Origin of the sequence: Microbacterium terricola, assembly GCF_027943945.1 — a bacterium.
GTDB classification, from domain to species: Bacteria; Actinomycetota; Actinomycetes; order Actinomycetales; family Microbacteriaceae; genus Microbacterium; species Microbacterium terricola.
In genome coordinates this window covers 3,170,013-3,224,692 of record NZ_AP027141.1, presented here as the reverse complement: position 1 = coordinate 3,224,692, position 54,680 = coordinate 3,170,013, and the positions used below count along the sequence as shown (strand labels likewise).

Annotated in this window: 59 protein-coding genes (1 of these 59 only partly in view); 39 read left to right on the top strand and 20 right to left on the bottom strand. The window is 70.6% G+C overall.

Annotated elements, in window-relative coordinates:
* The 3 genes in view from Microterr_RS15360 to Microterr_RS15350 are tightly spaced (at most 7 nt apart) and all read left to right on the top strand, a layout consistent with a single transcriptional unit that may run on beyond the window.
* On the top strand, window positions 1–1,432 hold the 3' portion of the coding sequence (locus Microterr_RS15360; RefSeq protein ID WP_263796932.1) for a dipeptide ABC transporter ATP-binding protein. Its footprint begins 239 nt before the window's first position; only the last 1,432 of its 1,671 coding nucleotides appear in the window; the start codon falls outside the window, past its left edge; the stop codon is at window positions 1,430–1,432.
* 7 nt (window positions 1,433–1,439) lie between these two features.
* Window positions 1,440–4,358, top strand: a complete 2,919-nt coding sequence (locus tag Microterr_RS15355) for an alpha-mannosidase (RefSeq protein ID WP_263796933.1) — start codon at window positions 1,440–1,442, stop codon at window positions 4,356–4,358.
* Between the two features lie 2 nt (window positions 4,359–4,360).
* A complete protein-coding gene (locus Microterr_RS15350) occupies window positions 4,361–5,719 on the top strand; it encodes an MFS transporter (protein ID WP_263796934.1) in 1,359 nt (452 codons plus the stop codon).
* Here the strand turns inward: Microterr_RS15350 and Microterr_RS15345 are convergent.
* The gene (locus Microterr_RS15345; RefSeq protein WP_263796936.1) at window positions 5,680–6,324 is read right to left on the bottom strand and encodes a TetR/AcrR family transcriptional regulator; all 645 of its coding nucleotides are present in this window, start codon (window positions 6,322–6,324) and stop codon (window positions 5,680–5,682) included. The two genes, Microterr_RS15350 and Microterr_RS15345, sit on opposite strands and share 40 nt — an antisense overlap.
* A gap of 68 nt (window positions 6,325–6,392) precedes the next feature.
* On the opposite strand from Microterr_RS15345, the gene Microterr_RS15340 reads away from it, so the two are divergent.
* The 7 genes from Microterr_RS15340 (at window position 6,393) to Microterr_RS15310 (ending at window position 12,049) form a co-directional block, all read left to right on the top strand.
* The gene (locus Microterr_RS15340) at window positions 6,393–7,709 is read left to right on the top strand and encodes a glycosyltransferase (protein ID WP_263796937.1); all 1,317 of its coding nucleotides are present in this window, start codon (window positions 6,393–6,395) and stop codon (window positions 7,707–7,709) included.
* Between the two features lie 111 nt (window positions 7,710–7,820).
* Complete coding sequence (rpsF, locus tag Microterr_RS15335; RefSeq protein WP_263796938.1) at window positions 7,821–8,204, top strand: 30S ribosomal protein S6; 384 nt, start codon at window positions 7,821–7,823, stop codon at window positions 8,202–8,204.
* Between the two features lie 5 nt (window positions 8,205–8,209).
* The gene (locus Microterr_RS15330; protein ID WP_263796939.1) at window positions 8,210–8,722 is read left to right on the top strand and encodes a single-stranded DNA-binding protein; all 513 of its coding nucleotides are present in this window, start codon (window positions 8,210–8,212) and stop codon (window positions 8,720–8,722) included.
* Window positions 8,723–8,752: 30 nt separating this feature from the next.
* On the top strand, window positions 8,753–9,007 hold the full coding sequence (gene rpsR / locus Microterr_RS15325) for a 30S ribosomal protein S18 (protein ID WP_137418536.1): 255 nt from the start codon (window positions 8,753–8,755) through the stop codon (window positions 9,005–9,007).
* Between the two features lie 11 nt (window positions 9,008–9,018).
* On the top strand, window positions 9,019–9,471 hold the full coding sequence (gene rplI, locus Microterr_RS15320; RefSeq protein ID WP_263796941.1) for a 50S ribosomal protein L9: 453 nt from the start codon (window positions 9,019–9,021) through the stop codon (window positions 9,469–9,471).
* A 587-nt stretch (window positions 9,472–10,058) separates the two neighbouring features.
* On the top strand, window positions 10,059–11,426 hold the full coding sequence (gene dnaB / locus Microterr_RS15315; protein WP_263796942.1) for a replicative DNA helicase: 1,368 nt from the start codon (window positions 10,059–10,061) through the stop codon (window positions 11,424–11,426).
* Window positions 11,427–11,467: 41 nt separating this feature from the next.
* Window positions 11,468–12,049: a dihydrofolate reductase family protein gene (locus Microterr_RS15310; RefSeq protein WP_263796943.1), complete on the top strand. Its 582-nt coding sequence runs from the start codon at window positions 11,468–11,470 to the stop codon at window positions 12,047–12,049.
* A 15-nt stretch (window positions 12,050–12,064) separates the two neighbouring features.
* Here the strand turns inward: Microterr_RS15310 and Microterr_RS15305 are convergent, their stop codons facing one another.
* The 3 genes from Microterr_RS15305 to Microterr_RS15295 are packed head-to-tail and all read right to left on the bottom strand — an operon-like array spanning window position 12,065 to window position 14,621.
* Entirely contained in the window at window positions 12,065–12,337 is a 273-nt protein-coding gene (locus tag Microterr_RS15305; protein ID WP_263796944.1) for a DUF1905 domain-containing protein, read from the bottom strand.
* Between the two features lie 28 nt (window positions 12,338–12,365).
* Window positions 12,366–13,109, bottom strand: a complete 744-nt coding sequence (locus Microterr_RS15300) for an EI24 domain-containing protein (protein WP_263796945.1) — start codon at window positions 13,107–13,109, stop codon at window positions 12,366–12,368.
* A 45-nt stretch (window positions 13,110–13,154) separates the two neighbouring features.
* Window positions 13,155–14,621 carry a protein adenylyltransferase SelO gene (locus tag Microterr_RS15295; RefSeq protein WP_263796946.1) on the bottom strand — a complete coding sequence of 489 codons (1,467 nt, stop codon included), beginning with the start codon at window positions 14,619–14,621 and terminating at the stop codon, window positions 13,155–13,157.
* Between the two features lie 90 nt (window positions 14,622–14,711).
* On the opposite strand from Microterr_RS15295, the gene Microterr_RS15290 reads away from it, so the two are divergent.
* Both Microterr_RS15290 and Microterr_RS15285 read left to right on the top strand, forming a co-directional pair.
* Window positions 14,712–15,386, top strand: coding sequence for a Type 1 glutamine amidotransferase-like domain-containing protein (locus Microterr_RS15290; protein ID WP_263798861.1), 675 nt, complete (start codon window positions 14,712–14,714; stop codon window positions 15,384–15,386).
* Window positions 15,383–15,853, top strand: a complete 471-nt coding sequence (locus tag Microterr_RS15285; RefSeq protein WP_263796947.1) for a hemerythrin domain-containing protein — start codon at window positions 15,383–15,385, stop codon at window positions 15,851–15,853. The genes Microterr_RS15290 and Microterr_RS15285 overlap by 4 nt, the downstream gene beginning before the upstream one ends.
* Before the next feature lie 23 nt (window positions 15,854–15,876).
* Here Microterr_RS15285 and Microterr_RS15280 read toward each other — a convergent pair whose 3' ends face one another.
* From Microterr_RS15280 to Microterr_RS15270, 3 genes are read right to left on the bottom strand one after another with little or no spacing between them, the layout of a single operon-like run.
* Window positions 15,877–16,743, bottom strand: a complete 867-nt coding sequence (locus tag Microterr_RS15280) for an AraC family transcriptional regulator (RefSeq protein ID WP_263796949.1) — start codon at window positions 16,741–16,743, stop codon at window positions 15,877–15,879.
* 51 nt (window positions 16,744–16,794) lie between these two features.
* On the bottom strand, window positions 16,795–17,031 hold the full coding sequence (locus Microterr_RS15275) for a helix-turn-helix domain-containing protein (protein ID WP_263796950.1): 237 nt from the start codon (window positions 17,029–17,031) through the stop codon (window positions 16,795–16,797).
* A gap of 2 nt (window positions 17,032–17,033) precedes the next feature.
* Window positions 17,034–17,519 carry a DUF2975 domain-containing protein gene (locus Microterr_RS15270; protein WP_263796951.1) on the bottom strand — a complete coding sequence of 162 codons (486 nt, stop codon included), beginning with the start codon at window positions 17,517–17,519 and terminating at the stop codon, window positions 17,034–17,036.
* Between the two features lie 85 nt (window positions 17,520–17,604).
* Between Microterr_RS15270 and Microterr_RS15265 the strand changes: the two genes are divergently transcribed.
* Window positions 17,605–18,000: a TIGR03618 family F420-dependent PPOX class oxidoreductase gene (locus Microterr_RS15265; protein WP_263796952.1), complete on the top strand. Its 396-nt coding sequence runs from the start codon at window positions 17,605–17,607 to the stop codon at window positions 17,998–18,000.
* A 76-nt stretch (window positions 18,001–18,076) separates the two neighbouring features.
* Window positions 18,077–18,844, top strand: a complete 768-nt coding sequence (locus tag Microterr_RS15260) for an alpha/beta fold hydrolase (protein WP_263798862.1) — start codon at window positions 18,077–18,079, stop codon at window positions 18,842–18,844.
* A gap of 121 nt (window positions 18,845–18,965) precedes the next feature.
* Here Microterr_RS15260 and Microterr_RS15255 read toward each other — a convergent pair whose 3' ends face one another.
* From Microterr_RS15255 to Microterr_RS15240, 4 genes are all read right to left on the bottom strand, one after another.
* Window positions 18,966–21,221, bottom strand: coding sequence for a YhgE/Pip domain-containing protein (locus tag Microterr_RS15255; protein WP_263796953.1), 2,256 nt, complete (start codon window positions 21,219–21,221; stop codon window positions 18,966–18,968).
* A gap of 26 nt (window positions 21,222–21,247) precedes the next feature.
* Window positions 21,248–21,829 carry a TetR/AcrR family transcriptional regulator gene (locus Microterr_RS15250; protein WP_263796955.1) on the bottom strand — a complete coding sequence of 194 codons (582 nt, stop codon included), beginning with the start codon at window positions 21,827–21,829 and terminating at the stop codon, window positions 21,248–21,250.
* A gap of 158 nt (window positions 21,830–21,987) precedes the next feature.
* Window positions 21,988–23,214 carry a PQQ-dependent sugar dehydrogenase gene (locus Microterr_RS15245; RefSeq protein WP_263796956.1) on the bottom strand — a complete coding sequence of 409 codons (1,227 nt, stop codon included), beginning with the start codon at window positions 23,212–23,214 and terminating at the stop codon, window positions 21,988–21,990.
* Window positions 23,211–24,164: a Gfo/Idh/MocA family protein gene (locus Microterr_RS15240; protein ID WP_263796957.1), complete on the bottom strand. Its 954-nt coding sequence runs from the start codon at window positions 24,162–24,164 to the stop codon at window positions 23,211–23,213. The genes Microterr_RS15245 and Microterr_RS15240 overlap by 4 nt, the downstream gene beginning before the upstream one ends.
* 106 nt (window positions 24,165–24,270) lie before the next feature.
* Between Microterr_RS15240 and Microterr_RS15235 the strand changes: the two genes are divergently transcribed.
* The 3 genes from Microterr_RS15235 (at window position 24,271) to Microterr_RS15225 (ending at window position 26,168) form a co-directional block, all read left to right on the top strand.
* On the top strand, window positions 24,271–25,173 hold the full coding sequence (locus tag Microterr_RS15235) for a VOC family protein (RefSeq protein ID WP_318528815.1): 903 nt from the start codon (window positions 24,271–24,273) through the stop codon (window positions 25,171–25,173).
* Between the two features lie 84 nt (window positions 25,174–25,257).
* Window positions 25,258–25,842 carry a DUF308 domain-containing protein gene (locus Microterr_RS15230; protein WP_263796958.1) on the top strand — a complete coding sequence of 195 codons (585 nt, stop codon included), beginning with the start codon at window positions 25,258–25,260 and terminating at the stop codon, window positions 25,840–25,842.
* Complete coding sequence (locus Microterr_RS15225) at window positions 25,839–26,168, top strand: amino acid transporter (protein WP_263796960.1); 330 nt, start codon at window positions 25,839–25,841, stop codon at window positions 26,166–26,168. The genes Microterr_RS15230 and Microterr_RS15225 overlap by 4 nt, the downstream gene beginning before the upstream one ends.
* A gap of 170 nt (window positions 26,169–26,338) precedes the next feature.
* On the opposite strand, the gene purB is transcribed toward Microterr_RS15225, so the two are convergent.
* On the bottom strand, window positions 26,339–27,718 hold the full coding sequence (gene purB / locus Microterr_RS15220; RefSeq protein WP_263796961.1) for an adenylosuccinate lyase: 1,380 nt from the start codon (window positions 27,716–27,718) through the stop codon (window positions 26,339–26,341).
* A 27-nt stretch (window positions 27,719–27,745) separates the two neighbouring features.
* Entirely contained in the window at window positions 27,746–28,252 is a 507-nt protein-coding gene (locus Microterr_RS15215) for a low molecular weight protein-tyrosine-phosphatase (RefSeq protein ID WP_263796963.1), read from the bottom strand.
* 115 nt (window positions 28,253–28,367) lie between these two features.
* On the opposite strand from Microterr_RS15215, the gene Microterr_RS15210 reads away from it, so the two are divergent.
* Window positions 28,368–28,637 (top strand): hypothetical protein, encoded by a 270-nt coding sequence (locus Microterr_RS15210; RefSeq protein ID WP_263796964.1) that lies wholly within the window; start codon window positions 28,368–28,370, stop codon window positions 28,635–28,637.
* On the top strand, window positions 28,634–29,824 hold the full coding sequence (locus Microterr_RS15205; protein ID WP_263796965.1) for an alpha/beta hydrolase family protein: 1,191 nt from the start codon (window positions 28,634–28,636) through the stop codon (window positions 29,822–29,824). The genes Microterr_RS15210 and Microterr_RS15205 overlap by 4 nt, the downstream gene beginning before the upstream one ends.
* A gap of 4 nt (window positions 29,825–29,828) precedes the next feature.
* Here Microterr_RS15205 and Microterr_RS15200 read toward each other — a convergent pair whose 3' ends face one another.
* Window positions 29,829–30,224 carry a phage holin family protein gene (locus tag Microterr_RS15200; RefSeq protein WP_263796966.1) on the bottom strand — a complete coding sequence of 132 codons (396 nt, stop codon included), beginning with the start codon at window positions 30,222–30,224 and terminating at the stop codon, window positions 29,829–29,831.
* 121 nt (window positions 30,225–30,345) lie between these two features.
* Between Microterr_RS15200 and hisC the strand changes: the two genes are divergently transcribed.
* From hisC to Microterr_RS15180, 4 genes are read left to right on the top strand one after another with little or no spacing between them, the layout of a single operon-like run.
* The gene (hisC, locus tag Microterr_RS15195; protein ID WP_263796967.1) at window positions 30,346–31,458 is read left to right on the top strand and encodes a histidinol-phosphate transaminase; all 1,113 of its coding nucleotides are present in this window, start codon (window positions 30,346–30,348) and stop codon (window positions 31,456–31,458) included.
* Between the two features lie 4 nt (window positions 31,459–31,462).
* The gene (locus Microterr_RS15190; RefSeq protein ID WP_263796969.1) at window positions 31,463–32,590 is read left to right on the top strand and encodes a thiamine pyrophosphate-dependent dehydrogenase E1 component subunit alpha; all 1,128 of its coding nucleotides are present in this window, start codon (window positions 31,463–31,465) and stop codon (window positions 32,588–32,590) included.
* Between the two features lie 11 nt (window positions 32,591–32,601).
* Window positions 32,602–33,567, top strand: a complete 966-nt coding sequence (locus Microterr_RS15185) for an alpha-ketoacid dehydrogenase subunit beta (RefSeq protein ID WP_263798864.1) — start codon at window positions 32,602–32,604, stop codon at window positions 33,565–33,567.
* Between the two features lie 19 nt (window positions 33,568–33,586).
* Window positions 33,587–34,948 (top strand): dihydrolipoamide acetyltransferase family protein, encoded by a 1,362-nt coding sequence (locus Microterr_RS15180; protein ID WP_263796970.1) that lies wholly within the window; start codon window positions 33,587–33,589, stop codon window positions 34,946–34,948.
* 7 nt (window positions 34,949–34,955) lie between these two features.
* On the opposite strand, the gene Microterr_RS15175 is transcribed toward Microterr_RS15180, so the two are convergent.
* A complete protein-coding gene (locus Microterr_RS15175) occupies window positions 34,956–35,591 on the bottom strand; it encodes a DUF2238 domain-containing protein (RefSeq protein WP_263796971.1) in 636 nt (211 codons plus the stop codon).
* Between the two features lie 132 nt (window positions 35,592–35,723).
* On the opposite strand from Microterr_RS15175, the gene Microterr_RS15170 reads away from it, so the two are divergent.
* Genes Microterr_RS15170 through Microterr_RS15140 form a run of 7 tightly spaced genes read left to right on the top strand, consistent with a single transcriptional unit; the run spans window position 35,724 to window position 42,034 of the window.
* The gene (locus tag Microterr_RS15170; RefSeq protein WP_263796973.1) at window positions 35,724–36,689 is read left to right on the top strand and encodes a metal ABC transporter solute-binding protein, Zn/Mn family; all 966 of its coding nucleotides are present in this window, start codon (window positions 35,724–35,726) and stop codon (window positions 36,687–36,689) included.
* Window positions 36,686–37,510 (top strand): metal ABC transporter ATP-binding protein, encoded by an 825-nt coding sequence (locus Microterr_RS15165; RefSeq protein ID WP_263796974.1) that lies wholly within the window; start codon window positions 36,686–36,688, stop codon window positions 37,508–37,510. The genes Microterr_RS15170 and Microterr_RS15165 overlap by 4 nt, the downstream gene beginning before the upstream one ends.
* On the top strand, window positions 37,507–38,385 hold the full coding sequence (locus Microterr_RS15160) for a metal ABC transporter permease (protein ID WP_263796975.1): 879 nt from the start codon (window positions 37,507–37,509) through the stop codon (window positions 38,383–38,385). Before Microterr_RS15165 ends, Microterr_RS15160 begins: the two co-directional genes overlap by 4 nt.
* Before the next feature lie 10 nt (window positions 38,386–38,395).
* The gene (locus Microterr_RS15155; RefSeq protein ID WP_263796976.1) at window positions 38,396–38,842 is read left to right on the top strand and encodes a Fur family transcriptional regulator; all 447 of its coding nucleotides are present in this window, start codon (window positions 38,396–38,398) and stop codon (window positions 38,840–38,842) included.
* Window positions 38,829–39,872 (top strand): permease, encoded by a 1,044-nt coding sequence (locus tag Microterr_RS15150; protein WP_404810174.1) that lies wholly within the window; start codon window positions 38,829–38,831, stop codon window positions 39,870–39,872. The genes Microterr_RS15155 and Microterr_RS15150 overlap by 14 nt, the downstream gene beginning before the upstream one ends.
* Window positions 39,865–40,626 carry a TIGR03943 family putative permease subunit gene (locus Microterr_RS15145; RefSeq protein ID WP_263796977.1) on the top strand — a complete coding sequence of 254 codons (762 nt, stop codon included), beginning with the start codon at window positions 39,865–39,867 and terminating at the stop codon, window positions 40,624–40,626. The genes Microterr_RS15150 and Microterr_RS15145 overlap by 8 nt, the downstream gene beginning before the upstream one ends.
* The gene (locus Microterr_RS15140) at window positions 40,616–42,034 is read left to right on the top strand and encodes an Ig-like domain-containing domain (protein ID WP_263796979.1); all 1,419 of its coding nucleotides are present in this window, start codon (window positions 40,616–40,618) and stop codon (window positions 42,032–42,034) included. Before Microterr_RS15145 ends, Microterr_RS15140 begins: the two co-directional genes overlap by 11 nt.
* On the opposite strand, the gene Microterr_RS15135 is transcribed toward Microterr_RS15140, so the two are convergent.
* Window positions 42,016–43,671: an MFS transporter gene (locus Microterr_RS15135; protein WP_263796980.1), complete on the bottom strand. Its 1,656-nt coding sequence runs from the start codon at window positions 43,669–43,671 to the stop codon at window positions 42,016–42,018. The two genes, Microterr_RS15140 and Microterr_RS15135, sit on opposite strands and share 19 nt — an antisense overlap.
* 76 nt (window positions 43,672–43,747) lie before the next feature.
* On the opposite strand from Microterr_RS15135, the gene Microterr_RS15130 reads away from it, so the two are divergent.
* The 5 genes from Microterr_RS15130 (at window position 43,748) to Microterr_RS15110 (ending at window position 46,621) form a co-directional block, all read left to right on the top strand.
* Complete coding sequence (locus Microterr_RS15130) at window positions 43,748–44,443, top strand: DNA-3-methyladenine glycosylase (RefSeq protein ID WP_263796981.1); 696 nt, start codon at window positions 43,748–43,750, stop codon at window positions 44,441–44,443.
* Window positions 44,444–44,555: 112 nt separating this feature from the next.
* Window positions 44,556–44,792 (top strand): 50S ribosomal protein L28, encoded by a 237-nt coding sequence (rpmB, locus tag Microterr_RS15125; protein WP_263796982.1) that lies wholly within the window; start codon window positions 44,556–44,558, stop codon window positions 44,790–44,792.
* The gene (gene rpmG, locus Microterr_RS15120) at window positions 44,792–44,962 is read left to right on the top strand and encodes a 50S ribosomal protein L33 (protein ID WP_263796983.1); all 171 of its coding nucleotides are present in this window, start codon (window positions 44,792–44,794) and stop codon (window positions 44,960–44,962) included. The genes rpmB and rpmG overlap by 1 nt, the downstream gene beginning before the upstream one ends.
* Before the next feature lie 3 nt (window positions 44,963–44,965).
* Window positions 44,966–45,271 (top strand): 30S ribosomal protein S14, encoded by a 306-nt coding sequence (gene rpsN / locus Microterr_RS15115; RefSeq protein WP_191764850.1) that lies wholly within the window; start codon window positions 44,966–44,968, stop codon window positions 45,269–45,271.
* 255 nt (window positions 45,272–45,526) lie between these two features.
* Window positions 45,527–46,621, top strand: a complete 1,095-nt coding sequence (locus Microterr_RS15110) for an alpha/beta hydrolase (protein ID WP_263796984.1) — start codon at window positions 45,527–45,529, stop codon at window positions 46,619–46,621.
* Between the two features lie 258 nt (window positions 46,622–46,879).
* Here the strand turns inward: Microterr_RS15110 and Microterr_RS15105 are convergent, their stop codons facing one another.
* Window positions 46,880–47,710, bottom strand: a complete 831-nt coding sequence (locus tag Microterr_RS15105) for an alpha/beta hydrolase (RefSeq protein ID WP_263796986.1) — start codon at window positions 47,708–47,710, stop codon at window positions 46,880–46,882.
* 147 nt (window positions 47,711–47,857) lie between these two features.
* Here Microterr_RS15105 and Microterr_RS15100 point away from each other — a divergent pair, with 147 nt between their 5' ends.
* The 3 genes from Microterr_RS15100 (at window position 47,858) to Microterr_RS15090 (ending at window position 51,052) form a co-directional block, all read left to right on the top strand.
* On the top strand, window positions 47,858–48,448 hold the full coding sequence (locus Microterr_RS15100) for a TetR/AcrR family transcriptional regulator (RefSeq protein ID WP_263796988.1): 591 nt from the start codon (window positions 47,858–47,860) through the stop codon (window positions 48,446–48,448).
* A gap of 203 nt (window positions 48,449–48,651) precedes the next feature.
* Window positions 48,652–48,939, top strand: coding sequence for an HU family DNA-binding protein (locus Microterr_RS15095; protein ID WP_263796990.1), 288 nt, complete (start codon window positions 48,652–48,654; stop codon window positions 48,937–48,939).
* A 136-nt stretch (window positions 48,940–49,075) separates the two neighbouring features.
* Window positions 49,076–51,052 carry a bifunctional copper resistance protein CopD/cytochrome c oxidase assembly protein gene (locus tag Microterr_RS15090; RefSeq protein WP_263798866.1) on the top strand — a complete coding sequence of 659 codons (1,977 nt, stop codon included), beginning with the start codon at window positions 49,076–49,078 and terminating at the stop codon, window positions 51,050–51,052.
* A 7-nt stretch (window positions 51,053–51,059) separates the two neighbouring features.
* On the opposite strand, the gene Microterr_RS15085 is transcribed toward Microterr_RS15090, so the two are convergent.
* Window positions 51,060–52,127, bottom strand: a complete 1,068-nt coding sequence (locus tag Microterr_RS15085; protein WP_263796991.1) for a hypothetical protein — start codon at window positions 52,125–52,127, stop codon at window positions 51,060–51,062.
* 82 nt (window positions 52,128–52,209) lie between these two features.
* Here Microterr_RS15085 and Microterr_RS15080 point away from each other — a divergent pair, with 82 nt between their 5' ends.
* The gene (locus Microterr_RS15080) at window positions 52,210–53,574 is read left to right on the top strand and encodes an ATP-dependent DNA helicase (protein WP_263796993.1); all 1,365 of its coding nucleotides are present in this window, start codon (window positions 52,210–52,212) and stop codon (window positions 53,572–53,574) included.
* 36 nt (window positions 53,575–53,610) lie between these two features.
* Here Microterr_RS15080 and Microterr_RS15075 read toward each other — a convergent pair whose 3' ends face one another.
* Window positions 53,611–54,273 (bottom strand): biliverdin-producing heme oxygenase, encoded by a 663-nt coding sequence (locus tag Microterr_RS15075; protein WP_263796994.1) that lies wholly within the window; start codon window positions 54,271–54,273, stop codon window positions 53,611–53,613.
* A 66-nt stretch (window positions 54,274–54,339) separates the two neighbouring features.
* Window positions 54,340–54,651, bottom strand: coding sequence for a DUF2470 domain-containing protein (locus tag Microterr_RS15070; protein WP_263796995.1), 312 nt, complete (start codon window positions 54,649–54,651; stop codon window positions 54,340–54,342).
* Between the last annotated feature and the right edge of the window lie 29 nt (window positions 54,652–54,680).

The following is a 54,680-nucleotide window of genomic DNA, read 5'->3' as shown; positions in this document are numbered from 1 at the left end:
CGGCACCGATGTCGCCAAGCTCAGCCACGACGACCTCCGCCGGGTGCGCGGCACGAAGGCCGCCATGATCTTCCAGGAGCCCTCGACGGCGCTGAACCCGGTGTTCACCGTCGGCTGGCAGCTCATCGAGGGCATGCGGGCGCATCGCAAGATGACGAAGGCCGAGGCGAAGGCAAAGGCCATCGAGATGCTCGGACGTGTCGGCATCCCCGATCCCGAGCACCGGGTCAACCACTATCCGCACCAGTTCTCGGGCGGCCAGAAGCAGCGCATCGTCATCGCGATGGCGCTCGCCCTCGAGCCGGCCGTGATCCTGGCGGACGAGCCGACCACGGCCCTGGATGTGACGGTGCAGGCCGAGATCCTCGAACTCCTGCGCACCCTGCGCGACGAGACCGGCACGGCCATCGTCCTCATCACCCACAACATGGGCGTGGTCGCCGACCTCGCCGATCGCGTCGCGGTGATGCTCAACGGCGAGGTCGTCGAGACCGCGCTCGCGAAGGACCTCTTCGCCGCCCCGCAGCACGAGTACACGAAGAAGCTCCTCGCCGCCGTACCGCGGCTCGAGATCGCGGACCGGGCTCGCCCCGCGTCAGCAGACGAGACCGCAGTGGTCGAGGCGAACGGCCTCATCATCGAGTACCCGGGCCGCCTCGGCAGCCCGACGTTCCGTGCCGTCGACAGCGTGAGCTTCCGGATCGGACCCGGCGAGGTGCTCGGTCTGGTCGGCGAGAGCGGCTCGGGCAAGACCACCATCGGTCGTGCGATCGCCGGACTGGCCCCGGTCAGCGGCGGATCGCTGCGGGTGCTCGGCACCGAGATGAACGGGGTCAAGGAGCGGGCCTTCCGCGCGCGCCGGCGTGAGCTCGGATTCGTGTTCCAGGACCCCGCGACGAGCTTCAACCCGCTGCTCACGATCGCGGAGAACGTCGCAGAGCCCCTCCTCGTCCACACCGACGCGAAGAATGCGCGCGACGCACGGCCCAAGGTCGACGAGCTGCTCGAGGCGGTGCAGCTGCCCGCCGCATACGGCGACCGGTTCCCGCACGAGCTCTCCGGCGGTCAGCGCCAGCGCGCCTCGCTCGCCCGTGCGCTCGCGCTCGACCCGAAGCTGCTCATCGCCGACGAGCCGACGAGTGCGCTCGACGTGTCGGTGCAGGCGCGCGTGCTCGAGCTCTTCGCCGAGATCCAGGAGCGGTACCGGTTCGCGACGCTGTTCATCACGCACGACCTCGCGGTCGTCGACCTGCTCGCCCATCGCGTCGTGGTCCTGCACAAGGGCCGCATCGCCGAGGAAGGGCGCACCGCCGAGGTGCTCGGCAACCCGCAGGACGACTACACGAAGCGGCTCATCGCCTCGCTGCCGGTGCCCGATCCGGTCGAGCAGGCTGCGCGGCGGACGGCGTGGAACGCGACGCGGCAGCGCTGATCTCGGAATGCCTGGTCTGATCGCCGAACTCGGCGGATATGCGCTGCGGCAGCCGCGCGAGTACAGCCGCCTCCGCCGCATCCGCGACGCCATCTACACCGTGGTCGCGCCCCTGCGTGCCGAGGTGCTGCGCTCCGACGAGCCGATCGCGTTCGCGGAGATCGACCGCGGCGGGTTCCGCCCCCTGCGCGACGGCACCGCATGGGGCGCCAAGTTCGACTGCGCCTGGCTGCGCATCACCGGCGAGGTGCCGGCCGGGGCCTCCGACGTCGTCGTGATGCTCGGCATCCGCGGCGAGGGGCTCGTCTATTCGGCAGCCGGAGACGTGCTCGACTCCGTGAGCACCGTCTGGATCCAGGGCGATCTGCCGCACGCCGGCGGTCAGCACCGGCCCGTGCACGGCGTGGACACGAGCACGGGGCGCATCGAGTTCTATGCCGACGTGGCGTACAACGGCTGGCTGCTCTACGACTACGGCAAGGCCAAGTTCCACGGCGCGCACCTCGCGCGGCGCGACGACGTCGTCTTCGGTCTCTACTACGACTACCTCACGCTCGCCGTCCTCGCCGATGCGACCGCGGACCCCGCGCTCGCCGCCGACCTCAAAGCGGCGCTGCGGGCGGCCTACGGCCACTTCACCGCGGGAGACGCCCGGGCCGCGCGCGGTGCGCTCGCCGGACCGCTGGCCGCAGCATCCGACAGCGACTTCGTGTACAGCGCCGTGGGTCATGGACACCTCGACATGGCGTGGCTCTGGCCGCTGCGCGAGACCCGCCGCAAGGCCGCACGCACCTACGCCAACGCCCTCAAGAACATCGACCGCACCGACGACTACATCTACGGCACCAGCCAGCCCCAGCAGATGCAGTGGATGAAGCAGGAGCATCCCGCCCTCTTCGAGCGGATGAAGGATGCGGTCGCCGCCGGCCGGATGGAGCTGCAGGGCGCCTTCTGGGTCGAACCGGACACCAACCTGCCGAGCGGGGAGTCGCTCGTGCGCCAGGCGCTGCACGGGCGCCGGTTCCTGGAGGAGGAGTTCGGGCTCGGCCGCGAGGACATGCGGCTGTGCTGGCTGCCCGACACCTTCGGGTACAACGGCAACCTTCCGCAGATCCTGCGCAAGAGCGGCATGGACTGGTTCCAGACCATCAAGCTGTCGTGGAACAAGGTCAACGTGTTCCCGCACCGCACCTTCCACTGGCAGGGCATCGACGGCTCGACGGTGCTCGTGCACATGCCGCCGGAAGGCGACTACAACAGCCGCGGCGCCGCCGACGGGCTGCTCAAGGGCGTCCGGCAATACCAGGAGCGCGACCTCGGATCCGCACTGCTCGTCTACGGGGCGGGCGACGGCGGCGGCGGGCCGGGCGAGGTGCACCTGGAGGTCACGCGCCGCGAGCAGGACCTTCGCGGGCTGCCGCGGGTCGAGTACTCGACAGCCGATCGCTTCTTCCGTGCGCTCGAGCAGCGTGACATCGCCCACACGCACGTCGGCGAGCTCTATCTCGAGACCCATCAGGGCACATACACGACCCAGGGTGCGATCAAGAAGTACAACCGCCTCGTCGAGCGGAAGCTCCACAACGCCGAGGCGCTCACCGCGCTCACCGGCGGCGGCACTGACGCGCTCGACGCGCACTGGAAGGCGCTGCTGCTCAACCAGTTCCACGACATCATCCCGGGCTCCTCGATCACGCGCGTCAACACCGAGGCGGTCGAGACCTACCAGGAGATCGACCACGCTCTCGATGCGCACATCGGCGAGCTCAGCGGACGCCTGACGACGGGCGACGGCCCGTCGGCGATCAACCTGACCGGATTCGCCCGGCGCGAGTTCGTGAAGACCGGCGACGAGTGGATGCACGCCGAGGTCGGTCCGTATGCCGCATCCGTCCTCCATCCCGCGCCGCCGACACCCGAGCTCGCGTACACGGCCGACACCCTCACGAACGGCGTGCTCACCCTCCGCTTCGACGCGACCGGCGAGATCGTCTCGTGCACGGATGCGGCGGGACGCGAGCACGCCGGCGCCGGCCTCAACCGCCTGATCGTCTTCAGCGATCCGTTCCAGTTCCCGTTCGACGCATGGGACATCGACCAGAAGTACCGCGACCTGCCGTCGACGGTGCTCACCGCATCCGAGGTGCGCACCGCGATCGAGGGTCCGACCGTCGTGCGGTACCAGGTGTACCGCACGCCCAAGGTGACGATCCACCAGCGCGTGATCCTCGACGCCGAGAGCGCGGTGGTGCGCTTCGAGACGCACGTGGACTGGCACGAGAAGCACCGGATGCTGCGTGCCGAGTTCTTCCCGAGCCACTACGGGCCGGAAGCGCTGTGCGAGATCCAGTTCGGCCACATCGGACGGCCGACCACCGAGCGGGACTCGGTGGAGAAGGCGCAGTTCGAGATCTGCGCGCACAAGTGGATCGCCGTGCAGGACGACGAGGCCGGATTCGCGCTGCTCAACGACAGCAAGTACGGCCACCGGGCGAAGGACGGGCTGCTGAGCCTCAACCTGCTGCGCTCTCCGACCTTCCCCGACAAGACGGCGGACCGTGGCGCGCACGAGTTCACCTACGCCTTCACGCCGTTCGCGGCGGGTGATCTCGCCGGCGTGATCGCCGAGGGCTACCGCCTGAACAACCCGCTGCTCGTTGCCGAGGGGGTCGCGTTCGAGAGCGCTGTGGAGACCGCGGGAGACGCCGTGATCGTCGAGACGCTCAAGCGGGCCGAGGACGGAAGCGGGATCATCGTCAGGCTCTATGAGAGTCTCGGGCGCCCGGCCACGACCGCGCTGCACACGACCATCGCGCACCGACGCGCGGTGGAGACCGACCTGATGGAGCGGCCGGCCGGCGAGGTCGACCTCTCGAGCCTCGCGTTCGGGCCGTTCGAGATCAAGACGATCCTGCTGGAGAACTGACGATGACGACCGCCACTCTCGCGCCTCGCACGCCTGCGCCTCGCACGCTCTCCCCCCGCGCGCAGCGGGTGTCGATCGTGGTCGCCGGCTTCGGGCAGAACATCGTGCTCACGACGGTGACGACGTTCATCCTCGTGTACCTGCTGGAGTACGCCCACATCAGTGTGCAGGGGCTCGCGGTGGTCACCGGGATCATCACCGCGGCGAAGCTCATCGACGCGGTGAGCGATCCGGTGATGGGCAGCCTGGTCGACATGACGCGGACCCGGTGGGGCAAGATGCGGCCCTACATCCTGTTCTCGGCGGTGCCGGTCGCCGTGCTCTCCACGCTTCTGTTCGCCATCCCCGACGTCTCGGAGACCGGCAAGCTCGTCTTCTTCGGCGTCTGCTACTTCCTGTGGGGCTTCGCGTACACGGTGTGCGACGTGCCGTACTGGGGGCTGATCGGGTCGGCCTTCCCCGACTCGGCCGAGCGCACGTCGGTGATCTCGCATGTGCGGGCGTTCGGGGCGATCGCGCTCGGGCTGGCCACGCTCGGGATGCCGTGGCTCGCGCTCGCCTTCAGCTTCTCGGGAGAGACCACGGCGACGGGCTGGACGATCGCGGTCGCCGCGGCATCCGTCGTCGGCATGGGCATGTTCCTCCTGGCGTTCTTCAACACGCGCGAGAAGGCACAGGGCGAGCGCGAGCGGCTGACCTTCGCCCAGCTCTTCGGGACCCTGTGGAAGAACACCCCGCTGCTGATGGTGCTGCTCGGGTCGATCCTGGGCTTCGGGCGGTACATCGTGCAGGCGGGCGGCGCGGTCTTCGTCGTGATCGCCTACGGCAACGAGGGCTACTTCACCCTCATCGGCGCCGCGATCATCGTCGGCATGGTGCTCTCGTCGTTCCTCACACCGCTGCTCCTGAAGCGGATGAGCGGCAAGTCGCTCATCCTGTGGAGCTCCGTCGCCGGAGCCGTCTTCTATGTCGCGATGTACCTCGTCGGGTTCGCGAGCATCATCGCGATCATGGTCTTCATCTTCCTCACCGGTCTCACCCTCGGGGTGTTCCTGGTGGTGCAGACCACCATGCTCGCCGACGCCGTCGACGACATCGAGCGCCGCACCGGAGTGCGCAACGACGGCATCTCGTTCTCGACGCTGACGTTCGTCTCGAAGGTCATGAACGCGCTCGCCGTGCTCGTGTTCGGCGCCTTCGTGGTGGTCGCGGGCTACCAGGCGGGCGTCACGGTCACGCCGCAGATGCAGAACACGGTCTTCATCGCGATCACCCTCGTGCCGGCGCTCAGCTGCCTGATCTCGGCGGTGCCGTTCCTGTTCTACAAGGTCGGCCGGCCGGCGACGACCCTGCGCACCTGATCCCCCATCCACTGCACGTACCGCTCACGCGGCCAGCCGGACTGCACCACCAGCTGCTGGTAGCCCTCCGGCGACAGCAGGAACGACAGCTCGGTCGCTGCGGCCTCGACGTCGGCGACCGGCACACCGCGCGCGGCGAGCTCGCCCACGAACATCCGGTAGTCGTCGCCGCGGCGGCTGAGGATGAGCTGGAGCGCGGCGTCGACGCCCTCGTCGGACAGCGCGGCGCCGAGGAGCACGGTCCACAGGGCGTGACCCCGCTCGTTCGCGAGCGCGATCCGCTCGATCACGGCGTCCGCCACCGCGGGTCCCTCGATGTCGAGGACCCCCTCGCCCACGGGCGTCTCACTCAGGGATTCCTCTCCCTCGGCGCCGGCGAAGGACACCTCGAACGCGGCGATCAGGAGTTCCGACTTGGATGCTGTCGCCTTCACCGTCTCCGGCGACACACCCGCCTCGCGAGCGATCGCCGCGATCGTGGCCGCCTGGAAACCGAGCCGGGAGAAGACGGCGGCGGCGGCGTGGATGACGCGGGTCCGCGTCTCGCGGGCCTGCCCCTCGCGCAGCGCGGAGCGGTACGGGCGGGTCGGACTGTCGGAATCCACTATTGACTACCTTTGCAGGGTGGTGAATACTTTCACGGGAAACCCAACCTAGACGAAAGCCGCACCCCATGTCCACGTACCTCGTCTGCTCCACACCCGCTCACGGACACGTGACGCCGCTGCTCGCCGTCGCCGCACATCTCATCGCAGCCGGCCACCGCGTGGTGTTCCTCACGAGCGAGCGGTACGGCGACCGCGTCCGCGCCGTCGGCGCCGAGTTCGCGCCCCTGCCTGCTGCGGCCGACGTGGATCTCGACAGCGTCGACGCCTTCCCCGGGCGGGCCGGACTGACCGGCCCCGCCGCCCTGCGGTTCGACATGATCAACCTGTTCCTGCGGCCGGGCCCCGCGCAGCTGGACGCGCTGCAGGCCCTGATCGCCAAGGAGAAGCCGGCCGCGGTCCTGGTCGAGCCGCTCTTCGTCGGCGCGGCCCTCCTGGTCGAGCTGCCGCGTGCCGAGCGGCCGCCGGTCGTCGCGCTGGGCATCTTCCCGCTCGGCGTCAAGAGCCGCGACACTGCGCCGTTCGGGCTCGGCATCACGCCCATGCGCGGGGTGGTCGGGCGGGCGCGCAACGCACTGCTGGGCGTCTTCGCCGAGCGGGTGGTGTTCGGGCCGGTGACGAAGGAAGCCGACGCGATCGCGCGGCGTGTGCTCGGGCGGCCGCTCAGCCGCTTCTTCCTGGACTGGCACAGCGGGGCCGACGCCCTGGTGCAGTTCACCGTCGCCGGGTTCGAGTACCCGCGGACCGACCTCTCTTCAACCGTCCGCTTCGTGGGCCCTCTGCCCGCCGCGCCGAGCGGAGTCGACGTGCCCGAGTGGTGGGACGATCTGGCCGACGCCTCCGCGGTGGTGCACGTCACCCAGGGCACCGTCGCCAACGCGGACTACGGACAGCTGATCGCCCCGACGATCGCCGGGCTCGCCGCATCCGATGTCCTCGTCGTCGTCTCGACCGGAGGCCGACCTCTGACGGATCTGCCGCACCCGCTGCCGGCCAACGTTCGCGCCGCCACCTATCTGCCGTACGACGCTCTGCTGCCGCAGGTGGACGTCTACGTCACGAACGGCGGCTACGGCGGCGTGCAGCAGGCGCTGGGACACGGCATCCCCGTGGTGGTCGCCGGGCGCACCGAAGACAAGGTCGAGGTCTCGGCCCGCATCGGCTGGCGAGGCGTGGGCGTGGACCTGAAGACGAACCAGCCGTCGCCGGCGCAGGTGTCGACGGCGGTGCGCCGCATCCTCGCCGAAGCGCCGTACCGCGATGCCGCGCGTGCCCTCGCGGAGGAGATCGCGGCGGCGCCCGGTTTGGCGGGGCTCGACGCCGTCCTCGCGGAGCTTGCCGGACCAACTCCGATTCGGCCTCTGACCGGGCATCCGGTAGCATAGGAGGGTTGTCCGGTGGGGCCCGTGTGCCCGTAAGCCCGTGACGACGTGCAACACACCCTCCTGCTGCGGGGAAATGCCCCGCAGCCGTTCTAGTCCGAAGGAGGTGGGTAAGTGACGCACCAGTACGAACTCATGGTCATTCTGACCCCCGAGATCGACGAGCGCACGGTCGCCCCTGCTCTCGACAAGTTCCTCAAGGTCATCACCAACGATGGCGGAACGATCGAGAAGGTCGACATCTGGGGCAAGCGCCGTCTCGCCTACGAGATCCAGAAGAAGAACGAAGGCATCTACGCCGTCGTCAACTTCACCGCGACCAGCGCCGCCACGCAGGAGCTCGACCGTCAGCTGAAGCTGAACGAGACGATCATGCGCACCAAGGTGCTCCGCGCAGAAGAGGCGATCGCGCTGATCGCTTCCGAGGCAAAGCGCGCCGAGGAGAAGGCCGCCCGCAAGGCAGCCCGCCCCGCGAAGCCCGCGAAGCAGGACGCGTAACGTCGATGGCCGGCGAGACGATCATCACCGTCGTGGGCAACCTCACGGCTGATCCCGAGCTGCGCTACACGCAGAACGGTCTCCCCGTCGCGAACTTCACGATCGCGTCGACGCCGCGCAACTTCGACCGTCAGGCGAACGAGTGGAAGGACGGCGAAGCGCTGTTCCTCCGCGCGTCCGTGTGGCGCGAGTTCGCCGAGCATGTCGCCGGCTCGCTGACGAAGGGCTCCCGTGTCATCGCGACCGGTCGCCTCAAGCAGCGCAGCTACCAGGATCGCGAGGGCAACAACCGCACCGCGATCGAGCTGGAGGTCGACGAGATCGGCCCCTCGCTCCGCTACGCGACCGCTCAGGTCACGCGTGCGGCCGGTGGCGGCGGTGGCGGCGGCGGACAGTCCCGCCCGCAGGTCGCCGACGAGCCGTGGGCGACCCCTGGGTCGGCCGGTGGCGCACCTGCTGCGGCAGGCGGCGACGCGTGGAGTGCACCTGGCGCCTACGGCGACGACACTCCGTTCTAGATCTCACATCATTTCGTAAAGGAACAAACCATGGCTGGAAAGTCGAGCGGCGACCGCCGCAAGCCGCGGAAGGGCGCGAAGAACGCCGCTCCCGCGAAGGCGATCCGCGTTGGCGTCATTGACTACAAGGACGTCGCAACGCTTCGCAAGTTCATCTCGGAGCGCGGGAAGATCCGCGCCCGTCGCATCACCGGTGTCTCGGTGCAGGAGCAGCGTCTGATCGCCCGCGCGATCAAGAACGCGCGCGAAATGGCGCTGCTGCCCTACGCAGGCGCAGGCCGGTAAGGGGTATCCGAATGGCAAAGCTGATTCTCACGAACGAGGTCGCCGGGCTGGGTAGCGCCGGTGACGTTGTCGAGGTCAAGAACGGGTACGCCCGCAACTACCTCATCCCCCAGGGCTTCGCTGTGGCCTGGACCCGCGGTGGCGAGAAGCAGGTGGCGTCGATTCGCGCCGCCCGCGACTCCCGCGCGATCCACGACCACGAAGAGGCCGTGGCGCTGAAGAACACCCTCGAGTCGAACAAGGTCAAGCTGTCGGTCAAGGCCGGCGCTGAGGGCCGCCTGTTCGGCTCGGTGAAGACCGCCGACGTCGCGGACGCCGTCAAGGCCGCCGGCCTCGGTGACCTCGACAAGCGCAAGATCCACATCACCTCGGCGATCAAGTCGGTGGGCGAGCACGAGGCGACCATTCGCCTGCGCGACGACCTCACCGCCGTGATCACCCTTCAGGTGGTTGCCGCGAAGTAACCTTCGCGACGGCAGACGGATGCCGCGGGTCGCTCTCCTGGAGAGCCTGGCCCGCGGCATCCGTCATTTTCCGGCGTGTGCCGGTTTCGGCATATAGCGGAATCCGTCGTCGATCCCGCGGTGATCAGCGGGTTCCGCCGACTGGACAAAGGCGCGGGATTGTGCACAGGTGCCCCCTCAAGAGGCAACCTTCAATCGACACTTCAACCCACATCTGAGTGCACATGGTGTGAATCTCTAAATACCTGATCAAGGCAGATAAAATTGCCTCGATTCGAGCGAGACGCGAAGTTATCCACAGTGTTTGTGCACAGGGTGAGCGGCGTTTCCCGCAGGCTCTCCACAGAGTTATCCACAGGTGCTGTTGCACACCTGGAGACCGGACCGTAGCGTGGGCCGCGGCCTATTCGAGAAACAGGCACCGACGACCGTTTGGGGACGGATGTCGGGGGCCAGTGTTCTGCTGTGAGCGGGCGATCCTTACGCGTGGATCGCCGCGGGGTGGTGGCTGTCGCGTGCCCACGCAACGACCCCGCTGCCCGCCATCACCCGGCGCCAGACCACACCAAGACGAAGAGGACGTGACCATGTCGATCGCCGACATCTCCGATGAGCGCATGGGCGGTCCGCGCGAGCACGAGCGCACGCCCCCGCACGACCTGCTCGCGGAGCAGAGCGCGCTGGGCGGCATGCTCCTGTCGAAGGATGCTGTCGCCGACGTCATCGAGACGCTGCGCGGCCCCGACTTCTACGTGCCCAAGCACGAGCTGATCTTCGAGGCGATCCTCAGCCTCTACTCGCACGGCGAGCCGACCGATGTCGTCGCGGTCACCGACGAGCTGATCAAGTCGGGCGAACTGCAGCGGGCCGGCGGCGCCGACTACCTGCACACGCTCACGTCGATCGTGCCGACCGCCGCCAACGCCGGCTACTACGCCTCGATCGTCAGCGAGCGCGCGCTGCTGCGTCGTCTGGTCGAGGCGGGCACCCGCATCGTGCAGATGGGGTACTCGGGGCAGGGGGAGGCGCTCGACCTGGTCAACAACGCCCAGGCCGAGATCTACTCGGTCACCGGCGCCGAGGCCGCCGAGGACTACGTGCCGCTCGAGGTCGCCGTCAGCGCGGCTGTCGACGAGATCGAGGCCGCGCGCGGGCGTGACGGTCAGATGACCGGCATCCCGACCGGCTTCTCGGGCCTCGACCAGCTGACCAACGGGCTGCACCCCGGCCAGATGATCATCATCGCCGCGCGCCCCGCGATGGGTAAGTCGACGCTGGCGCTCGACTTCGCCCGTGCGGCCGCCATCGGCAACAACATGCCCACGATCGTCTTCTCGCTCGAGATGGGGCGCAGCGAGATCGCGATGCGCCTGATGAGCGCCGAGGGCGCGATCCCGCTGCAGAACATGCGCAAGGGCACGCTGGACTCGCGCGACTGGACGACGATCGCCTCCACCCGCGGGCGCATCAACGACGCACCGCTGTACATCGACGACAGCCCCAACATGACGCTCGTCGAGATCCGCGCCAAGTGCCGTCGACTCAAGCAGCGCGTCGGGCTCAAGATGGTCATCATCGACTACCTGCAGCTGATGACCAGCGGCAAGCGCGTCGAATCGCGCCAGCAGGAGGTCTCGGAGTTCTCCCGCGCGCTCAAGCTCCTCGCGAAGGAGCTGGGCGTGCCCGTCGTCGCCCTCTCGCAGCTGAACCGTGGAGCCGAGCAGCGCGCCGACAAGAAGCCCGCGCTGAGCGACTTGCGTGAGTCGGGCTCGATCGAGCAGGATGCCGACATGGTCGTGCTGCTGCACCGCGAGGCCGCCTACGAGAAGGACAGTCCCCGCGCGGGCGAGGCCGACCTCATCGTCGCCAAGCATCGCAACGGCCCCACCGACACGATCACGGTCGCGTTCCAGGGCCACTTCTCGCGCTTCACGGACATGGCCGTCGGGGTCTAGCGACGCCGCAGAGGACGCCGAGCTCAAGGGAGAGCAACGAGATGCGACCACTTCGATACGCGATCAATGTGACCCTCGACGGCTGCGTCCATCACGAGGCGGGGATCCCACCGGACGAGGAGTCGATGGACTTCTGGACCGCCGAGATCGCACGAGCCGATGCCCTGCTGTACGGCCGGGTGACGTACCAGATGATGGAGTCCGCGTGGCGGAGACCCGACAGCGGCGCATGGCCCGACTGGATGCGTGAGTGGGAGATCCCGTTCGCCGAGACCATCGACCGGGCCGAGAAGCACGTCGTGTCGAGCACGCTGAGCGGCGTCGACTGGAACGCCGAACTGGTGCGCGGCGACCTGGATCAGGCGGTCCGCCGGCTCAAGCAGGAGCCGGGCGAGGGCCTGGCGGTAGGGGGAGTGACGCTTCCGCTGGCGCTGGCGGAGCTGGGCCTCATCGACGAGTACGAGTTCATGGTGCAGCCGGTCGTCGCCGGACACGGACCGACCCTGTTCGCCGGTCTGCGCGAGCGTGTCGAGCTCGAGCTCGTGGATCGGCGTGAATTCCGGTCAGGGGCGGTCGCCCTGCGGTACCGGCCCGCGCGAGAGGCGTCGGCGCAGCCGCAGTGAGAAGGTCTCGTCCGCTCAACTGCGGGTCAGCACGACCCGGACCGTGTCGCCGATGTCCTTTCCGAGCTGCGTGCGCACCTTCGCGCTGAGCGAGATCATGTGACCGCCCGTGCCCGTGACCATCGCGCCGACGTTCTCCAGACGGATCTCGTCGACGTGGGCGTCGACCCGCACGGCCTTTCCGGTGCCGAAGAATTCGGCCGATCCGGGAATCTCGACGCAGGACCAGATCTCACCTTTGACGCTGACGCCGATCGGGGCATCGAAGCGCAGTTCTGGACGGGACATGAGGCCACTGTAGTGAGGCGGACCGACGTCAGCGCCGAGCGGATGCCTCCGCCTCGAGCAGGGAGTGTGCGAGCAGCGTGCTGCCGGCGACGGCGGCGGGCATCATCGCGATCGCCCCGAACGGCACGAGGAAGCAGAGCTGCGCGGCGACCCCGAAGCCCAGGACGCGGGCACGCGAGCCTCGGAGCAGGGCGTGCCGGTCCGCGGCCGAGAGGCCCCGCGCGGACAGCGGGCGACCGATGAGTTCGTCGGCGATCAGCCAGCCCGTCAGCGATACGCCGGAGACCGCCCCGAGCACACCGCCGACGCCGGGGACGAGGCCGACGAGTGCAGCCAGCAGCGCGACGCCGATGCCGCGCGCGATCAGCGACAGGCCGTCACCGACGGAGGCCCAGAATCCCGGTGCACGCGCCAGGTCGTCGTCGCCCAGATCGCGCTCGACGGTGCGCCAGATGCGCTCGTAGAACGGCTCGCCGACGAGCAGCGTGAGTGCGGTGAACGACACCGCGACGAGTGCCAGAGCCGCGCCGACCATGGCCGTCCCGATCGTGACGCGGATGACGGTCGCCCATAGGCTGGGCCATCCATCCGCGAACGGCGTGACGGCGTCCACCACGCCTGGCAGCAGCGCCGCGAGCGACACGAGTCCCGCGAGGAGGACGAACCCCACGATCGCTGCGGGGAGGAGACCCATGGCCATGACGCGCGGGTGGCGTCGCCAGCATCCGAATCCCTGCAGCAGGAGGGATGCTCCTCGCAGGAACTCTCGCACGGTGTCAGCCTAGGTCCGACGCTCGCGATCCCACGCCGCGGTCCGTCAGGTGCCGCAGAAAGTCGTGTACGGACCGAACGCGGCGGGAGCACCCTCGGCGAAGCGCTCCCACCCCGGTCGCTCGACGTAGGGGGAGGTGACTGCCCCGACGAGCTCGGTGAAGGGCGCGAGGTCGCCGGCGGCGGCCGCGGCCAGTGCCGCCTCTACGAGATGGTTCCGCGGAATGTAGACGGGATTCACCCTGTCCATCGCCGCGCCGTCCGGGCGGAGCGCCCGCCAGCGTGCCAGCCAGCCCTCCGCCGCATCGAGCTGGTCCCCGAACGCATCCGCCGCGCGGTCCGGGTGCCCGCGGGCGACGTCGCCCAGCATCCGGAAGGTGGAGGTGTAGTCGGCGCCGCCGCGGTGCATCAGCGCGAGCAGCTCCTCCGACAAGGTCGTCACCTCGTCGTCCTCGACCTCGGCGGAGAGTCCGAGCTTGGCGCGCATCCCGCGCAGCCACGTGGCGCCGAAACGCGTGCCGAACGCGGAGAGGGATTCGCGCGCGGTCTCCAGTGCCCGCTCCCGGTCATCGTCCAGGATCGGCAGCATGGCCTCGGCGAGGCGTGCCAGGTTCCATTGCGCGACCAGCGGCTGATTGCCGTAGGCGTAGCGTCCGTCGACGTCGATCGAGCTGTAGACGGATGCAGGATCGAACGCGTCGAGGAAGGCGCACGGTCCGTAGTCGATCGTCTCGCCCGAGATCGTCATGTTGTCGGTGTTCATGACGCCGTGCACGAAGCCGACCAGCATCCACTGGGCGACGAGGTCCGCCTGCGCCGACACCACCGCCTGATAGAGGGCGACGAACCGGTTCGGCGCATCCGCGGCATCCGGGTGGCAGCGCGCGATCGCGTGATCGGCCAGGCGACGCAGGAGATCGGGATCGCCCGAGCCGTGTGCGTACGAGAAGCTCCCGACGCGTACGTGGCTCCGGGCCACCCGGGCCAGGACAGCGCCAGGAAGCGGGATCTCGCGCCGTACGGTGCGACCGGTGGCGACGACGGCGAGCGATCGGGTGGTCGGGACGCCGAGCGCGTGCATCGCCTCACTGATGACGTACTCGCGCAGCATGGGCCCCACCGCGGCCAGGCCGTCGCCCCCGCGCGCGAACGGCGTGCGCCCCGACCCCTTCAGGTGCAGGTCGCGCGGTCGCCCGTGCCGGTCGGTCAGCTCGCCGAGCAGCAGCGCCCGGCCGTCGCCGAGGAGCGGGGCGTACCCGCCGAACTGGTGGCCGGCGTACGCCTGGGCCACCGGTCGCGCCTCGTCCGGGAGGTCACCGCCCACGAGCAGCGACACCCCCTCCGCGCTCCGCAGGAATCCGGGGTCGAGGGCGAGCTCTGCGGCGAGCGGCTCGTTGAGCACCAGCAGGCGGGGGTCCGCGACGGGCTCGGCCTGCCACGGCACGGCGAGTTCACCCAGCTCGCGCGCGAAGCCGGAGTCGAGCGAGACCGATGCCCGCGTGACCGCACCCATGGCCCCAGGGTACGTCGCGTGCCGCACAGTCGGGCCGTGTCGGCCTTCCTCGACCGGCCGATCGGCGCAAGACTCGACACCGTGACCTCCATGAAGCTGCTGCTCACCTCCGGCGGCGTGACGAACGACAGCATCCGCGCCGCACTCGTCGACATGCTCGGCAAGCCCATCGCCGAGTGCCGCGCGCTGTTCGTTCCGACCGCGCAGTGGGGGCAGCCCGCCTGCTCTCCCGAGACGGTGTGGATGTCCGCCGCCGACCGGTGGGAGGGCGAAGCCGGACTCACCGGGCTGGGGTGGAAGTCCGTGGGGCTCCTCGAGCTGACCGCGCTGCCCACCATCGAGAAGTCCCGCTGGGTCTCGTGGGTGCGCGAGGCGGATGTCCTGCTCGTCGATGGCGGCGAGGCGACCTACCTGCGGCATTGGATGCGGGAGTCCGGCCTCGCCGAGCTGCTTCCCACGCTGACGGAGACCGTGTGGGTCGGCGTGAGCGCGGGGAGCATGGTGATGACGCCGCGCATCGGCAGCGAGTTCGTCGACTGGACGTCGGGCGACGGGAGCGACGAGACCCTCGGCATCGTCGACTTCTGCATCTTCCCGCACCTGGACTACCCCGGGTGGAGCGAGAACACGCTCGAGAGCGCGCGCCGATGGGCGACGCGGATGCCGCTGCCGGCGTACGCGATCGACGACCAGACGGCGATCTCGGTGGTCGACGGGGTCGTCGAGGTCATCTCCGAAGGGCACTGGGAGCGGCTGAACGCGTGACGGATTCGGAGCGGACGAGGGTCGTCGCCTGGAGCAACGAGCTGCGCAGCACGCACACCCGGCTGCGTGAGGCGCTCCAGGTGGCGCGGGCCGCCGTCCACGAGCCAGGGGCCGCGGCGAGCACCGGACGGGAACTGGCCCTGTACTGCCGAGGATTCTGCGTCGCGCTCGGCGACCACCACCGCGGCGAGGACCGGGCTCTGTTCCCCGCGATCGAAGCCGCGCATCCCGAGCTCGCGCCGGTGCTGCGCAAGCTCGAGCAGGATCACGCCATGATCGACTTCCTGCTGACTGCGCTGAGCGCGGCCGTCGATGAGGCTGCCGGACCCGACGAACTCGAGCGGCATCTCGACGGCATCGCCGCGATCATGGCCAGCCACTTCGCGTACGAGGAGCGGCAGCTGCTCGTCGTGCTCGACACGCTCGCGCTGCAGGAGGATCCGCGGCTCGTGCTCGGCGGCCTCTAGCTGCAGGGCCCCGCCGGCTCCGGCTACGCGCGCTCCACGGGCAGCCAGAGCTCGCAGGTCGCCGTGCTGAAGTCGGCGGCGCGATCGAGCACGGCGACGATCGACGGCCCGGGGCGCAGCCGCCACGGGTTGGACGGGAACCAGTCGGTCGCGGTCGCCGCCCAGGTGGACTGCAGGGCAGCCGGGTACGGACCGTCGATGCGGAAGACGGCCCACATGCCGGCGGGCACCTCGATCGTGTCGAGGTCGCCGGGCACAGGCGTCTGGTCGGTGACCGCGACGCCGTGCAGGTACGTGAGCTCGCTGCCCTCCGTGTAGTCCGGGTCGACGTCGGCGCTCACCTGGAGCAGGCCGGCCGGCTCCGTGTCGCTCAGCGCTTTCAGGAGGCCGTGCTCGGTGACCGGCAGCGATGCGATGTGCGCCTGGATGTGCGGATTGGCGCCCTCGTGGATGAGGGGCACACGCGCCGAGTGGCCGACGAGGCGGAATGCGGGGCGGTCGGTGATGCGGGTGTCCATGGGGGTGTTCCCTTCTACGGTCAGGCGGAACCTGAGCTGCGGCTGCGTCCGAAGGGGGCCGCCGTCGCGTCGCACCTCGGCGGGGCTCGCACCGTGAACCGCGCGGAAGGCCCGACCGAACGCCTCGGTCGAGCCGTAGCCGAACCGCACTGCGATGCCGAGCAGGTCGCCCCCGCCGAGGACGTCGGCCGATGCGGCGGACATGCGACGCCGTCGCACGTACTCCGACAGCGGCATGCCGGCCAGGGACGAGAACATCCGGCGGAGGTGATACTCCGTCGTGCCGAGACTGCTCGCCAGGCCGGCGACGGCGATGTCCTCGCTGAGGTGGTCTTCGATGTAGTCGACGAGCCGGTTGAGATCCGCGATCACGGTGTCCCCCTTCCTGATCCAGCCTGCTCGTCCCTGACAGGATGCACCCGACTATCGCGGTTCGATCCGATCGGCCGGCTCGTCGCCCGGCTCCCACCGCAGCAGGTCGCCCGGCTGGCACTCGAGCACCTCGCACAGGGCGTCGAGCGTGGTGAACCGGACCGCCTTCGCGCGACCGTTCTTCAGCACCGCGAGGTTGGCGGGGGTGATCCCGATCCGCTCGGCGAGGGCTCCCACCGACATCTTCCGGCGCGCGAGCATCACGTCGATGTCGACCACGATCGGCATGGTCAGATCACCTCGTCGAGCTCGGAGCGCAGCGTCCGCGCCTCGACGTCGCGGTCGATGGCCTGCCGGAGCAGCGTCTTCATCACGACGACGAGCAGCGCCATACCGCCGAGCACGAGCGCCGCGCCGCAGATCAGCCCGACGAGCCCGGGGGCGGTGCTGCCGGGCGCGAGCACGACCGCCAGCGCGAACGCGAGCAGAGCGGCGACGGCGATCGCGCCGATGATCACGTCGACGTAGCGGAACGACCCCGGCGAGAAGACCGACCCCTTCCGCACCTTGGTCAGCAGCTGCCACACGCACACCGCGAACACCTGCATGGTCGCCACACCGAGCACGGCGATCGTGACGAGCGCGATCCGGCCCCACAGCACCTCGCCCTCGAGGTCGATCCACAGCAGGGGCACGATGACTGTCTGGACCACCAGCGAACCCGCCAGCGCCAGGGCGATCACCACCCGCAAGACCACGATCGTCGCGTTGCCCATGCTGTTTCCTTCCCGAAGAACGGTAGGAATCTATCGTTTATCGATGCATCCCGCAAGCGGGGGCGGCGGAACCTAGGCTGAAGCCGTGCTGACTCCCGACGCCCATGAGTTCCTCCGCGAGTACCATCTCGCGACGCTGTCGACGCTCGGGCGGCACGACCGCATCCACGCCGTTCCGGTCGGATTCACCTACGAGGACGGCATCGTGCGCGTGATCGGATCGCGCGGCTCCCAGAAGTTCCTGAACGCGCAGCGCCGGGGCAGGGCGACCGTCTGCTCGGTCGACCGGGCGCGCTGGATCAGCTTCGAGGGGACGGCAGAGGTGATCGAGGACGCGGATGCTGTCGCCCACGCGGTCGCGCTGTACGCCGCGCGCTATCGTCAGCCGCGAGTGAACCCGGAGCGCGTGGTGCTCGAGCTGCGGGTCGAGCGGGTGCTCGGCTCGCGGCAGTTCCGGCATCATCCGGAGAGCGCGCGCTGAGCCACCGCGCATCCCGGACGCGGCACCGGCGCGGCAGACTGTCAGGGTGAACACCGTCATCGCGCCCCTCACCGAGATGCCCGACCCGCAGTTCGTGATGGTCGGCGACGGGCATCGAATCGCGACCTACACGTGGGGAGACGAGGCGCTGCCGACGGTCGTCGTCGTGCACGGCTTCGCGTCCAGCACGCGCGACAACTGGGTCAGCACGGGGTGGGTGCGCGACCTGCTGCGGGCGGGCTACCGGGTGCTGGGTCTCGATCAGCGCGGGCACGGCGCGAGCGACAAGCCGCACGAGCCGGGCGACTACGGTCTGCGCACGCTCGCCGGCGACATCGAGGCGGTGCTCGACACGTACCTCGTCGACACCGCCCGCTACGTCGGCTACTCCCTCGGCGCCCGCGTCGGGTGGGAGGTCGCGCTCGACCTCTCCGACCGGATCGAGCGGGTCGTGCTCGGCGGGGTGCCCGACGGCATCCCGCTCGCCCGCCTCGACATCGCCCAGGTGCGGGCGCTCGTCGAAGAAGGCACCCCCGTCACCGACCCGGTGACCCAGAACTACATCGCCCTGACCGAGCGGGTCGCCGGCAATGACCTGCGCGCCCTGCTCGCGATCGCGGGCGGCATGCGGGCCTCGGGCACCGTCGACCCCGATCCGGCCCACGCCCCCGCGCAGCCCGTGCTGTTCGCGACCGGCTCGCTCGACGCGATCATCGAGGGCTCCCGGGCGCTCGCCGCCGCCTGCCCGCAGGGCACCTTCGTCGAGATCCCCGGCCGCCACCACTTCAACGCCCCCGGTTCGCGGGTCTTCCGCGAGGCCGCCCTCGCGTTCCTGGCCGGCTAACTGACAGACCGGGCGCAGGCCCCGCTCCCTCCCACCCGTTTACGGATGTGACACGCCGCGTGGCTCCCGGCGGATGCGGCGTGTCGCGTCCGTAAACGGCATGGGGGCGGGGGTGGGCGAACTAGGCGGTCGCCACGCGGGAGGTCCGCTGAGCGGGTCGCGGAGCGCGGATCGGGATGCCGATGCGCTCGCGCCGCCGCGTGAGCCGGGTCGCGAACACCGTCACCGCCAGGGCGCCGGCCAGCCAGGCGAGCAGCACCCCGACGGCCGCCGCGATCCCGATGTCACCGCCGGCGATCAGCGAGCGGAATGCCTCCACCGAATGCGTCAGCGGCAGCCAGGAGTGGATCGTCTGGAAGAACCCGGCGGACGTCTGGATCGGGTAGGTCGCCCCGGCGGCCGCCAGCTGCAGCACGATCAGCACCAGCGCGAGGAAGCGACCGGGCGCTCCGAGCAGCGCGATCAGCGCCTGGTTGATGGCGACGAAGGTCACGCTGGTGAGGGCGATCATGCCGAACAGGCCCCACGAATCGGCCGGGTGGATGCCGACCATCAGGACGAGGATGCCGGTGGCGAGCACGCTCTGCGCGAGGCCGATGGCCGCGCCGGGCAGATAGCTGCGCAGCGCGACGGTGAACGCGGAGCCGCGGCCCTCGAGCGCACGCCGCGACAGCGCCGGCATCATCAGGTAGAACGCGAGCGCGCCCACCCACAGGGCGAGGGCCGTGAAGTACGGGGCCAGGCCGTACCCGTACGCGGGCACCTCGTTGACGCGGGTGGCGTCGACCTCGACCGGCGACGCGGCGACCTCGCTCAGGTGAGCAGCCTCCGCATCCGTGTAGGTCGGCACGTCGGCCACCCCGCCGGCGAGCCCGTCACGCAGATCGTCCGCGCCGAGGCTGAGGGTGGTGAGTCCGCGGGCGAGGTCCTGCCCGCCGTCGGCGGCCGTCCCGGCGCCGGCGGCCAGCTCCCCGGTCTTGCCGGCGAGGGTCGCCGCGCCGTCGGCGAGGTCGGACGAGCCGGTGGCGAGTGCCGAGGCCCCGGCTGCCGCCGTCGCGATGGCGTCCCGCAGCGTCGGGGTCTTCCCGGCGAGCTTCTCGGCCCCCGCGGCGAGCTGCGCGGATCCGTCGCGGAGCGTGTGCGCCCCCGCCGCTGCGGTGGCCGTGCCGTCGGCGAGGGTGCCCGCACCCTGCGCGAGCGCGGCGAGGCCGGTGCCGTCGGCGGCCGAGCCGACGAGGCTCGTCGCCCCGGTCGCGAGTGACTGGGCGGCGCCGTCGGCGGTCGTGGCCCCTCCCGCGACGGCGTGTGCTCCGGCGGCCAAGGTGGTGAGGGTGGCCTGCCGCTGCGTGTCGGAGAGGTGCGCCCAGTTCGCGATCAGGGAGTCGAGCCCGTCGCTGACGCTGCCCGCCCCGGCGGCCAGCGTCGGGGTGCTCGCGGCGAGCTGAGACAGGCCGTCGCCGATCCGCTGCGCACCTCCGAGCGCGGCGGTCGCGCCGGCATCGAGCGTGGTGGCCCCGGTGGACAGGGCGTCGAGCCCGGTCGACAGGGTCTTCGCACCGGATGCCGCGGACCCCGCGCCCGCACTCAGCCGTGCGGTCTGCGCGGGCAGGTCGGTCGTCTGCGCGGCGAGCTCGTCCAGGCCGCTCGACAGGCGGCCCGCGCCGGCATCGACGTCGTGGGCGCCGTCGGCGAGGGTCTGCGCGCCGTCGGCGAGGCGCGTGCTGCCGTCGGCCAGCTCGTTCAGCCCGACCACGAGGGCGCCGCTGCCGTCGGCAGCCGTGGTCGCGCCGTCGGCGAGGTCGCCGGCGCCGTCCGCGGCATCGCCGAGCTCGTCGTGCAGGGTCGTGAAGCCGAGATAGACCTTGTCCAGGTACTCGGCGGCCACTTCGTCGGCGAGCGTCGTGCGGATGGTGTGGGCGATCGTCGTGGCGATCGTGCCGGAGATCATGCTCGCGCCGTCGTTGCTCTCGATGCTCAGGGTCGCCGGCGCAGCGGCGGCGGGGTCGTCGCCAGCCACCGACGTCGCGGTCGCGGAGAAGTCCTCGGGGACCGTGAGCACCGCCAGCACCTCGCCGGAGGCCAGGGCCGATGCGGCGTCGTCCGCGCTCATGCGCCGCCAGTCGAAGTTGTCCTCGCTCGTGCTGGAGGTCAGTTCGTCGGTCAGCGTGGCGCCGAGGTCGACCCTCGAGCCGTCGACGACGGTGGGCGAGTCCTCATCGACGACGGCGGCCGGGACGCCGTCGAGGTTGTGGGTGGGGTCGAGGTTGGCCCAGGTGAGCACGCCGGCGTAGATGAGCGGCACGAGGGCGATCCCGGTGAGGACCACCCGGGTGCGGCGGGACTTCTTGAGTGCGGTGAGCACAGCGGAGACAGACATGCGGGAAGGCTTTCGAGAGAAGGGAGTCACGCAGACGCGTCGGACGCGCCGGTGAAGAACGAGATGACGGCGATCACCCGCGCGGCCATCTGGGCGGCGGGCTCCGGCTCGTCGCGGGTGAGCCAGCCGATGATGAGCCAGACCAGGCCGGCGGCCAGGGCGGTCACGCGGTCGGAGGTGTGCGGGCCGGGGCGGGCGCGCAGTCGAGCGCCGAACGGGGAGACGTGCACGATGCGGTCGACGAGGAACGCCACGATCCCCTCGGTGAGGGCGCGCTCGCCGGCCTCGTTGAGGACCGCGCAGTAGAAGACGCGATGGGCCAGGAGGTGCTCGAGCAGACGGGTCATCGTGGCGATGACCTCGTCCTCACCCTGCCCGGAATCGACCGGGCCCGGGATGCTCTCGAACTGCGACCGCAGGCGCTCGAGTCCTGCGGCGCCGCACGCCGTCGGCACATCCCCGAAGTGCTGGTAGAACGTCGGACGGCTCACGCCCGCTGTCGCCACGATGTCGGTGATGCTGGGCGCGCGGCCCTCGTCGAGCAGGGTCGTCACAGCGGCGATGAGCGCTGCACGCGAACGCGTCCAGCGCGGGTCTTCGCGCTCCATGATGGCCGCCTCTACAACTAATTTACAAATGTAATTTAGCGCGAGAGGGGCGACAGGTCAAGCCGGGGTTTGCGCGCAGTCGAGCGCAGTTCCCCGCATCCCGCGCAGTCCGTACGCCGGTGGACGCGGGAAAGTGCGGTGAATACGGGGGCCGGCGGTCAGGGCACGGGCACGGCGACGATCCGGTCGTCGCCTTCGCGCGCGTCGCCGCGTCCGTCGGTGTTGTTCGTCAGCAGCCACAGGCGCCCGTCGGGCGCGAGCGCGACATCGCGGAGGCGCCCGTACTCGCCGGCGAACAGCTCGGTCGCGGCGAACCCGTCGGTATCGATCGAGCGCAGCACCTCGCCGCGCAGGTTCGCGAGGTAGAGGGTGGTGCCGGCGATCGTCATGCCGCTCGGGCTCGCGTCGTCTGGACTCCAGACCGCGATCGGGTCGACGAAGCCGAGGTCCTCGCCGCCGGTCCCCTCGACGGTCGGCCAGCCGTAGTTGCCCCCGGCGACGATCACGTTGAGCTCGTCCCACGTGTCCTGACCGAACTCGGTCGCGTACATCGTGCCGTCGTCCGCCCACGCGAGGCCCTGCACATTGCGGTGGCCGGAGCTGTAGACCAGCGAGCCGGGTGTCGGATTGTCGGCCGGGATGCCGCCATCCGGCGTCATCCGCAGGATCTTGCCGCCGAGGCTGTCGGGATCCTGCGCCCGCGGAGGCTGGGCCGCGTCGCCGGCGGTGACGTACAGCATCCCGTCCGGACCGAACGCGATGCGGCCGCCGTTGTGGTTGCCGGCGGACGGCAGCCCGTCGAGCAGCGTCGTCCCCTCGCCGAGGGAGTACGAGCCGGGCGAGCCCTCGAGCGCGAATCGCTGCACCCGGTTGCCGCCCGCCGCAGTGGAGTGGACGTACAGCTGTTCACCGCGCACTGCCAGGCCCAGCAGGCCGCCTTCGCCGCCATGGGCGACGTCGTCGAGCCGCCCGACCTCGCGGGGCGTCCCGTCGGCGAGGAGCTCGAGGATGCGGCCGCTGTCGCGCTCGTCGACGAGCGGCGTGCCGGCGGCGGTGAAGACGAGCGACCACGGCGCCTGAAGTCCCTCCGCGATCGTCTCCGGACCGTCCGGCACAGCGCTCGCCGCCTCCGACGGCGGCGTCGAGGTCGAGCGAGCCGGGGTCGCGGTCGGCCCCGGGGCGGCGGCAGCGCAGGCGGCGAGGGTCAGCCCGGCGAGGGTCAGCCCGGCGAGGCAGATCGCCGCCGTGGCCCCGGCCCGTCGGCGGCGCGGCTTCCGGGTCGGCGACCGTTCCGCGTGGTTTCCGGCATCCATCGCCGTTTCAACGCCGGTGGATGCCGGGAACTGCGGTGAATGCGGGCGGCGTCGTCCGCCGGGGGCGGTCACGACCCCGCCCGGACCGCCTCGATGATGCGCAGGGTCTCGGTCGTGCGGTCGTGGTCGGCGGCAGCATCCTGACCCGTGGACACCAGCTCCACGAAGCGCTCGACCTCGCCGCGCAGCTCGTGCTGCGGCTGGGTGAGCTCGTGCAGCTCCTCCGAGCCGTCGCGCCGCACGAGGCGCACCGACCGCGGGCTCGCGATGTGGTCGATGACGAGCGTCGCGTCCTCGCCCTGGATCTCGCTGGGGAGGTGGGTCGTCGAGATCTTGGAGTACTCGAGCGACACCACCGCGCCCGGGTAGCGCGCCAGGATCGTGCCCGCGCCGTCGACGCCCGACGGCACAGGCAGCACGTCGGCGTGAACGCTCTCCGGCACGCCGAGGAGCGTCACCATCGCATGCACGCAGTACACGCCCAGATCGAACAGCGCGCCGCCGGCCATGGCCGGGTCGAACATGTTCACGCGCTCGCCGGCAAGCACGAGGTCGTAGCGCGACGACCGCGAGGCGTACCGCAGGGACGCGGCGCGCAGCACGCCGAGCTCGGGCAGCAGCGACCGCACGAGGGCGGTGCCGGGGTCGTACTCGGTGCGCATCGCCTCGAGCAGCACGACGCCCGCCTCGTCGGCCGATCCGACAAGCTCCAGCCACTCGTCCGCGGTCGTGACCGCCGGCTTCTCGACCAGCACGTGCTTGCCCGCAGCGATCACCTTGCGCACCTGCGCGCCGTGTTCGCTGTTCGGCGACGCGATGTACACGGCGTCGATGTCCGGCGAGGCGAGCACGGCGTCGAGGTCGTCGCTCGACCCCGCGGCGCCGAACTCGGCGGCCTTCGCCGCGGCCTTGGCCGCATCCCGCGAGTAGACGGTCTCGATGGTGATGCCGTCGACGACGCGCACCGCATCGGCGAGCATCCCGGTGATCATGCTGGTGCCGATCGTGGCGAGTCGGATCATGGCTGCCTCCCGCTGACATCCTCCCAGCAGGCGCGGCCGACGGGTAGCCGCCCCCCTTGCGGAGCGGTCCGGGACCGACGGATGCTGGAGCCGACATCCGGGAGGCATGATGCAGAAGATCGTCCCCAACCTGTGGTTCAACGGCAACGCGGCCGAGGCGGGCGAGTTCTATGCCGCCGCGTTCCCCGGCGCGACCGCCGAGGTCACGGGGCGCTATCCCGACGAGGGCCTGCCCGAGTTCCAGCGCGCGCTCGCGGGCGAGCCGGTCACGGTCGCCGTCGTGATCGAGGGCTTCCGCCTGACGCTCATCAACGCCGGCGGCGAGTTCGCACCGAACCCGGCGGTGTCGTTCATGCTCAACTTCGACCCGCTGCAGCTCGGCGACGAGCAGACCGCACGCGACCGGCTCGACGCGGTGTGGGCGGCGCTCGCCGACGGCGGCACCGTGCTGATGCCGCTCGACGAGTACCCGTACAGCCCGCGCTACGGATGGCTGCAGGATCGCTACGGGGTGAGCTGGCAGCTGCTCCTCGCCGACCCGTCCGGCGGCCCGCGGCCGTTCGTGGTCCCCCAGCTGCTGTTCAGCGGCCCCGCCCAGAACCGGGCGAAGGAGGCCATCGACTTCTACACCTCGGTCTTCGGCGACGCGGCGCCGGGGTTCTTCGCGCCCTACCCGGAGCAGACCGGGCCGGCCGCACCCGGCTCGGCCATGTTCAGCGACTTCACCCTCGAGGGCCAGACGTTCGCCGCCATGGACTCGGGCGTCGAGCAGGACTTCACCTTCGGGGTGGGCAACTCGTTCGAGGTGCGCTGCGCAGATCAGGCGGAGATCGACCGGCTCTGGGAGTCGCTGTCGGCCGTGCCGCAGGCGGAGCAGTGCGGGTGGCTCGTCGACCGGTTCGGCCTCAGCTGGCAGATCGTTCCGGCGGACATGGACGTGCTCCTGCGCAAGCCCGGCGCATATCAGCGGATGCTGGAGATGAAGAAGCTGGTCATCGCCGACTTCTAGGGCGGCCCTGGCGGGCGCCGCCCGGCGGGGCCACAGGTGACCACGACCTAGACTGGGGAGATCCCTTCGCCCACAGGAAACGTCGTGACCGCAGCATCCACTCCCCGCACCTTCGAGGTGCGCCACGTCCAGTTGCTGCGCGCCCTGTTCGCGGCGCTCGCCGCGGTCATGATCACGTTCTCGACCGATCACTCGGCTGCGGTGGGGCTCGCCGTCTTCAGCGGGTTCGCGCTGGCCACGGGCATCATCCACCTGACCGCCGCATGGCTGGTGTACCCCGCCGACCGCCGCTGGCCGTCGGTCGTGCTGGGCATCCTCTCGATCCTCGCGGGCATGGCGGGCGGCCTGCCGCCGCTGCGCTCGGACGCGCTGTTCTTCACGCTGGTGATCGTGTGGGCGCTGGCCACCGGCCTCGTCGAGACGATCGTCGGCTGGCGGGGTCGCGCCGAGTCGCGCGACACGTTCGTGATCGGCATCCTGACTCTCGTGCTCGGCATCGCGACCCTGTTCGTCTCGCCGACGTTCTCACTCGACTACACGGTCGAGGGCCATGACTTCACGCTCACCGGCACCACAATCGCCGTGGGCGTCTTCGGGGGCTACGCGGCCATCATCGCGGTCTATCTCGCGATCGCCGGGTTCTCCCCGCGCAAGGAGGTGTCGGTGTGACCGACGACAAGCCCACCCGCCGCGACCTGATGAAGCCCGTGCAGCTGCTCGGGCTCGCGTTCGTGGCCGCCCTGTTCGCCGGTGTCGTGACGCTGGTGTCGATGGGGTTCTTCCAGTCGCGGTTCGAGGGGCAGAGCTCCCACGCGCTCGTCGTCGGGCTCGTCGTGGCCGGCATCACGTTCATCGTGGTGCTGCTCGGGATCGCCCTCCTGCTGCTCGTCGTCGACCCCGCCGACGTGCAGAAGCCGATCGATCGCCCTGTGCTGCTCGACGACCCGGACGACAGCGAGCCGGATGCCACCGGCTCCGCCCGCGCGAAGAAGTAGCCGGCCGCTGGCCCAGCGCCCAGCGCCCAGCGCGTAGCGAAGGTCGCGGCAGCCGCTGTTCCTCTGCCGCTGCCGCCTGGAACAGGTGTTCCGGCCGGAACAGGAAGAAACCGGCGCTAACCGACCTGTGCTGGCCAGAACACCTGTTTCGGCGACGGGCCGCCGGCGAGCTACAGCTCGTCGACGAGCGCCGACGCGAGGCCGGTGTAGGTCGCGGGGGTGAGCTCGAGGAGGCGCTGCTTGGCGGCATCCCCGATGTCGAGGCCGCGGACGAACTCGGCCAGCTCCGCTCCGCCGACGCGGCGCCCGCGGGTGAGGTCCTTCAGGAGCGCGTACGGGTCGGTGATCTGCGAGCGCCCGGCGGCGATCTCGGCCCGCACCACGGTCTGGATGGCCTCGGCGAGCACCTCCCAGTTGGCGTCGAGGTCGGCCAGCAGCACGTGCTGCGCGAGCGAGATCTCGCCGAGCCCGCGCTCGAGGTTGTCGAGGGCGAGCAGCGAGTGGCCGAAGGCCACGCCGATGTTGCGCTGCGTCGTCGAGTCGGTGAGGTCGCGCTGCATCCGGCTGGTGACGAGCGTCTGCGACAGCGTCTGCAGCAGGCCGCCGGAGATCTCGAGGTTCGCCTCGGCGTTCTCGAAGCGGATCGGGTTGATCTTGTGCGGCATGGTCGACGAGCCGGTCGCGCCCGCGACCGGGATCTGCGCGAAGAACCCGAGCGAGATGTACGTCCAGATGTCGGTGGCGAGGTTGTGCAGGATCCCGCCGGCGTGACGCACGCGGTCGTACAGCTCGACCTGCCAGTCGTGCGACTCGATCTGGGTGGTCAGCACGTTGAAGCCGATGCCGAGCCCCTCGATGAACGACCGCGACAGCTCGGGCCAGTCGACGTCGGGCTCCGCGGCGAGGTGCGCCGACCAGGTGCCCGTGGCGCCGGAGAACTTGGCGAGGTAGTCGCCGCCCTCGATCTGCGCGGCGACCCGCTCGAGACGCCATGCGAACACGGCGATCTCCTTGCCCATGGTGGACGGGGTGGCCGGCTGCCCGTGCGTGCGCGACAGCATGGCGGCGTCACGGTGCTCGTCGGCGATCCCGGCGAGCTTCGCGATCACCGCGCGCAGCTTCGGCAGCCACACCTGGGCGACGGCGCGCTGCACGGTGATCGCGTAGGAGGCCGAGTTGATGTCCTCGCTCGTGCACGCGAAATGCGTGAGCTCGGCGATGGCGTCGAGGCCGAGCGTGGACAGACGGTCGCGCACCAGGTACTCGACGGCCTTCACATCGTGGCGGGTGACCGCCTCCTTCTCCGCGAGCCAGTCGATCTCGGTCTGGCCGAAGTCGACGTACAGCGCGCGGAGGCGGGTCTTGTCGGCGTCGGAGAGCGGTGACGAGCCGAACAGCGAGCGATCGGTCAGGGCGATCAGCCACTCGACCTCCACCTCGACCCGGGCGCGGTTGAGACCGGCCTCGGAGAGGAAGTCGGCCAGCGGCGACACGGCGGCGCGGTAGCGGCCGTCGAGCGGGCTGAGGGGCTGAGGGGGGAGAGAGGACACGCAGGCTCCGTCCGGGCGGGCTCGACCTCAGGTGGCCGAGCGGATCGCGGGTTCGAGCTGCCGGAAGAGCGCCCGGCTCGCACTCTCGATCATACCGAGCACCTCGTCGAACATTCCCGGGCCCGCATAGTACGGGTCTGGCACGTCGAGGCTGGTGGCCGTGGAGTCGAACGACAGCAGCAGCGCGATCTTGTCGGTGTCGGCTTCGTCCCTTGCCCATCCCCGCAGGATCCGCTCGTGGCTGCGGTCGAGCGCGACGACCAGGTCGTTGCGGTCGAAGTCGGTGTGCGCGAACTGTCGTGCGCGATGCAGAGACCCGTTGTAGCCCCGCCGTTCGAGGGCCTCGATCGTGCGCACGTCCGCGCGCTCGCCCACGTGCCAGTCGCCGGTTCCGGCACTCGTCGACACGACCCGCTCCCCCATCGTCGCCGCGTCGGCGAACCAGCGGAACACGACCTCGGCCATCGGCGACCGGCAGATGTTGCCCGTGCACACGAAGACGACCCGGAAGGGCGCGGCAGGGCTCGCGGACATAGGCCCATTGTGGTGGGTGCATCCCGTTCCTGCACAGCAGCGCCTCGCCGCGGCCGGCTCCCCGATCTCGTGCGCGAGCCCCCGACGCACTTCTCCGGGGCGGACAGTGGATGCTGTGACCACCCCCACCCTGCTCGCCACGATCGATCTCGCCTTCCGTCAGCTCGACCAGGCGAGGCTCCGGCTCGAGGCCGCGGGACTCGAGGCGACCCGGCTCGCCGCGGCGACCGACTGGCAGTCTCCGAGCGCCCGTGCCTTCCACGCGCGCACCGAGGCGTGGAGCGGCACGGTGCGCGATCTGGCCGCCGGAGCCCAGGAAGTGCGGGATCGGGTGGGGCTCTTCGGCACGCTGCTCGAGGCGAGCCTGCGGGTGCCGCTGCGGTGAGCGACGACCTCGACGTGCGCGGCGGCGGTGTGGTGGCCGTCGACACCGTCACGCTCGAGCGCGCCGCGGCCGGGTTCGCGGCACTGGCCGACGAGCTCGCGCACATCCGCACCCTCGTCGGTTCGGCGCTGAACCAGGTCTTCGCGGCCGACCACGCCCTCGCCGGGTCCCTTGTCGGATCGGCGACGGACCGCCTCGACCGGCCGGTGCGGGAGGCGATGCAGCAGTCGGACGATCTCGCCGGCGACCTCCGTCGGACGGCGGCGGGCTACGAGTCGGCGGAGCGGACCGTCGGGCAGGCGCTGATGCAGCCCGGCATCCTCACGGTGCAGGCCGGCGCAGGGCTCGCCGCGTTCAGCCCGGTGCTCGCGGCCTGGGCGGCCGCCGGCACGTACCTGCTCGCACAGGGGGTCGCCCTCGACGGCTCCGGACGCATCCCCCGCCACGCCCGGCTGCTCCCCGTCGTGTCCGAGGTGCGGGTGACTCTGCTGCCCGCACCGGCCGGAGCGGCGGCGACGGCGCCGCGCGACCTGGCCGACGCGGCGTCTCGGATCCCCGCCGATCGGGCGCGTGTCCGTGTCGAGCGGTACACGATGCCCGACGGCGCGCGGCAGTTCGCCGTCTACATCTCGGGCACCCGCTCGATGGCGGTGCGCGGCGGCACGGAGGCGTTCGACATGGCCTCGAACCTGCAGCTGTACCGCGGGGTGCGGTCCGCGTCGTACAGCGCAGCGGCCGAGGCCCTGCATCGGGCCGGCGCCCGGCGGGGCGACGTCGTGCACATCGCCGGGCACTCGCAGGGCGCCATGGTCGGCTCCCGCCTCGCGCTGGAGGGCGGGTTCGCGGCGAAGACCCTCATCACGCTCGGCAGCCCGGTCGAGGCAGACCTCGACGACCGCACGCTCAGCGTGGCGCTGCGCCACCGCGACGACCCGGTGGCCGCGCTCGCCGGCGGGGGTCACGCCGATCCGGTCGGTGCACCGGGAAGCATCGTGGCCGAGCGCACCGCGGTGCCCGGTGACGTGGTGCTCGACCTCGATGCGCACAGCGCTGCCGCCTACGCCGAGACGGCCGCCCTGCTCGATGCGTCACCCGATCCCCGGATGGAGGCGGTGCGCCAGCTCTTCGACGAGCTCGACCACGCCGCGTCCATCGACGTGTTCGAGTACGCCGCCGAGCGGCCGTGAGCGGTCAGCTGCGCGAGGCCTGCGGGCGCAGCACGATGCCGAACACCCAGTTGATGAGCGAGATGATCAGCGCGGCCACCACACCCCACCAGAAGTCCTCGACGCGCAGGCCCCAGCTCCACCAGTGGGTGAGCCACGCCGTCAGCCACAGCAGGAAGCCGTTGATGATCAGCGAGATGAGCCCGAGCGTGAGGATGTACAGCGGGAACGCGACGATCTTGATGACCGTGCCGATGATGGTGTTCACCAGCGCGAACACCGCCGCGACGAGCAGATAGGTCAAGACGACCTGCAGCGTCTCCTGCGGCTCGAACGCGACGACGGTCACGCCGAGCACGGGAATGAGCGTGACGACCCAGATGGCGAACGCGTTGACGAGGACGCGGATGAGGAAGCGCATAGTGCGCAAAGTGTCGCACGAAGTGCCGACGCAGCGGAATGCCGGAAATTCCGGTTCTGGCCCGGCGGACGCGCGCATGAGCGCGGGGCAGCCTCCTGGGCCCGCCGCCTAGACTCGGCACGTGACCGACGCTCCCCAGATTCCCGTCCGCGTCCGCCCCGCCATCGCCGCCCTGCCGCCCTATCGACAGGGTCGTCAGGCGGGCGCCGATGCGTTCAAGCTGTCGAGCAACGAGAACCCGTTCGATCCGCTCCCCGGCGTCATCGCGGCGATGCAGTCCGCCACCGCGGTCAACCGCTACCCCGATGCCGGCGCCGCGCGCCTCGCTCAGCGTCTCGCCGACCGGTTCGGGGTCGAGCCGGACGAGGTGCACATCGCCGCCGGCAGCGTCTCGATCCTGTCGCAGCTGGTCCTGGCCACCTCCGGTCCCGGTGACGAGGTCGTCTACGCCTGGCGCTCGTTCGAGGCCTACCCGGGTCTGGCGGTCGTCGCCGGTGCCACGTCGGTGGCGGTGCCGCTGACTGCGGACTTCCGGCACGACCTCGATGCCATGGTGGAGGCGATCACCGACCGCACCCGCGTCGTCATCGTGTGCACGCCGAACAATCCGACCGGGCCGATCATCACGCAGGCCGAGTTCGAGCAGTTCATCGACCGGGTGCCGGGCGACGTGCTCGTCATCCTCGACGAGGCGTACGCGGAGTTCGTCACCGACCCCGACGCGGTCGACGGGATGCGGCTGCTGGGCGGTACGAGACGCGACAACCTCGTCGTGCTGCGCACGTTCTCGAAGGCCTACGGACTGGCCGGCCTGCGGATCGGCTATGCGGTGGGGCACGCGCGCGTGCTCGACGCCGCCCGCACCACCGGCATCCCGCTGTCGGTCACGGCTCCCGCCGAGGCTGCCGCGCTGGCGAGCCTCGACGCCGAAGCCGAGCTGCGCGAGCGCATCACCGTGATCGCCGAGCGCCGCGACCGGCTCGCGGAGGGGCTGCGGGCAGCCGGATGGTCGGTCCCCGAGGCGCAGGGCAACTTCGTGTGGCTGCCCGCGGGCGAGCACGCCGTGGACGTCGCGGCCGCGTTCGACGCCGGCGGGCTGGTGGTCCGGCCGTTCGCGGGCGATGGCGTGCGGATCACGGTCGGCGAAGAGGAGTCTGTCGAGAAGGTACTGCGGATTGCCGCATCCGTTGTGAAAGACCTCCCAGAGGGGCACCCGGGGCGCGGGCTAGCGTAGAGAAATGGCCCACGACGACCCTGGTCTCGTCCGCGTGCTCGCGGCCGACGGGACGCTCGCCCCGACTCCGGCCGCCGAGCCCTACCTCGCACTGATCGAGGGTCTGGCCGACGCCGACCTCGAGCAGTTCTACCGCGACATGGTGTCGATCCGCGCGTTCGACCGCGAGGCGACCAACCTGCAGCGGCAGGGGCAGCTCGCCCTCTGGCCGCCGAGCTTCGGGCAGGAGGCCGCGCAGGTCGGCTCCGCACGCGCGGCGCGTGCGCAGGACCACCTGTTCCCCTCGTATCGCGAGCACGTGGTGTGCACGATCCGCGGGGTCGACCCCGTGGACATCATCCGCGTGATGCGAGGCCTCACCCACGGCGGATGGGACCCGTTCGATCCGAAGAACGGCAACACCCACATCTACACGCTCGTGCTCGGGTCGCAGACGCTGCACGCGACCGGGCTCGGCATGGGACTCGTGTTCGACGGCAAGTGCGGCACGGGCGACCCGGAGACCGACGAGGCGGTCATCGTCTACTACGGCGACGGGGCATCCAGCCAGGGCGACGTGCACGAGGCGATGGTCTTCGCGGCGAGCTACAACGCGCCGGAGGTCTTCTTCCTGCAGAACAACCACTGGGCGATCTCGGTGCCGGTGGCCACCCAGTCGAAGGCGCCGCTCGTGCGTCGCGGCGAGGGCTACGGGATGCCGTCGGTCCAGGTCGACGGCAACGACGTGCTCGCCAGCTACGCCGTCACGAAGGTCGCGCTCGACGAGGCGCGCGGCGGCGCCGGCCCGCGCGCGATCGAGGCGCTGACCTACCGGATGGGTGCGCACACGACCAGCGACGACCCCACCAAGTACCGCACCTCCGACGAGGAGCAGTCGTGGGCGCAGCGTGACCCGATCACCCGGATGCGGGCGTTCCTGGAGGGCCGGGGGGCATCCGCCGGGTTCTTCGACGACGTGGACGCGCACGCGAAGGCGCTCGCCGACGACGCGCGAGAGCGCACGATGGCCCTCGGCGGCATCGAGGCGGACTCGATGTTCGCCCACGTCTACTCGGAGCCGCACCCGCTCATCGACGAGCAGCGGCGGTGGCTCGCCGACTATGAGGCGTCGTTCAACGAGGAGGCGCCGTGAGCGTGGAGACGATGCCGCTCGGCAAGGGCATCAACGCGGGTCTGCGACGCGCGCTGGCCGAAAACGACCGCGTCCTGCTGATGGGCGAGGACATCGGCCGGCTCGGCGGGGTGTTCCGGGTGACCGAGGGGCTGCAGGCCGAGTTCGGCGAGCAGCGCGTGCTCGACACGCCCCTCGCCGAATCGGGCATCATCGGCACCGCGATCGGCCTCGCGATGGGCGGGTTCCGGCCGGTGATCGAGATCCAGTTCGACGGGTTCGTCTTCCCCGGCTTCGACCAGATCACGACCCAGCTCGCGAAGCTCACCAACCGCCATGAGGGCGCGCTGACGATGCCGCTGGTCATCCGCATCCCGTACGGCGGCCACATCGGCGCGGTGGAGCACCATCAGGAGAGCCCCGAGACCTACTTCACCCACACGCCGGGTCTGCGGGTGGTCAGCCCGTCCACCGCGAACGACGCGTACTGGATGATGCAGGAGGCCATCGCCTCGAACGACCCGGTCATCTTCCTCGAGCCCAAGAGCAAGTACTGGCAGAAGGGCGAGGTCGACACCGCCGCCCCCGCACTGCCGCTGCACGCATCGCGGCTCGTGCGCCGCGGCACCGACGTCACGCTGGTCGGTCACGGCGCCATGGTCACGACCCTGCTGCAGGCCGCGGCGCTCGCCGAGGGCGAGGGCGTCTCCGCCGAGGTCATCGACCTGCGCTCGCTCTCGCCCGTCGACTACGGTCCGATCCTCGACTCCGTGCGCCGCACCGGCCGCATGGTCTACGCGCAGGAGGCGCCCGCGTTCACCTCGCTCGGCTCGGAGATCGCCGCGACCGTCATGGAGAAGGCGTTCTACGCCCTCGAGGCGCCTGTCCTGCGGGTGTCCGGCTTCGACGTGCCGTTCCCGCCCGCCAAGCTCGAGGGCACCTACCTTCCCGACGCCGACCGCATCCTCGAGGCCGTCGACCGGGCACTCGCGTACTGATCCGTTTGGAGCCCACCGCATGAGCCAGACATTCGTCCTCCCCGACGTCGGTGAGGGTCTCACCGAGGCCGAGATCGTGCAGTGGCGCGTCGCCCCCGGCGACGAGGTCGCCGTCAACGACGTCCTCGTCGAGATCGAGACCGCCAAGTCGCTCGTCGAGCTGCCGTCGCCGTTCGCCGGCACGGTCGGCGCGCTGCTGGCAGCCGAGGGTGACACGGTCGACGTCGGCGCGCCGATCATCACGATCGACCCGCCGGTGAGCGGGGATGCCGCTGCCGCCGCAGATGTGACCGTCGGGCGCAGCGCGCACGGCGAACCCGCCGCCGAGAGCGACGGCGGTGGTGCTGTCCTGGTCGGCTACGGCACCGGCGGGCAGGTGCAGTCCCGCCGGCGGAAGGTGGCCGAGCGGCCGGTCGCCGCATCCGTCGGCGTCGTGGCGAAACCGCCGATCCGCAAGCTCGCCCGCGACCTCAACGTCGACCTCGCCGAGGTGACCCCGAGCGGCCCCGCCGGTGAGGTGACCCGCGACGACGTGGTCAAGCACGCGTCGCAGGCCTCCGTCTTCCGTAACATCGAGACGCCGGCCTGGCCGGATGTGCGCGAGGAGACCATCCCGGCCGTCCCCGCCCCGGCGTCCGCCGGCGCCGACGCGCCCTCGGCACCCGAGCCCGCCGAAGGCCGGGAGGAGACGATCCCGGTCAAGGGCGTCCGCAAGGCCGTCGCATCGGGCATGGTCCGCTCCGCCTACACCGCGCCCCACGTGTCGGTGTGGACCGACGTCGACGCGACTCGCACGATGGAGCTCGTCAAGCGACTGAAGTCGTCGACCGACTTCGCCGACATCAAGGTCTCGCCGCTGCTGATCATGGCCCGCGCCGTCATCTGGGCCGTCCGGCGCACGCCGATGGTCAACGCCGCCTGGATCGACCTCGCCGACGGCAGCGCCGAGATCCGGGTGCGCCACTTCGTCAACCTGGGCATCGCGGCCGCCACGCCGCGGGGTCTGCTCGTGCCCAACATCAAGGACGCGCAGAACCTGAACACCCGCGAACTCGCGAAGGCGCTGGAGAAGCTCACCCTCACGGCACGTGAGGGCAAGACCACTCCGCTCGACCAGCAGCAGGGCACCATCACGATCACGAACATCGGCGTCTTCGGGATGGACGCCGGCACCCCGATCATCAACCCGGGCGAATCGGGCATCATCGCGATGGGCGCCATCCGCCAGAAGCCGTGGGTCGTCGACGGCGAGGTGCGGCCGCGCTGGGTCACCACCGTCTCGGGGTCGTTCGACCACCGCGTGATCGACGGCGACGGCGTGAGCCGCTTCGTCGCCGACGTCGCGTCGGTGCTCGAGGAGCCTGCGCTGCTGCTCGACTGACCGCCGGTCAGTCGCGCGCGGCGAGGGCCGCGGGAAGCAGCGTGCGCGGCCGGCCGAATAGCGCGGCGATCGCGATGGCGAGCAGCCCGCCGAGGGTGCCGGCGACGATGTCGGCCATGGTGTCCTTCAGGCCACCCGCCTGTGACGCCGTGCCGATCAGGACGTCGCTCGCGAACTCGCAGATCTCCCACGCCGCGGCGAACGCCATCGGCGTCAAGGCGATGACCGTGAGCGAGAACCAGAGCGGCAGCGCCGCGCGCACGTGCTCCTCGGCGCGCAGCACGAACAGCATCCCGAGCCAGGCGAGCATCACGCCGGAGTCGAAGTGCACCCAGGTGTCCCAGTCGGCGATCGCGCCGTAGACGTTCAGGGAGCTGCCGGCGAACGGGCCCGCCGTGATGAAGATGAGGTAGTGCAGCTGGAGCGGCCACGGGATCGTCGTGCGGAAGACCGCCTCCACCAGCAGCGGTGCGGCCAGCGCCGGCACGAGCAGCACCGCGAGCCACGGCTGCACCGGGAATCCGAGCAGGCTCAGCGCGATCGCCAGGGCGACGCTGCCGACCTGGAACGGCAGGGCGAGTCGTGCGGAGTAGCGGGCGCGCGCCCCGACGGACGGACGGTCGATCTGCTGCGTGGTGGTCACGGGGCTCCTCTGCCGATCGCTGGCCAGAGTAGCGCAGCCTCGGTTGCGGACCGGGGCTTTGGTCGCGGCGCCACGCGGAGCGGCCGGCATCCGTGATTTGAGAACGATTATCAATAGCCCTAGGCTGGGCGCATGCCATCCCGCCTCGCCGCCTTCGTCCTGGTCGCCACGACCGCCGTCGCTCTGACCGGCTGCGCCACGACCGCCGGAGATTCCGAGGGCATCGCGATCGTCGCCTCGACGAACGTCTACGGCCAGATCGCGAAGGAGATCGGGGGCGACAGCGTCACCGTGACCTCGATCATCGACTCCCCTGCCCAGGACCCGCATTCCTATGAGGTCAGCGCGCGCGACGAGCTGCGCATCTCGCGAGCCGATCTGCTCATCGCGAACGGCGGCGGCTACGACGCCTACATGGACGCCGCGGTCGAGGCGACCGGCACTGAGGCGCCGATGATCACGGCGGTCGCTTCGACAGGCTCAGCGGGCGGAGAGGGCACGGTCAGCGGCGGCCATGACGACGATGAGCACGCGGATGACCACGACCACGCGGACGACCACGACCACGTCGAGGGGTTCAACGAGCACGTCTGGTACGACCCGCACACCATCGCGCACGTCGCCGAGGCGATCACCGACGAGCTCACGGACCTCGATCCTGATCAGGCGACGGCGTACTCGGCGAACCTCGACGCGTTCCTCGCGCAGATCGGCCGGCTCGAGGACGCCCTCGCGGCCATCGATGCCGAGCACGCGGGCGAGGAGACCTTCGTCACCGAGCCGGTGCCGGTGTACCTCGTCGAGGCGGCCGGGCTCGTCACCGTGACGCCGGACGCGTTCAGCGAGGCGGTGGAGGAGGGCCAGGACGTGCCGCCGGCCACGCTGCTCGAGGCCATGCGCCTGCTGGATTCGGGCAGCATCTCGGTCGTGATCGTCAACGCGCAGACCGGCGGCGCCGAGACGACCGCGGTGTCGGATGAGGCCGACGCGCAGGGGATCCCGGTGCTCGAGTTCACAGAGACCCTCCCGGAGGGCGAGACTTACTTCTCGTGGATGCAGCAGAACATCGACGCGCTCGCGACGGCGCTGGCGGCGTGAGCGCCCCGCCGCTCCAGATCGCCGGTGCGGCGCTGCGCCGCGACGGCCGTGAGCTGTGGAGCGGGCTCGATCTGACCGTGGCACCCGGCGAGCTGATCGCGGTGCTCGGCCCGAGCGGATCAGGCAAGACCACACTGCTGCGCGCGATCCTCGGGCTCGAGCCGCTCAGCGACGGCACCATCACGGCCCTCGGCGAGCCTGTTCGCCGTCGAGGGAACCGCCGCATCGGCTACATCCCGCAGCAGCGGCCGCTCCCCCGCGACGTCGCCCTCCGCGGCCGCGACCTCGTCGCCCTCGGCGTCGACGGGCACCGATTCGGCTTCGCCCTGCCGAAGAAGGGCGACCGCGCCCGCGTCGACGCCCTGATCGACGCGGTCGGCGCGCGCGAGCTCGCCGACCGGCCGGTGGGCGTGCTCTCCGGCGGTGAGCAGCAGCGCCTCCGCGTCGGGCAGGCGCTCGCGGACGAGCCCCGCCTGCTGCTGTGCGACGAGCCGCTCACCAGCCTCGACCTCGCCAACCAGCAGGCCGTGATCGGGCTCATCGACCGCCACCGCCGCCGGGCGGGAGCCGGCGTGCTGCTGGTCACCCACGACATCAACCCGGTGCTCGAGACGGTCGACCGCATCCTCTACCTCGCGCACGGTCGGTTCACGCTCGGCACCCCCGCGGAGGTGCTCACCTCCGAGACGCTGTCGGCGCTGTACGGGGCGCCGGTGTTCGTGATGGAAGCCGGCGGCCGGCTGGTCGTCGTCGGCGCCCCCGACGCCGAGGACGCGCACCACCATCACGACGACGCGGACGGGGCGGGGGCGCACGCATGAACTGGGCCGACATCGCCGACGCCATGTTCGGCGGCCTCGCCGACTACGGCGACATCCTCGCGCTGGTGTCCAACTCGATCATCGCCGGCGCTGTGCTCGGCATCGTCGGCGGGCTCATCGGGGTCTTCGTGATGCAGCGCGACATGGCCTTCGCCGTCCACGGCATCAGCGAGCTCTCGTTCGCCGGCGCGGCGGCGGCGCTGCTGATCGGCGTCGACGTGGTCACCGGCTCCATCGTGGGGTCGCTCGTGGCTGCCGCGATCATCGGTGTGCTGGGCGCGCGGGCGCGGGAGCGCAACTCGATCATCGGTGTGCTCATGCCATTCGGACTGGGCCTCGGCATCCTGTTCCTGTCGCTCTACGACGGACGCAGCGCCAACCGGTTCAGCCTGCTCACCGGGCAGATCGTGTCGGTGCAGAACAGCCAGCTGGGCTGGCTGATCGGCATCAGCCTCGTGGTCGTGCTCGGGCTGCTGCTCGTCTGGCGTCCCCTGCGGTTCGACTCCCTCGACCCGCAGTCCGCCGCCGCGCGCGGCGTGCCCACGACAGCGGTCTCGCTCGCGTTCATGCTGCTGCTCGGCCTCATCGTCGCCGTCGCCGTGCACATCATCGGCGCCCTGCTGGTGATGGCACTGCTGGTCACCCCCGCGGCCGCGGCGATGCGCATCAGCTCCGGTCCGCTCGCGGTGCCGCTGCTGTCGGCGCTGTTCGGATTCGTGTCGGCCGTCGGGGGCATCCTGCTCGCCGTGATGGGCACCCTGCCGGTGAGCCCGTACATCACGACGATCTCGTTCGTCATCTACCTGGTCTGCCGGGGGATCGGGTCGCGCCGAGACCGCATCGACGCCCAGCCCGCGCTCAAGACCCGCCGGTAGACTCGCGGCCATGGCTCAGCGCAACACCTGGCAGCGTGAGCGGGTGCGCGAAGCGCTCGCGGATGCGCGCGGCTTCGTGAGCGCGCAGAACCTCTACGCGACCCTTCGCGACGAGAACACCGGCATCGGCCTGGCCACCGTCTACCGGGCGCTGTCCGGCCTCGCCGCCGCGGGCGGCGCCGACTCGCTGCACAGCCCGGAGGGCGAGAGCCTGTACCGTGCCTGCGTCACCGCCGGGCATCACCACCACCTGATCTGCCGGTCGTGCGGACGCACGGTCGAGATCGAGGCGACCGAGGTCGAGCAGTGGGCGCAGCGCGTCGCCGCGACCCACGGCTTCACGGCGGCTGAGCACGTCGTCGACATCTTCGGACTCTGCGCGACCTGCACAGGCCGCAGCGACGAGGCGGGCGCCGCCAGCACTGTCGACACCGCGAGCGAGCGTGTCGTCGACTGAACCGCGCGAGCGCACCGAGCCCCGCACGGCCCGCCCCGAGCCGAGCCGCACCGCCCGGACGCTCGTCGCGCTCGCCATCGGGATCCTGGTCATCGGCGCGCTGTTCGCCATCGACGCCTTCGCCCCGGCGTTCTTCCCCGATGGCCTGCCCACCCGCGCGCAGGACGGACTGACCCTCGCGCTCAGCGTGCTCATCGAGTCGCTGCCGTTCGTCGTGCTCGGCGTGATCCTCTCGATCGCCGTCCAGGTGTGGGTGCCCCCCGGCGTCATCGAGCGCTGGATGCCCCGCAGGGCGTGGGCCCGCAGAGCGGTGGTGTCGCTGCTCGGCATGATCGTGCCCGTCTGCGAGTGCGGCAACGTGCCGTTCGCGCGAGGGCTGCTGATGCGCGGCTTCAGCGTGCCCGAGACGCTCACCTTCCTCATCGCCGCCCCGATCGTGAACCCCATCGTGATCATCACGACGCACCAGGCGTTCGGGTTCGACGACGGCATCCTGATCGCCCGGCTCCTCGGCGGCTACGCGATCGCGAACCTGATCGGCTGGCTGTACAGCCGGCATCCCGATCCCGACGCGCTGCTGACCGACCGGTTCCGCGACACGTGCGCCCTCGTCGTGGACGAGCCGGGCGGCAAGGGGCGGCGCAGCCTGGCGCAGTTCGTGATCGAGCTGCGCGCGGTGATGCCGGCGCTCATCATCGGCTCGGCGCTCGCCGGCGCGGTGCAGGTGCTCGTGCCCCGCGAGGCACTCATCGCGATCGGCTCGAACCCGGCCCTGTCGATCGTGGCCATGATGCTGCTGGCCATGGTGGTGGCGATCTGCTCCAACGTCGACTCCTTCTTCGCGCTCTCGTTCGCGTCGTCGTTCACCCCTGGCTCGATCGTGGCGTTCCTGCTCGTCGGACCTCTCGTCGACGTCAAGATGCTCGCGCTGATGCGCACCACCTTCACCACCCGCACCCTCGGCGGCATCGTCGCGGTCGTCGTGCTGGCGGCGTTCGCCATCGGGACGGTGGTGAACCTCCTTGCCTGAGTCCTCACCGCTTCGCTCCGCCGGCACGCGCTGGCTGGGCGTCGGCCTCGCGTCGGTGCTCGCCGTCATCACGCTGGGCCTCGCCGCCACCGGCCGGCTCGGCCTCTACGTCAACCCGGAGTCGACCTGGTTCGCCGTGTCGATGGCGGTGCTCGTGCTGGTCGGCGCGGCGGCGAGCTTCGCGCTGCCGCTCGGCGCCGAGAGCGACCACGGCCACGACCACGGGGAGGACGAGCATGCGCACGCGCACGGCGGTCGCGCCGTGAGTCCCGTCACGATCGCGGGCGGGGTGCTCGCCTCCGGCTTCGCGATCGTCGCCATCGCGCTGCCGCCGGCGTCGCTGTCGGCCGACCTCGCGATGGCCCGCGACGTCGGCACGGCGCCCCTCTTCGGCGGAGAGGATGTGGTCACCCTCGCCACGACGGGCGACACCGCGTCGTTCGGGGTCGGCGAGTGGGCGTCCGTGTTCGCGACCGCGACGAACCCCGACGCCTTCGACGGCGATGAGGTCACGCTGACCGGATTCGTCACCCCCGGCGCCGAGGACGGGTTCGACCTCACCCGTCTCGTCATCACGCACTGCGTCATCGACGCGCAGCCCGCCAGCGTGCCGATCGCGACCCCCGACCCGTCGGGCGACACCGGGCAATGGGTCACGGTCACCGGCACGGTCCGCTCCACCGCCGACGGACTCGTGATCGATGCCGAGAAGGTCGAGCAGATCGACGAGCCCGAGGATCCGTATGAGTTCTGACACCCGCGCCGCCCGGTCACGCCGGCGTCGCGGGCGCTCCTTCGCGCTCTCGTTCGCCGTGGTCCTCGCCGTCCTCGCCCTCGTCGGAACGCTCGGAGCGACGATCGGCACCGTGCAGGGGCCGCGCGCCACCGCAGTGCAGGTCGATCCGGACGCGGCGGTCGCCGCATCCGGATCCCGTCTCATCGTGACGACCTCGCAGTCGCTCGCCGAGGTCGACCCGGCGCAGGTCACGGTCACGCCCGACGTGCCCTTCACCGTCGACACGTCCGGCCGGTCGGTCGGCGTGCAGTTCGGTCGGCCGCTCGACGACGACACCGAGTACACGGTCACGATCGCCGATGTGCAGGGACTCGGCGGCGGTCCGTCGACGACGATCACGGAGTCGTTCCACACGCCCCCGGCCGAGCTCTACGTGCTGCAGCGGGGCACCGCCGACGGCGACGTGATCTTCCGCACCGACCTCGCCGGCGACGCGGCGACGCCGGTGTTCACGCATCCGCACATCGAGGACTACCGGGCCACGGCCGCGCACCTCGTGGTCTCGGTGCGCACCGACGACGACCAGGCCGAGCTCATCGTGACCGACCTCGATGGCGCCGATCAGCGGTCCCTGCCGCTGCCGGGCGACGGGTTCGTGTCCAACCTGCAGAGCGCCGACCGCGGCGACCTCATCGGCTACACGTTCTCGGACGCCGCGCTCGATGCCGACAGCGGCCGTGAGAGCGCCCTGTTCACCGCGTCGCTGAAGGATGCCGCTGCTGACGATGCGCCGGCGCAGGTCGAGGTCGACGGCGCAGACCCGCGCGTCGCCGAGTGGCGGTTCGTGCCGGACACCGACAGCATCCTGCTGCTCTCGTTCGACGGCTCGCTGCTGCTGACCGGCTCGGAGGGCGAGGACGCGACGGCGCTGGGCAACGCCCTCGCCATCGAGGGCATCGCGCGCGGCTCGTCGGTCGCGGTCGTCGACCGGGCCGAGGGGATGGATGCGATCGACCTCACCGACGCGAGCGAGGAGCCGCTCGTCGAGGGCGAGGGGCTCGGGCCGGTCTCGTCGGTCACACCCGTCGCCGCCGAGGGCACCGTGCGCACGGCCGCTGTGCTCGACGCCGGCGGGCTGCCGTCGGGCGCGACGGTGGCCTACGTCGACGACGACGGCGCGACCCGCACGCTGATGGACGTCACCTCCGCCGACACCGTGGTGCAGACCTGCGTCTCGCCCAGCGGCCGCTACACCGCGGTCATCGTCGCGCCCGACTCGGTCGACAACCCCTACGACACCTACCTGCTGCCCATGCCGGAGCGGCTCGAGACGCACGTGATCGGCATGCGCGGCGACGAGACGGGCGACGAGGTCGTCGTGCTGTCCGGGTTCGCGGTCTCGTGGTGTCAGGTGCCCGCGACCTGATCCGTCCGCTCCCCGTCACCGGGGTCGTCGGAGGCCTCGGCCGAAGCAGGCACGGGGATCGTGGCGGGCAGGCCGCGCGCCAGCACGATCGCGATGAGCGTCAGCGCGAAGACCACGAACAGCGCCTGCCGCAGCGCCTCGAGCTGGGTGTCGGCGTAGGTCTGCGCGACCTCGGCCGCTTCCTCGGCGGTGGCTCCCGCATCCCGCATCGCCTGCTCGGCCTGCTTCTCGGAGATGATCGGCGCTCCGTCGGCCGTCGCCGCCGCCACCTGCTCCTTGATGTCCGCGGAGAGCGCGTCGCTGGACTGCAGGGCCGCGCCGAAGCCCGACGTCAGCAACAGGATGAACACGGAGCCGACGATGGCCGTGCCGAACGACGAGCCGAGGTTCTGGAACGTGCCCTGGAGTCCGCCGACCTCGGACGTGTCGTCCTTCGACACCGCCGTCATGTTGACGTTTCCGAGCTGCGAGGCGAGCAGCCCGAAACCCGCGCCGACGACGAACATCCCGGTCGCGAAGAGCCAGTCGGCCAGGTCCGGCTGCACGGCCACGAAGATCAGCAGCAGGCCGACCCCCAGGGTGAACTGGCCGATCCGCGCGATGTTGCGCGCTGAGCGCACGGTGGACATGCGGGAGCCGATGACCGAGAAGACGATCAGGCCGGCCGACAGGGGCAGGATCTTCAGGCCGGTCTCGAGCGCGTTGTAGCCGAGGATCGTCTGGAGGTACACCGGCACGACGAAGAAGAGCGCCGCGATCGCGAAGTACTGAGCGAGGAACATCGTGAGGCCGCTGCGCAGCGCCGGGATGCGCAGCAGGCTGACCTTCAGCAGCGGCACGCGGCCGATGCGCTCGAGGTGCACCTGCCGGCTGACGAACCACCGCAGCACGAGGATCGCGATCAGGATGAGGTAGGCCACAGGGGAGATGCCGAATGGCGCGATCGTCGTACCGGCGATCTCGGGTGGGTTCAGCGGCACCAGCCAGCCCCAGGTCTTGCTCTGCAGGACGGCGAACACGAGGATCGCCATGCCGCTCGCCGACAGCACGACGCTCAGGAAGTCGATGCGCAGCGTCTTGTCACCCGGCAGGTCCTTGACCCGCCCCGACACGATGAGCACCAGGGCCATCACGATCGCCTCTCCGACGAACACGTAGCGCCATGACGCGTAGGTGGTCATCAGCCCGCCGATGAGGGGACCGGCCGCAGCGGCGAATCCCGTGATCGCCCCGAGCGCCGAGAAGGCGATGACCCGCTCCCGGCCGGCGTAGTTGATCGCCGCGAGCGCAGCGATGGCCGGGATCACGAGCACCGCGCCGAGCCCCTCGACGAGCGACCAGCCGAGGAGCAGCACGGTGAGGTTCGGGGCGAACGCGGTGGCGAGCGAACCGAGGCCGTACACGACCGACCCGATGCGGAACGCGCGACTGCGCCCCCACTTGTCGCCGAGCTTGCCGCCGGTGAGCATGAACGCCGCCATCGTCAGCGCGTAGAACGTGATGGCTGCCTGCATCCCACCGATGTCGGTTCCCAGATCGGACGCCACGGTGGAGATCGAGACGTTCATGACGGTGCTGTCGAGGACCATGACGAACTGCGAGACCCCGAGGATGATGAGCACGAACCATCGCTTCATGAGCGCAGGCTAGCCGCCGCGTGACGTGGCGGAATCGTCCCCCGGGGGTGACCCCCATCGTGCATAGACTCCACGCATGCCTTCTCCGGAGCTGCGTCCTGCGACACGCGGCGAGCTCGAGGCCCTGCCGGTCGAGGTCGCCCCGCGGCTGCTCGGCGCGCACCTGACCACCGAGATCGGCGGGGAGCGCGTCGTCGTGCGGCTCACGGAGGTCGAGGCGTACCACGGCAGGGGCACCGGCGGGATCCCCGACCCCGGCTCGCACGCCCGGATGGGACCCACCGCCCGCAACGCCACGATGTGGGGCGAACCGGGGCACCTGTACGTCTACCTCAGCCACGGCATCCACTCCTGCGTGAACGTGGTGTGCGGCCCGGTCGGCGTCGCCGGCGGAGTGCTGCTGCGCGGCGGTGAGGTGCTCGAAGGGGCGGATGCTGCCACCCGCCGTCGCCTCGACCGCCGCGGTGTCGTGCGCGCACCGCGCGACCTCGCGCGCGGGCCCGGTCGGCTCGGTGATGCGGTGGGGCTCCGGCATCCTGTCCACGACGGCATCGACGCGATCGACGGAGAGCCGCTGGCCGGGGCGGTCGCCCGGCTGGAACTGGCGGTCGACCCCGTCGGACCGGTGGCGACGGGCCCGCGCGTAGGGGTCGCAGGTGTGGCCGGCACCGCCGCGTTCCCCTGGCGCTTCTGGCTCCCGGGCGACCCGACGGTGTCGCCCTTCCGGTGGGGGCGGGGCGCTGAGGGTGCCACCTCGACCGTGCTAGACTGACTCTTTGTCTGCGCGCACTCCAGCACGCAGTTCGCGTTTCGTGTGTCACGAGACGCAGACAAGGGATCTTGGGTGGGGCCGTCCGGCCTCACGGTATTAAGGAGACATCACTATGGCAGCAGTGTGCCAGGTGACTGGAGCGGTTCCCGGCTTCGGTCACAGCATCTCGCACTCGCACCGCCGGACGAAGCGCCGCTTCGACCCGAACGTGCAGAAGAAGACCTACTTCGTCCCGTCGCTCGGTCGTAAGATCTCGCTCAACGTGTCCGCCAAGGGCATCAAGGTGATCGACGCCCGCGGCATCGAGTCGGTCGTGAAGGACCTGATCGCGAAGGGTGTGAAGTTCTGATGGCCAAGAAGGCTCAGGAAGTACGTCCGATCATCAAGCTGCGTTCGACCGCCGGCACGGGTTACACCTACGTGACGCGCAAGAACCGCCGCAACAACCCCGACCGCATCGTGCTGAAGAAGTACGACCCGGTCGTCCGCAAGCACGTCGAATTCCGAGAGGAGCGCTGATCCATGGCTAAGAAGAGCAAGATCGCGCGCAACGAGCAGCGCAAGGTGGTCGTGGACCGCTACGCCGCGAAGCGCGCCGAGCTGAAGAAGGCGCTCGTCTCGCCGGACTCGACCGACGAGCAGCGCGAAGCCGCTCGCGTGGGCCTGCAGAAGCTGCCCCGCAACGCGTCGCCCGCCCGTGTGCGCTCACGCGACGTCATCGACGGCCGCCCCCGCGGTGTCCTCACGAAGTTCGGCATCTCGCGTGTCCGCTTCCGTGACATGGCACACCGTGGCGAGCTGCCCGGCGTGACCAAGTCGAGCTGGTAAGCACCGACAGCGCAAGGCCCGGAACTCCCTGGAGTTCCGGGCCTTCTGCATTTCCGCGGTCTTGCCTCCTCCCTCCACCACCCGCCCGAACAGGTGTTCTGGCGGAGGCAGGAAGGTTGCCGCATCCATCGTCCTGTGTACGCCGGAACACCTGGTCTGGGTGACCTCGGTGTGTGGGTGACCTCGGTGTCCGGGTGACCTTCGTGTCCGCGCGACAGCGGCCTCGCCCGTCGCGGCATGTCGGATGATGGAGGGATGCCGCTCGACCCCTTCTTCGCCGAACGCCTGCGGGTGCATCGGCGCTACCTGCTGGGCCAGGCGCTCGGCCGGGCGAAGGTCCGCCTCGCGGTGCTGTGGCCGTTCGGCGCCCGTGGCGAAGCCGCGCGAGCGGATGCCGGCATCCGGCGCCCTGAGGCAGCCGCTGCGGCCGGATCGGCGGCCGGCCACGGGGCGCGAGCGCGGGCGAAGCACCGCAGGGCGGCGCTCGCGTGGGACCGCACCGAGCTGCGCACCGCCGGCACGCCCGGACCCGAGCTGCGCACGACCGAGCACACCGTGTCCGTGCCGGGGCAGCCATCGGTGCGCGTCCGGGTCTACGACCCCCGCGACGATCTGCACGGTCCCGCCGTTCCGGCCGTGCTGGCCTTCTTCGGCGGCGCCTTCCGGATCGGCGGCATCGACTATCCGACGACGGATGCCGGCTACCGCCGCCGCGCCGCGGATGCCCGCGTGGCGATCGTCGCCGTCGACTACGCGCTCGCGCCGGAGCACCGCTTCCCCACCCAGGTCGAGCAGGCGCAGTCCGCCCTGCGGTGGCTGTTCGACAACTCCGCCGCGCTGGGCATCGATCCGGAGCGCGTCGGCATCGCCGGCAGCTCCGCGGGCGCGAACATCGCCGCATCCCTCGCGATCCTCAACCGCGACACCGACGCGCTCCCCCTGCGCCTGCAGCTGCTCGAGGTGCCGGTCGTCGACCTGACCGGCCGCCACCTCGACCTGCGTGCGACCCGGGCGCTCGGCATCCCCACCCCGATCGCGCTGCGCGAGCTGCGGTCGGTCGCGCGCACGTACCTTCCCCGCCACGCGGACGCCCGCGACCCACGGGCCTCGCCGCTGCGCGCCGCCTCGCACGCGGATCTGCCGCCGGCCGTCGTGCTGACCGCCGAATACGACCCGCTGCGCGGCGACGGCGAGGCCTATCTGGCCCGGCTGCGGGAGGACGGAGTGGATGCCAGTGGCACCCGCTACCTCGGAGTGACCCACGACGTCGCGATCTTCACCGGGGCGCTGCCCGCCGCGCGCCGGTGGCACGCCGACGTCGTGGCCGCGCTCCGGAGCCTGCACGACTGAGCCCCGGCATCCGGGTTCACCCGCTCCTGCCGACGTTTCCCCTCTTTGCAAAACCAGCACTCCCGCTTTGCCAAAACCACCACTCCCCCTCCGCCAAAACAGGTGTTCTGGCGGAGACAGGAGGTTTCCGGCATCCAGCATCCTGTGTGCGCCAGAACAGGAGTTTCGGCGACGGTGATGCCGAGGCGGGAGCCGCCGGCGCGAGCCCCGGGCACGCGAAAGGCCCGGGATCATCGAGTCCCGGGCCTTTCGCGGCGGTCAGGCTGCGGCGGTCTGCGCAGCGTGCGACGTGGCCCACTCGAGCGCGTAGTCGGCGACCTCTTCCCACCCGTCCTGGCTGACGATGCGGTGCGTGCGACCCGGGAACTCCTTGTAGTCCACCGTCGCGGGGCTGCCGCTGGCGTGGTACTTCTTCACGATCGCCTTGCCGATGGCCGGGGGCACGACGTGGTCGATCTCGCCGGTGAGGATGAGCAGCGGAGCACGGTCGGTGCGGCCGTAGTCGACGTGCGTGACGCCGCCCTTCTCGTTGAGCACCGAGGTGACGCCCTCGAAGAACACCCGGTTGTAGGAGTTGACCGCGTAGTCCTTCCAGATCTTGTCGGACTCGGCGCGCGGGAGGTCGTTGCCGAAGGTGAAGTGGAAGTGGCGCTTGCTGAGCGGCTTGGCGCCGTTGCGGCCGAAGGGGTTGGAGAGGATCGGGGTCCCCGTCCAGAGAGTGGATGCCGGGAGGGCGGTGACGCCGGCGGTCTGTCCCGGCTCGACACCCACGTACGCGACACCGAGTCCGCGGTCGGCGAGCATCTGCGTGATCACGCCGCCGAACGAGTGGCCCATGATGATCGGCTTCTGCGGCAGTGCGCGGATGATCTCCTCGTAGTGGTCGGCGATGTTCTTGAGGCCGACGCCCTTCAGCGCGGCGGGGTTCGAGCGGATGTCCTCGACCGTGCGGTCGTCGATTCCGGGCCAGCCGGGGACGATCACGTCGTGACCGGCGGCACGGAAGCGCTCGGCCCAGGTGTCCCAGCTCTTCGGGGTCATCCAGAGACCGTGGATGAGGACGATGGGGGCCTTGGTGGTGGTGTTCATTTCCTTCTCCTTGAGTGTGGTGGTGCTTTGTGTGCGGTTCGCGGAGCCGGTCTGTTCCGGCTGATGAATCCTGATGGTAGACCGAACGTTCTATCTACGCAAGAGTATTCCCGAAATCAGTGACACGATGGTCCCGCAGGAGGAAACATGAGCACCACCACAGCCGCAGAGCCTGCGGCACCCCGCATCTCGCCGGCGCGGCAGCGCCTGCTGGATACGGCGACCGAGCTCTTCTACAACGAGGGCATCCACGCCGTCGGCGTCGACCGCATCATCGAGGCCGCCGGCGTCACCAGGGCGACGATGTACAAGCAGTTCGCCGGCAAGGAAGGGCTCGTCCTCGCCTACCTGCAGGGGGAGGACGCGCAGCTGCGCACCCTCTTCGCCGCTGCGGCCGGACAGTCCTCCGACCCCCACGTGCTGCTCGATCTCGTCGTGGCGGGCATCGAGCAGGACATCCGTGAGCGACACACGCGCGGCTGCCCCTTCATCAACGCCGCGGCGGAGTACCCCGACGATGGACCCGTGCGCGCGCTGATCGGCGACCACCGCGAGTGGTTCCGGGCGACCCTCGAGCAGCTGGCGACCGCGGCAGGGCTGACCGAGCCCGCGGAGGTGGCAGCATCCCTCGTCCTGCTCCGCGACGCCGCCCTGGTCGGCGGGTATCTCGACGGCAGCGACCGCGTGGCCGTCGCCTTCGCACGCACTGCGCGGGGCGTGCTGGCTGCCGCGGCCTGAGCCGCCCGCGCCGTCACATCGGCCACATTCGTCACAGCAGACCCCCGACACGCCGTGAAGATGACCCCGAATGCCGTGAAATCCGCGTGATTCCGCGGAACGTGGGTATATTCGGGGTCGGTCGTACCGACCAGCCGGAGGCACGAGCGCTCCGGTTCCCGCAATGAAGATGGCGACGGTTCCGCCGCCTGGAGGACAACAACATGGCCGACAAGACCATCACCAAGACCGAGCTCGTTGCGAGCATCGCGAGCGCGACCGGTGAGAGCCAGGCGAAGGTGTCGAGCGTTCTCGACTCGCTCTTCTCGACCGTCTCCGACGCTGTCGCCGCCGGCAACAAGGTCTCGATCCCCGGCTGGCTCTCGTTCGAGCAGGTCGCCACCTCGGCCCGTACCGGCCGCAACCCCCAGACCGGCGCCGAGATCAAGATCCCGGCCGGCAAGCGCGTCAAGGTCACCGCGGGCTCGAAGCTGAAGGCCGCCGTCAAGTAATCTGACGCACACCGCCTCGAAGGGGGATGCCGCGACTCGCGGCATCCCCCTTCTGCGTGTCGCCTAGGCTGGATCAGTGATCCCCACGCCCGCCCCGCACGGTGCCGACGCGCCGCGCACAGCGGCCGCCGGCGGGATCTCGCCCCGCGCGCTGCGGGCCATCGGCCCCCTCATCCTGGTGGTCGCCGCGCTCGTCACCGCGATATGGGCCCTCGCCTTCGGAGGGGGAGCCGCGCCGCTCGTGATCGGCGATCCAGGCCCCGCCGTCCGCTGGGGACTCCCGCTCGCGACGCTGGCCGTCAACCTCTCCGCCGCGGGGACGGTCGGCGCCTTGGTCGTCGCGCTGTTCGCCCTGGAGGCCGGCACCCGCGAGTTCGACGCGTCACTCGACCTCGCCTCGTTGAGCTCCGCCGTCTTCACGGTGGCCGCGGCCGCGACCGGGTTCCTCACGTTCGTCGACGCCTTCAACCCCGCTGTCAGCGCCGCCCCCGAGTTCGGGGCGCAGCTCGGCCGCTACCTCACCGAGACCGAGCCGGGACGGGCCTGGCTGATCACGACGATCGCCGCCGCCGTGCTCACGGTGCTGACGTTCGCCGTGCGCTCGTGGACGGCGACCCTGTTCGTGGCCCTGCTCGCGATCGCCGCCCTCGTGCCGATGGGCACGCTCGGACACTCCGGCGACGAGGCGAACCACAACGCGGCCACCATGGCGATCGTGCTGCACATCATCGGCGCCGCGGTGTGGCTCGGCGGGCTCCTGCTCATGGTGGTCGTCCGCGCGGTGGTCGGCCGGCAGCAGATGGCCACCGTGCTCGGCCGCTACTCGACGATCGCGCTCGTCGCCTTCGTGGTCGTGGCGATCTCCGGCACCGTGCGAGCCGTGGTCGGCCTCGCCGACTGGACCGCCCTGGCCTCGCCGTACGGCGTGATCCTCATCGTCAAGATCGTCGCGCTCATCGCACTCGGGCTACTGGGCGCCTGGTACCGGCGGCGGCTGATCTCCCGCGTCGGAGAGGATGCGGCGTCCCGCCGCTTCTGGGGGCTCATCGCCCTCGAGCTCGCCTTCATGGGCGTCGCGAGCGGCGCCGCCGCCGCGCTCGCGCAGACGCCGCCGCCCGGCGGCACCGAGCTGCCCTCCGTGCAGACGCCGGCGCAGATCCTCACCGGATCGGCCCTGCCGCCGGAGCTGACGCTCTCGCGCTGGTTCACCGCCACCGAGATCGACCTGCTGTGGGCCTTCGCCGCCGGCTTCGGGCTGTTCTTCTACTTCGCCGGCGTGTGGCGACTGCGCAGTCGCGGCGACCGATGGCCGATGCACCGCACCATCCTGTGGACGATCGGGATGCTGCTGCTCGTGTGGGTGACCTGCGGCCCGGTGAACGCGTACCAGGACTACCTGTTCAGCGTGCACATGGTGGGGCACATGCTGCTGACCATGGCGATCCCGCTGGCCCTCGTCGCCGGGGCGCCGGTGACGCTGGCGGCCCGCGCGATCCGCAGGCGCGAAGACGGTACGCGCGGAGGACGCGAATGGATCCTCTGGGCCGTGCACTCGCCGGTCTCGCGGGTGGTGACCAACCCGTTCGTCGCCGCCGCGCTGTTCATCGGGTCGCTGTGGATCTTCTACTACACCGACCTGTTCCGCTGGTCGCTGTACGACCACATCGGGCACGAGTGGATGACGGCGCACTTCCTCATCACGGGCTACCTGTTCGTGCTCTCGCTGATCGGCGTGGACCCGGTGCCGTACCGCGCGCCCTACCCGTTCCGGCTGCTCATCCTCATCGCGGTGATGGCGATGCACGCGTTCTTCGGCATCGCGATCATGATGCAGTCCGGGCTGATGGTCGCGGAATGGTTCGGCGCGATGGGCCGCACCTGGGGGGCGACCCCGCTCCAGGACCAGTACGTCGGCGGAGGCGTGGCGTGGTCGATCGGCGAGATCCCGACGCTGATCCTGGCGATCACCGTCGCGATCCAGTGGAGTCGCAGCGACGAGCGCAACCAGCGGCGCAGTGACCGGCACGCCGATCGCACGGGCGACGCCGAGCTCGAGGCCTACAACGCGCGGCTGGCGGCGCTGGCCGAGCGCGACGCGCGCACGCGCGGCTGACCGCCGCTCAGCGGGTGTCGACGCCCGTGACCTGGATGGACGCCGCGCCGTCGGGCAGGATGCTGATCGCCCCGGTCACGACGAAGGGCACCTCTTCGACGACCTCGCGGATCGTGCCGTCGAAGAGCGACTGGATCTGGACCGAGATGCGGGCGACGCCCTCGGTGGAGGGGATCTTCCAGTCGGCGCCGTCGGCGCGCACGCTCACGCGCGGCTGATCGGTGATCTCCCAGGCCGGCAGGGAGGCGATGCGGTCCTCGACGAAGTAGCCGAACGGGCAGCCCGTCGGCTGCAGCACCTGCTGGGTGGCGCAGCTGCTGAGGAACTCCGACACCCGGTCCTGCACGACCGCGACGAACTCGTCGGTGGGCTCGGCCTGCACCTCGACTGCGACGTCGGTGAACGGGCTGTCGGAGAGGACGGCCACGCCCGGTGTGGCCGAGACGGCCGTGTCGACCGAGACCGCGTAGGCGCCGGGGGAGAAGACCAGCATCGACAGCGGTGCACGCGGGTCGGCGTCGACGCCTTCCGGCGAGACCTGGCGCTTGTCGAGCTCGAACCCGTTCACATCGAACGCCATCGAGCCCTGCACGGTCAGATCGAGCACCGCCAGCGGGCTCGTCGCGAACCGCCAGGCCGGCACCACGCCGATCATCCCGTCGCGGGCGACCTCGAACGTCGTTCTGCCCGGGTAGCCGCCGGCGGTGTAGTCGACGGTGACGAAGGCGGTGTCGCCCTCGACCCGCTCCTCGGTGATCTCGATGTCGTCGAGGGAGGCCAGCGCGGCGCGCCGGAGCAGCGCGTCGGATGCGTCCGGGTCGAGGCCCGCGGCATCGAGGTCGGTCGAGTCGACCGCCACCCCGGCGATGGTCAGCGCATCGGCGGCACGGCCGTGGGCCAGCAGGTCGAGGTAGTGCTGCACGAACGCGGTGGGGCTGTAGAACTGGCGGTACACGGTGACCGCACCGGCGCCGAGGGCGCCGAGGAGCAGGACACAGGAGAGGGAGATGAGGACGAGATCTCGCGCCAGATGCCGGTGTCGGCGGGGTTCCGCCTGCTTCGCATCCTCAGTCACGGCACCAGTCTAGGAACAGCGGGCTGGGACGACACCGGGAGGCGCCGCCGGGCGCGGGCGCGGCCACGGCTACCATGAGTCGGTGACCTCCCCTGCCCTCTCCGCCGAGCAGGAGGCCCTCTTCCGGCTGATCGAGGACACCCGGGAGCACGTGTTCGTGACGGGACGCGCCGGCACCGGAAAGTCGACGCTCCTCCAGCATCTGGCCTGGAACACGAGCAAGCAGATCGCCATCTGCGCTCCGACCGGCGTCGCCGCGCTCAACGTCGAGGGGCAGACGATCCATTCGCTGTTCCGCCTGCCGATCGGGCTCATCGCCGACAGCCAGCTGGAGCAGTCCGAGCCGGCGCGCAAGATCCTGAACGCCATCGACACCCTCGTGATCGATGAGATCTCGATGGTCAACGCCGACCTCATGGATGCCATCGACCGCTCACTCCGGCAGGCCAGGGGCCGCCGCGCCGAAGCGTTCGGAGGCGTGCAGGTGGTGATGTTCGGCGATCCGTACCAGCTCGCTCCGGTTCCTCCGCGGGGCGACGAGATGCGGTATGTGCGCGATCACTACCGCTCGTTCTGGTTCTTCGACGCCCGTGTGTGGGCGGGGTCGGAGGCAGCGCTCGCCGCCGCGCCCTCTCTCGAGGGCTTCGCCGAGCTCGGTCCGTACGGATCACACCTGAACATCCGCGAGCTGACCGAGATCCACCGGCAAGCCGACCCGGCGTTCAAGGCCATGCTGAACGCCGTCAGGCACGGCCGCGTCACGGCCGACATCGCCCAGGTGCTCAACGACACGGGTGCCCGCACGCCCCCGGAGCCGGCGGAAGGCGAGACGCCGATCATCACGCTGGCCACCCGCAACGACATCGTCAACAACATCAACCGCCGCCACCTCGAGGCGCTCGGCGGGCGTTCGCAGACGGCGCGGGCCGAGGTGAGCGGCGACTTCGGCCGCGGCGAGGCGGGGTACCCGGCCGACATGGAGCTCAAGCTCAAGGTCGGTGCGCAGGTGATGTTCCTGCGCAACGACATCGGCCGCTACCCCGAGCCGCCGCGGTGGGTGAACGGCACGATCGGCACCGTCACGCGCATCGCCGGCGAGACGGTCCGCGTCGAGGTCGACGGCGAGGAGCACGACGTCGAACCGGCTGTGTGGGAGAAGTTCCGCTACGCCTACGACCCCGGCTCGCGGTCGCTGACCCGCGACGTGGTGGCCGAGTTCACGCAGTTCCCGCTGCGGCTGGCGTGGGCGGTGACGATCCACAAGTCGCAGGGGCAGACCTACGAGCGCGCGATCATCGACCTCGGCTCCGGCGCCTTCGCCCCGGGGCAGACCTACGTCGCGCTGTCGCGGCTCACCTCGCTCGACGGCCTCTACCTGACGCGTCCGCTGCGACCGAGCGACATCCGCGTCGACCCCGACGTGCAGCGCTTCATGCGCGCGCACTGAGGCGCAGCATCCGCCTGCCTCCGGGTCGTGATGAGGCTAGGCGACCTGCGAGGCGGACTCGGCCTTCGCGGCAGCGAGGTCGATGAACAGGTCGGTGTTGAACTGGTACGCCACGAGCACCTCGTCGATCACGCGCTCCTGCTCGGCGGCATCCCACGGTGCGGCGTCGAGCTGCTCGCGGTAGACGTCCTTGAACGCCTTCGGGTCGGCGATGTCGTTGAAGATGTAGAACCCGATGCCGTTGGTCTCGAAGCCGAAGCGCCGCGCCATCAGTCTGCCGATGAACTGGCCGCCCGACAGGTCGCCGAGGTACCGGGTGTAGTGGTGGGCGACGAAGCCACCGGCCCACGTGGCGCCCACGCGGTTGATGCGGTCGACGTACCGCTGGGTGGTCGGCAGCGGAGTGATCTGCTCGCGCCAATCGTCACCCAGCAGGAACGCCAGGTCGGCTTCGAGCGCGGGCACGCGTGTGAGCTTCTCGCTGATGAACACCGACGCGATCGGGTCGTGACGCATCCGGTCGGTCACGGCCTCGAGGGCGTCGTAGATGAACCAGTGCTGCGCGACGAGCGCGATGTAGTCGTCGCGCGTGCCCTCGCCCTTCATGAGGTCGGACATGAAGCCGGCACCCTCGCTCGACGAGTGGGCGGTGCTGGAGCGCTCGCGCAGGGCGGTGGAGAACGGGATCGGGTCGCTCATGCGCCCCATCATACCTTCAGCTTAGCTAAACCTAACCACCTGTTTCGAGAGGGGTGGCGAGCGGAATCAGGCGTGCGGACGGGGCTCCACGCCCAGCACCCGGCACGCCTCGTCGTACAGTGCGACGATCTCTCGGCGCACCTCGCGGCGCTCGGTGATCGGCCCGCCGGGCCACGGCACGCGCACATCGAGCGTCGCACCGTCCGCGAGGCTCGCCTGCCAATGCCCGCCGTCGCCGTCGAAATCGGTCATCTCAGCCGCCACGATCTGGGCGTCGAGCGAGAACGCGCGCGTGATCAGAAGGTTGTCGTCGGCGTGGTCGTCGTTCATGTGGCCGAGGACGCCCGCGAGCGCGTCTGCGTCGAAACGGTGGGTCATCTCCCCAGACTACGGTCGGCGTGAACGGC

What these genes read in the sequence shown, in the direction of transcription:
- Microterr_RS15355 (WP_263796933.1), top strand. Translation starts at nt 1,440, where the DNA reads ATGCCTGGTCTGATCGCCGAACTCGGCGGATATGCGCTGCGGCAGCCG.
- Microterr_RS15350 (WP_263796934.1), top strand. Translation starts at nt 4,361, where the DNA reads ATGACGACCGCCACTCTCGCGCCTCGCACGCCTGCGCCTCGCACGCTC.
- Microterr_RS15340 (WP_263796937.1), top strand. Translation starts at nt 6,393, where the DNA reads ATGTCCACGTACCTCGTCTGCTCCACACCCGCTCACGGACACGTGACG.
- Microterr_RS15330 (WP_263796939.1), top strand. Translation starts at nt 8,210, where the DNA reads ATGGCCGGCGAGACGATCATCACCGTCGTGGGCAACCTCACGGCTGAT.
- rpsR (WP_137418536.1), top strand. Translation starts at nt 8,753, where the DNA reads ATGGCTGGAAAGTCGAGCGGCGACCGCCGCAAGCCGCGGAAGGGCGCG.
- rplI (WP_263796941.1), top strand. Translation starts at nt 9,019, where the DNA reads ATGGCAAAGCTGATTCTCACGAACGAGGTCGCCGGGCTGGGTAGCGCC.
- dnaB (WP_263796942.1), top strand. Translation starts at nt 10,059, where the DNA reads ATGTCGATCGCCGACATCTCCGATGAGCGCATGGGCGGTCCGCGCGAG.
- Microterr_RS15310 (WP_263796943.1), top strand. Translation starts at nt 11,468, where the DNA reads ATGCGACCACTTCGATACGCGATCAATGTGACCCTCGACGGCTGCGTC.
- Microterr_RS15305 (WP_263796944.1), bottom strand. Translation starts at nt 12,337, where the DNA reads ATGTCCCGTCCAGAACTGCGCTTCGATGCCCCGATCGGCGTCAGCGTC.
- Microterr_RS15295 (WP_263796946.1), bottom strand. Translation starts at nt 14,621, where the DNA reads ATGGGTGCGGTCACGCGGGCATCGGTCTCGCTCGACTCCGGCTTCGCG.
- Microterr_RS15290 (WP_263798861.1), top strand. Translation starts at nt 14,712, where the DNA reads ATGAAGCTGCTGCTCACCTCCGGCGGCGTGACGAACGACAGCATCCGC.
- Microterr_RS15275 (WP_263796950.1), bottom strand. Translation starts at nt 17,031, where the DNA reads ATGCCGATCGTGGTCGACATCGACGTGATGCTCGCGCGCCGGAAGATG.
- Microterr_RS15270 (WP_263796951.1), bottom strand. Translation starts at nt 17,519, where the DNA reads ATGGGCAACGCGACGATCGTGGTCTTGCGGGTGGTGATCGCCCTGGCG.
- Microterr_RS15260 (WP_263798862.1), top strand. Translation starts at nt 18,077, where the DNA reads ATGCCCGACCCGCAGTTCGTGATGGTCGGCGACGGGCATCGAATCGCG.
- Microterr_RS15255 (WP_263796953.1), bottom strand. Translation starts at nt 21,221, where the DNA reads ATGTCTGTCTCCGCTGTGCTCACCGCACTCAAGAAGTCCCGCCGCACC.
- Microterr_RS15250 (WP_263796955.1), bottom strand. Translation starts at nt 21,829, where the DNA reads ATGGAGCGCGAAGACCCGCGCTGGACGCGTTCGCGTGCAGCGCTCATC.
- Microterr_RS15240 (WP_263796957.1), bottom strand. Translation starts at nt 24,164, where the DNA reads ATGATCCGACTCGCCACGATCGGCACCAGCATGATCACCGGGATGCTC.
- Microterr_RS15235 (WP_318528815.1), top strand. Translation starts at nt 24,271, where the DNA reads ATGATGCAGAAGATCGTCCCCAACCTGTGGTTCAACGGCAACGCGGCC.
- Microterr_RS15215 (WP_263796963.1), bottom strand. Translation starts at nt 28,252, where the DNA reads ATGTCCGCGAGCCCTGCCGCGCCCTTCCGGGTCGTCTTCGTGTGCACG.
- Microterr_RS15200 (WP_263796966.1), bottom strand. Translation starts at nt 30,224, where the DNA reads ATGCGCTTCCTCATCCGCGTCCTCGTCAACGCGTTCGCCATCTGGGTC.
- Microterr_RS15190 (WP_263796969.1), top strand. Translation starts at nt 31,463, where the DNA reads ATGGCCCACGACGACCCTGGTCTCGTCCGCGTGCTCGCGGCCGACGGG.
- Microterr_RS15185 (WP_263798864.1), top strand. Translation starts at nt 32,602, where the DNA reads ATGCCGCTCGGCAAGGGCATCAACGCGGGTCTGCGACGCGCGCTGGCC.
- Microterr_RS15180 (WP_263796970.1), top strand. Translation starts at nt 33,587, where the DNA reads ATGAGCCAGACATTCGTCCTCCCCGACGTCGGTGAGGGTCTCACCGAG.
- Microterr_RS15170 (WP_263796973.1), top strand. Translation starts at nt 35,724, where the DNA reads ATGCCATCCCGCCTCGCCGCCTTCGTCCTGGTCGCCACGACCGCCGTC.
- Microterr_RS15160 (WP_263796975.1), top strand. Translation starts at nt 37,507, where the DNA reads ATGAACTGGGCCGACATCGCCGACGCCATGTTCGGCGGCCTCGCCGAC.
- Microterr_RS15155 (WP_263796976.1), top strand. Translation starts at nt 38,396, where the DNA reads ATGGCTCAGCGCAACACCTGGCAGCGTGAGCGGGTGCGCGAAGCGCTC.
- Microterr_RS15140 (WP_263796979.1), top strand. Translation starts at nt 40,616, where the DNA reads ATGAGTTCTGACACCCGCGCCGCCCGGTCACGCCGGCGTCGCGGGCGC.
- Microterr_RS15135 (WP_263796980.1), bottom strand. Translation starts at nt 43,671, where the DNA reads ATGAAGCGATGGTTCGTGCTCATCATCCTCGGGGTCTCGCAGTTCGTC.
- Microterr_RS15130 (WP_263796981.1), top strand. Translation starts at nt 43,748, where the DNA reads ATGCCTTCTCCGGAGCTGCGTCCTGCGACACGCGGCGAGCTCGAGGCC.
- rpmB (WP_263796982.1), top strand. Translation starts at nt 44,556, where the DNA reads ATGGCAGCAGTGTGCCAGGTGACTGGAGCGGTTCCCGGCTTCGGTCAC.
- rpmG (WP_263796983.1), top strand. Translation starts at nt 44,792, where the DNA reads ATGGCCAAGAAGGCTCAGGAAGTACGTCCGATCATCAAGCTGCGTTCG.
- rpsN (WP_191764850.1), top strand. Translation starts at nt 44,966, where the DNA reads ATGGCTAAGAAGAGCAAGATCGCGCGCAACGAGCAGCGCAAGGTGGTC.
- Microterr_RS15110 (WP_263796984.1), top strand. Translation starts at nt 45,527, where the DNA reads ATGCCGCTCGACCCCTTCTTCGCCGAACGCCTGCGGGTGCATCGGCGC.
- Microterr_RS15105 (WP_263796986.1), bottom strand. Translation starts at nt 47,710, where the DNA reads ATGAACACCACCACCAAGGCCCCCATCGTCCTCATCCACGGTCTCTGG.
- Microterr_RS15100 (WP_263796988.1), top strand. Translation starts at nt 47,858, where the DNA reads ATGAGCACCACCACAGCCGCAGAGCCTGCGGCACCCCGCATCTCGCCG.
- Microterr_RS15095 (WP_263796990.1), top strand. Translation starts at nt 48,652, where the DNA reads ATGGCCGACAAGACCATCACCAAGACCGAGCTCGTTGCGAGCATCGCG.
- Microterr_RS15075 (WP_263796994.1), bottom strand. Translation starts at nt 54,273, where the DNA reads ATGAGCGACCCGATCCCGTTCTCCACCGCCCTGCGCGAGCGCTCCAGC.
- Microterr_RS15070 (WP_263796995.1), bottom strand. Translation starts at nt 54,651, where the DNA reads ATGACCCACCGTTTCGACGCAGACGCGCTCGCGGGCGTCCTCGGCCAC.